General features: G+C 72.2%; 50 protein-coding genes and 1 pseudogene (1 of these 51 cut by a window edge). 22 read left to right on the top strand and 29 right to left on the bottom strand.

Annotation, left to right across the window (positions count from 1 at the left end; all coding sequences use genetic code 11):
• The 4 genes from ID574_RS17275 to ID574_RS17260 form a co-directional block, all read left to right on the top strand.
• Positions 1-921: the 3' portion of a LacI family DNA-binding transcriptional regulator gene (locus ID574_RS17275; protein ID WP_188189913.1), read on the top strand. The gene continues 114 nt to the left of window position 1, outside the view; only the last 921 of its 1,035 coding nucleotides appear in the window; the start codon falls outside the window, past its left edge; its stop codon occupies positions 919-921.
• Between the two features lie 47 nt (positions 922-968).
• The gene (locus tag ID574_RS17270; protein WP_188189912.1) at positions 969-2,243 is read left to right on the top strand and encodes a PP2C family protein-serine/threonine phosphatase; all 1,275 of its coding nucleotides are present in this window, start codon (positions 969-971) and stop codon (positions 2,241-2,243) included.
• 127 nt (positions 2,244-2,370) lie between these two features.
• Positions 2,371-2,877, top strand: a complete 507-nt coding sequence (locus ID574_RS17265) for a GNAT family N-acetyltransferase (RefSeq protein WP_188189911.1) — start codon at positions 2,371-2,373, stop codon at positions 2,875-2,877.
• Positions 2,878-2,931: 54 nt separating this feature from the next.
• Positions 2,932-4,113 carry an ROK family transcriptional regulator gene (locus tag ID574_RS17260; RefSeq protein WP_188189910.1) on the top strand — a complete coding sequence of 394 codons (1,182 nt, stop codon included), beginning with the start codon at positions 2,932-2,934 and terminating at the stop codon, positions 4,111-4,113.
• A 208-nt stretch (positions 4,114-4,321) separates the two neighbouring features.
• Here the strand turns inward: ID574_RS17260 and ID574_RS17255 are convergent, their stop codons facing one another.
• The 3 genes from ID574_RS17255 to ID574_RS17245 are packed head-to-tail and all read right to left on the bottom strand — an operon-like array spanning position 4,322 to position 7,418.
• A complete protein-coding gene (locus ID574_RS17255) occupies positions 4,322-5,512 on the bottom strand; it encodes a LacI family DNA-binding transcriptional regulator (RefSeq protein ID WP_188189909.1) in 1,191 nt (396 codons plus the stop codon).
• A gap of 30 nt (positions 5,513-5,542) precedes the next feature.
• On the bottom strand, positions 5,543-6,412 hold the full coding sequence (locus ID574_RS17250) for a PfkB family carbohydrate kinase (RefSeq protein ID WP_188189908.1): 870 nt from the start codon (positions 6,410-6,412) through the stop codon (positions 5,543-5,545).
• Between the two features lies 1 nt (position 6,413).
• Positions 6,414-7,418 (bottom strand): SIS domain-containing protein, encoded by a 1,005-nt coding sequence (locus ID574_RS17245; protein ID WP_223166783.1) that lies wholly within the window; start codon positions 7,416-7,418, stop codon positions 6,414-6,416.
• Positions 7,419-7,665: 247 nt separating this feature from the next.
• Between ID574_RS17245 and ID574_RS17240 the strand changes: the two genes are divergently transcribed.
• The 5 genes from ID574_RS17240 (at position 7,666) to ID574_RS17220 (ending at position 13,000) form a co-directional block, all read left to right on the top strand.
• Complete coding sequence (locus tag ID574_RS17240) at positions 7,666-8,979, top strand: ABC transporter substrate-binding protein (RefSeq protein WP_188189907.1); 1,314 nt, start codon at positions 7,666-7,668, stop codon at positions 8,977-8,979.
• 2 nt (positions 8,980-8,981) lie between these two features.
• The gene (locus tag ID574_RS17235; RefSeq protein ID WP_188189906.1) at positions 8,982-9,869 is read left to right on the top strand and encodes a carbohydrate ABC transporter permease; all 888 of its coding nucleotides are present in this window, start codon (positions 8,982-8,984) and stop codon (positions 9,867-9,869) included.
• Positions 9,863-10,699, top strand: a complete 837-nt coding sequence (locus ID574_RS17230) for a carbohydrate ABC transporter permease (RefSeq protein ID WP_188189905.1) — start codon at positions 9,863-9,865, stop codon at positions 10,697-10,699. The genes ID574_RS17235 and ID574_RS17230 overlap by 7 nt, the downstream gene beginning before the upstream one ends.
• A 9-nt stretch (positions 10,700-10,708) precedes the next feature.
• A complete protein-coding gene (locus ID574_RS17225) occupies positions 10,709-11,545 on the top strand; it encodes a sugar phosphate isomerase/epimerase family protein (RefSeq protein ID WP_188189904.1) in 837 nt (278 codons plus the stop codon).
• A gap of 189 nt (positions 11,546-11,734) precedes the next feature.
• Complete coding sequence (locus tag ID574_RS17220; RefSeq protein ID WP_188189903.1) at positions 11,735-13,000, top strand: hypothetical protein; 1,266 nt, start codon at positions 11,735-11,737, stop codon at positions 12,998-13,000.
• A gap of 45 nt (positions 13,001-13,045) precedes the next feature.
• Here the strand turns inward: ID574_RS17220 and ID574_RS17215 are convergent, their stop codons facing one another.
• From ID574_RS17215 to ID574_RS17185, 7 genes are all read right to left on the bottom strand, one after another.
• Entirely contained in the window at positions 13,046-14,299 is a 1,254-nt protein-coding gene (locus tag ID574_RS17215) for a xylan 1,4-beta-xylosidase (RefSeq protein WP_188189902.1), read from the bottom strand.
• Positions 14,300-14,536: 237 nt separating this feature from the next.
• Positions 14,537-15,529 (bottom strand): endonuclease/exonuclease/phosphatase family protein, encoded by a 993-nt coding sequence (locus ID574_RS17210; RefSeq protein ID WP_223166782.1) that lies wholly within the window; start codon positions 15,527-15,529, stop codon positions 14,537-14,539.
• A gap of 55 nt (positions 15,530-15,584) precedes the next feature.
• Complete coding sequence (locus ID574_RS17205; RefSeq protein WP_188189901.1) at positions 15,585-16,550, bottom strand: quinone oxidoreductase family protein; 966 nt, start codon at positions 16,548-16,550, stop codon at positions 15,585-15,587.
• Complete coding sequence (locus tag ID574_RS17200) at positions 16,550-16,912, bottom strand: hypothetical protein (RefSeq protein ID WP_188189900.1); 363 nt, start codon at positions 16,910-16,912, stop codon at positions 16,550-16,552. Before ID574_RS17200 ends, ID574_RS17205 begins: the two co-directional genes overlap by 1 nt.
• The gene (locus tag ID574_RS17195; RefSeq protein WP_188189899.1) at positions 16,909-17,775 is read right to left on the bottom strand and encodes a DODA-type extradiol aromatic ring-opening family dioxygenase; all 867 of its coding nucleotides are present in this window, start codon (positions 17,773-17,775) and stop codon (positions 16,909-16,911) included. Before ID574_RS17195 ends, ID574_RS17200 begins: the two co-directional genes overlap by 4 nt.
• Complete coding sequence (locus tag ID574_RS17190) at positions 17,776-18,672, bottom strand: citryl-CoA lyase (protein ID WP_223166781.1); 897 nt, start codon at positions 18,670-18,672, stop codon at positions 17,776-17,778.
• The gene (locus ID574_RS17185) at positions 18,669-19,904 is read right to left on the bottom strand and encodes a CaiB/BaiF CoA transferase family protein (protein WP_188189898.1); all 1,236 of its coding nucleotides are present in this window, start codon (positions 19,902-19,904) and stop codon (positions 18,669-18,671) included. Before ID574_RS17185 ends, ID574_RS17190 begins: the two co-directional genes overlap by 4 nt.
• 191 nt (positions 19,905-20,095) lie before the next feature.
• On the opposite strand from ID574_RS17185, the gene ID574_RS17180 reads away from it, so the two are divergent.
• Positions 20,096-21,541 (top strand): amidohydrolase family protein, encoded by a 1,446-nt coding sequence (locus tag ID574_RS17180; RefSeq protein ID WP_188189897.1) that lies wholly within the window; start codon positions 20,096-20,098, stop codon positions 21,539-21,541.
• Positions 21,542-21,739: 198 nt separating this feature from the next.
• On the opposite strand, the gene ID574_RS17175 is transcribed toward ID574_RS17180, so the two are convergent.
• The 6 genes from ID574_RS17175 to ID574_RS17150 form a co-directional block, all read right to left on the bottom strand.
• Complete coding sequence (locus tag ID574_RS17175) at positions 21,740-22,678, bottom strand: ThuA domain-containing protein (protein ID WP_188189896.1); 939 nt, start codon at positions 22,676-22,678, stop codon at positions 21,740-21,742.
• 106 nt (positions 22,679-22,784) lie between these two features.
• Positions 22,785-23,588 (bottom strand): IclR family transcriptional regulator domain-containing protein, encoded by an 804-nt coding sequence (locus ID574_RS17170; protein WP_188189895.1) that lies wholly within the window; start codon positions 23,586-23,588, stop codon positions 22,785-22,787.
• Positions 23,589-23,770: 182 nt separating this feature from the next.
• Positions 23,771-24,232 carry a hypothetical protein gene (locus ID574_RS17165; protein WP_188189894.1) on the bottom strand — a complete coding sequence of 154 codons (462 nt, stop codon included), beginning with the start codon at positions 24,230-24,232 and terminating at the stop codon, positions 23,771-23,773.
• A 71-nt stretch (positions 24,233-24,303) separates the two neighbouring features.
• Positions 24,304-25,905, bottom strand: a complete 1,602-nt coding sequence (locus ID574_RS17160) for a GMC oxidoreductase (protein WP_188189893.1) — start codon at positions 25,903-25,905, stop codon at positions 24,304-24,306.
• Positions 25,906-25,918: 13 nt separating this feature from the next.
• Complete coding sequence (locus ID574_RS17155) at positions 25,919-26,425, bottom strand: carboxymuconolactone decarboxylase family protein (RefSeq protein WP_188189892.1); 507 nt, start codon at positions 26,423-26,425, stop codon at positions 25,919-25,921.
• Complete coding sequence (locus ID574_RS17150; protein ID WP_188189891.1) at positions 26,422-27,504, bottom strand: NAD(P)H-dependent amine dehydrogenase family protein; 1,083 nt, start codon at positions 27,502-27,504, stop codon at positions 26,422-26,424. The genes ID574_RS17155 and ID574_RS17150 overlap by 4 nt, the downstream gene beginning before the upstream one ends.
• A 195-nt stretch (positions 27,505-27,699) precedes the next feature.
• Between ID574_RS17150 and ID574_RS59740 the strand changes: the two genes are divergently transcribed.
• Positions 27,700-29,958 (top strand): protein kinase domain-containing protein, encoded by a 2,259-nt coding sequence (locus ID574_RS59740; protein ID WP_223166780.1) that lies wholly within the window; start codon positions 27,700-27,702, stop codon positions 29,956-29,958.
• Between the two features lie 5 nt (positions 29,959-29,963).
• Here ID574_RS59740 and ID574_RS17140 read toward each other — a convergent pair whose 3' ends face one another.
• The gene (locus tag ID574_RS17140; protein ID WP_188189890.1) at positions 29,964-30,548 is read right to left on the bottom strand and encodes a hypothetical protein; all 585 of its coding nucleotides are present in this window, start codon (positions 30,546-30,548) and stop codon (positions 29,964-29,966) included.
• A gap of 131 nt (positions 30,549-30,679) precedes the next feature.
• Here ID574_RS17140 and ID574_RS17135 point away from each other — a divergent pair, with 131 nt between their 5' ends.
• Positions 30,680-32,011, top strand: a complete 1,332-nt coding sequence (locus tag ID574_RS17135; RefSeq protein ID WP_188189889.1) for an MFS transporter — start codon at positions 30,680-30,682, stop codon at positions 32,009-32,011.
• Positions 32,012-32,040: 29 nt separating this feature from the next.
• Here ID574_RS17135 and ID574_RS17130 read toward each other — a convergent pair whose 3' ends face one another.
• The gene (locus ID574_RS17130; RefSeq protein WP_188189888.1) at positions 32,041-33,948 is read right to left on the bottom strand and encodes a primary-amine oxidase; all 1,908 of its coding nucleotides are present in this window, start codon (positions 33,946-33,948) and stop codon (positions 32,041-32,043) included.
• Between the two features lie 327 nt (positions 33,949-34,275).
• On the opposite strand from ID574_RS17130, the gene ID574_RS17125 reads away from it, so the two are divergent.
• A complete protein-coding gene (locus ID574_RS17125) occupies positions 34,276-34,650 on the top strand; it encodes an STAS domain-containing protein (RefSeq protein ID WP_188189887.1) in 375 nt (124 codons plus the stop codon).
• 7 nt (positions 34,651-34,657) lie between these two features.
• On the opposite strand, the gene ID574_RS17120 is transcribed toward ID574_RS17125, so the two are convergent.
• Positions 34,658-34,936 (bottom strand): hypothetical protein, encoded by a 279-nt coding sequence (locus ID574_RS17120; protein ID WP_188189886.1) that lies wholly within the window; start codon positions 34,934-34,936, stop codon positions 34,658-34,660.
• A gap of 248 nt (positions 34,937-35,184) precedes the next feature.
• Between ID574_RS17120 and ID574_RS17115 the strand changes: the two genes are divergently transcribed.
• On the top strand, positions 35,185-35,535 hold the full coding sequence (locus ID574_RS17115; RefSeq protein ID WP_188189885.1) for a helix-turn-helix transcriptional regulator: 351 nt from the start codon (positions 35,185-35,187) through the stop codon (positions 35,533-35,535).
• A gap of 53 nt (positions 35,536-35,588) precedes the next feature.
• Here ID574_RS17115 and ID574_RS17110 read toward each other — a convergent pair whose 3' ends face one another.
• Positions 35,589-36,710 carry a cobalamin-independent methionine synthase II family protein gene (locus ID574_RS17110; RefSeq protein WP_188189884.1) on the bottom strand — a complete coding sequence of 374 codons (1,122 nt, stop codon included), beginning with the start codon at positions 36,708-36,710 and terminating at the stop codon, positions 35,589-35,591.
• A 315-nt stretch (positions 36,711-37,025) separates the two neighbouring features.
• Between ID574_RS17110 and ID574_RS17105 the strand changes: the two genes are divergently transcribed.
• A complete protein-coding gene (locus tag ID574_RS17105; protein ID WP_188189883.1) occupies positions 37,026-37,796 on the top strand; it encodes a SigB/SigF/SigG family RNA polymerase sigma factor in 771 nt (256 codons plus the stop codon).
• 75 nt (positions 37,797-37,871) lie between these two features.
• On the opposite strand, the gene ID574_RS17100 is transcribed toward ID574_RS17105, so the two are convergent.
• Complete coding sequence (locus tag ID574_RS17100) at positions 37,872-38,672, bottom strand: SDR family oxidoreductase (RefSeq protein WP_188189882.1); 801 nt, start codon at positions 38,670-38,672, stop codon at positions 37,872-37,874.
• Positions 38,673-38,762: 90 nt separating this feature from the next.
• Here ID574_RS17100 and ID574_RS17095 point away from each other — a divergent pair, with 90 nt between their 5' ends.
• The gene (locus ID574_RS17095) at positions 38,763-40,415 is read left to right on the top strand and encodes an FAD-binding dehydrogenase (protein WP_188189881.1); all 1,653 of its coding nucleotides are present in this window, start codon (positions 38,763-38,765) and stop codon (positions 40,413-40,415) included.
• Between the two features lie 75 nt (positions 40,416-40,490).
• Here the strand turns inward: ID574_RS17095 and ID574_RS17090 are convergent, their stop codons facing one another.
• On the bottom strand, positions 40,491-40,838 hold the full coding sequence (locus tag ID574_RS17090) for a nuclear transport factor 2 family protein (RefSeq protein ID WP_188189880.1): 348 nt from the start codon (positions 40,836-40,838) through the stop codon (positions 40,491-40,493).
• Entirely contained in the window at positions 40,835-42,265 is a 1,431-nt protein-coding gene (locus ID574_RS17085; protein ID WP_188189879.1) for an MFS transporter, read from the bottom strand. The genes ID574_RS17090 and ID574_RS17085 overlap by 4 nt, the downstream gene beginning before the upstream one ends.
• Between ID574_RS17085 and ID574_RS17080 the strand changes: the two are divergent.
• Positions 42,204-42,947, top strand: a pseudogene (locus tag ID574_RS17080) (TetR/AcrR family transcriptional regulator). The gene ID574_RS17085 and the pseudogene ID574_RS17080 sit on opposite strands and share 62 nt — an antisense overlap.
• 181 nt (positions 42,948-43,128) lie before the next feature.
• Here ID574_RS17080 and ID574_RS17075 read toward each other — a convergent pair.
• Both ID574_RS17075 and ID574_RS17070 read right to left on the bottom strand, forming a co-directional pair.
• Complete coding sequence (locus ID574_RS17075; protein ID WP_188189878.1) at positions 43,129-44,214, bottom strand: trypsin-like serine peptidase; 1,086 nt, start codon at positions 44,212-44,214, stop codon at positions 43,129-43,131.
• Between the two features lie 117 nt (positions 44,215-44,331).
• Positions 44,332-45,249: a LysR family transcriptional regulator gene (locus ID574_RS17070; protein WP_188189877.1), complete on the bottom strand. Its 918-nt coding sequence runs from the start codon at positions 45,247-45,249 to the stop codon at positions 44,332-44,334.
• Between the two features lie 92 nt (positions 45,250-45,341).
• Between ID574_RS17070 and ID574_RS59735 the strand changes: the two genes are divergently transcribed.
• From ID574_RS59735 to ID574_RS17050, 5 genes are all read left to right on the top strand, one after another.
• Entirely contained in the window at positions 45,342-45,662 is a 321-nt protein-coding gene (locus ID574_RS59735) for an SDR family NAD(P)-dependent oxidoreductase (RefSeq protein WP_223166779.1), read from the top strand.
• Positions 45,663-45,706: 44 nt separating this feature from the next.
• A complete protein-coding gene (locus ID574_RS59730; protein ID WP_223166778.1) occupies positions 45,707-46,186 on the top strand; it encodes a Rossmann-fold NAD(P)-binding domain-containing protein in 480 nt (159 codons plus the stop codon).
• Positions 46,187-46,214: 28 nt separating this feature from the next.
• The gene (locus ID574_RS17060) at positions 46,215-46,949 is read left to right on the top strand and encodes a maleylpyruvate isomerase family mycothiol-dependent enzyme (protein ID WP_188189876.1); all 735 of its coding nucleotides are present in this window, start codon (positions 46,215-46,217) and stop codon (positions 46,947-46,949) included.
• Positions 46,950-47,063: 114 nt separating this feature from the next.
• A complete protein-coding gene (locus ID574_RS17055) occupies positions 47,064-47,603 on the top strand; it encodes a carboxymuconolactone decarboxylase family protein (protein WP_188189875.1) in 540 nt (179 codons plus the stop codon).
• 130 nt (positions 47,604-47,733) lie between these two features.
• On the top strand, positions 47,734-48,993 hold the full coding sequence (locus tag ID574_RS17050; protein WP_188189874.1) for an MFS transporter: 1,260 nt from the start codon (positions 47,734-47,736) through the stop codon (positions 48,991-48,993).
• A gap of 388 nt (positions 48,994-49,381) precedes the next feature.
• On the opposite strand, the gene amaB is transcribed toward ID574_RS17050, so the two are convergent.
• The 4 genes from amaB to ID574_RS17030 all read right to left on the bottom strand — a co-directional run bounded on the left by amaB (position 49,382) and on the right by ID574_RS17030 (position 55,907).
• A complete protein-coding gene (gene amaB / locus ID574_RS17045) occupies positions 49,382-50,926 on the bottom strand; it encodes an L-piperidine-6-carboxylate dehydrogenase (protein ID WP_188189873.1) in 1,545 nt (514 codons plus the stop codon).
• A 19-nt stretch (positions 50,927-50,945) separates the two neighbouring features.
• Complete coding sequence (locus tag ID574_RS17040) at positions 50,946-52,100, bottom strand: NAD(P)/FAD-dependent oxidoreductase (RefSeq protein WP_188189872.1); 1,155 nt, start codon at positions 52,098-52,100, stop codon at positions 50,946-50,948.
• A gap of 64 nt (positions 52,101-52,164) precedes the next feature.
• On the bottom strand, positions 52,165-53,112 hold the full coding sequence (locus ID574_RS17035; protein ID WP_188189871.1) for a LysR family transcriptional regulator: 948 nt from the start codon (positions 53,110-53,112) through the stop codon (positions 52,165-52,167).
• Positions 53,113-53,120: 8 nt separating this feature from the next.
• The gene (locus ID574_RS17030) at positions 53,121-55,907 is read right to left on the bottom strand and encodes an FAD-binding and (Fe-S)-binding domain-containing protein (RefSeq protein ID WP_223166777.1); all 2,787 of its coding nucleotides are present in this window, start codon (positions 55,905-55,907) and stop codon (positions 53,121-53,123) included.
• Between the last annotated feature and the right edge of the window lie 47 nt (positions 55,908-55,954).

Below are 55,954 nucleotides of genomic sequence, written 5' to 3'. Positions count from 1 at the left end.
CGTTCCCTCGTGGAGTCGCTGCTGCGGGAGCACGACTACGTCGCGCCGCCGCCGCGCCGTGCCGACCCCGTCGCGACGGACACGGTCGAGGTGCAGTTCGACGGCGACTTCAACGCCTACTCCACGGAGATCATTCAGGGAGTGGTCGAGGCCGGTGCCGAGCTGGGCGTCGGCATCGTCGTCAGCGCCAGGAAGAAAGCCGACAATCCCGCTGCGTGGGCACGCGGCCTGGTCGCCGCCGGGCGCAGGGCGCTGCTGTCCGTCACGAGCCATGAGCTGACCAACCAGCAGATCACCGCTCTGGCCCGCGTACAGCTGCCGCTGGTCGTGCTCGACCCGCTGAACATGCCGCACGCCCGCGTGACGAGCATCGGCTCGACCAACTTCGCCGGCGGCCTCGCCGCGACCCAGCACCTGCTGTCCCTCGGGCACCGGCGCATCGCCTACATCGGCGGCCCCGCCACCGCGGCCTGCAACCAGGCGCGCATGCACGGCTATCGCGCCGCCTTGGAGGCCGAAGGGGTGCCGGTGCCGCCCGGCTACACGCGGTTCGGGCATTTCCACTACCAGGACGGCCTGGAGAGCGGCGGGGCCGTGCTCGACCTGCCCGAGCCGCCGACGGCGATCTTCGTCGGGTGCGACGAGAGCGCGCTCGGCGTCATGGAGGCGGCCCGGATGCGGGGCCTGCGCATCCCCGAGGACCTCAGCATCGTGGGCTTCGACGACACCCAGATCGCCCGGATGGCCTCGCCGCCCCTCACCACCGTCCGGCAGCCGCTGCGCGAGATGGGCGCCGTGGCGCTGCGCACGGCGTTGCGCCTGGCGGCCGGCGAGAAGATCGACTCCCACCACGTCGAGCTGGCCACCGAGCTGATCGTCCGCGGCTCCACGGCGGATGTGACCTGCTCGGAGCATGCCTGAGAGGCGTCCGCGCCGGGTAGGACCTCCTTGATCGGGGGTGGGACGTCATGCGGGGCGAGGACGGCGAGCCGCTGGGCGGCTCGCTGCGTGACAAGGACGAGGGGCTGCTCGGCGGTTTGCTGCGGGCCGGTCACCTGGCCTCGCTGGAGGACCTGCCCGCCCTGGTCGCCGAGCACGCCGGGCGCGCCGGGCTCGCACACGCCATGCTGTACGTCGCCGACCTGCAGCAGCAGTTCCTGGTGCCGCTGCCGGGCCAGCGCGACGAGGCCGGCAACCCGCTGGAGCGGATCCCCATCGACACCACCGTCGCCGGGCTGGCCTTCCGCGGCCTGGAGCCGGTCCACGCCCGCGCCGCCGTCGCCCCCGGCGCGACCGCCGAGCCCCCGGCCGGGGACGGGCCGCGGCGGCTGTGGGTGCCGCTGCTGGACTGCACCGAGCGCATCGGCGTGCTCGGCGTGATCGTGTCCAACGCCGACGAGGCCGTGCTGGCGCGGGTCAACCGACTGGCCTCCCTGGTCTCCCTGCTCGTGGAGAGCAAGCGCGGCTTCAGCGACATGTACGCGCAGCTGGTGCGCACCCGTCCGATGGCCCTGTCCGCCGAGGTGCTGTGGAACCTGATGCCGGGCGCCACGTTCGCCAACGACCGGGTCGTCGTCACCGCCGCGCTGGAGCCGGCGTACGAGGTGGGCGGCGACGCCTTCGACTTCGCGCTCAACGGCGACCTGCTCCGGCTGTCGATCTTCGACGCCATGGGGCACGACACCTCCGCCGGGCTCACCGCCACCATCGCCGTGGGGTGCGGCCGCAAGTACCGCCGGGAGGGGGCCGACGTCCTGGCCGCCGGCGAGGCCATCGACGACGCGATCGCCGACCAGTTCGCCACCGACCGCTTCGCCACCGGCATCCTGGCCGATCTGGACATCCGTACCGGGTGGCTGGTGTGGGCCAACCGGGGGCACCCCCCGCCGGTGGTGCTGCGCCGCGGCCAGGTGGTCGCCACCCTGGACGGCGCGTCCGGCGCGCCCATGGGGCTCCGGCTGGGCCTGCCCACCGAGCTCGGTCGCTACCAGCTGGAGCCGGGGGACCGGCTGCTGCTCTACACCGACGGCGTGATCGAGGCGCAGGACCCGAAGGGCGAGCTGTTCGGGCTGGAGCGCTTCATCGACTTCGTCATCCGGCGCGAGACCGACGGCGTGCCGGCCCCCGAGACCCTGCGCCGGTTGATCAACACCATCCTCGACCACCAGCGCGGCTGGCTGCAGGACGACGCCACCGTGCTCCTGGTGGAGTGGTGCGCCGAATCGGACGACTTCGCGGCGTAGCGCCGTTCTTCGCACGGTCGATTCCACGCCATCCCTCCGCCCTGCTGCGAGGCGCATACCGGTCTGGCGGCCGGTGGACGTAAGGGAGGATGGGATCGTGCAGTCCGGAACACGTGGGGGGAGCGGGATGGATCACGACGTGACGGTGCGGGCGGAGACCGCCGGGGACGAGGACGCGATCAGGGACGTGATTCTCGCGGCCTTCCCCACGCCGTACGAGGCCGACCTGGTCGAGGCGCTGCGCCGGGACCCGGCGTGGATCCCCCGCCTGTCCCGCGTGGCGGTCGGCCGCGGCGGCCGGGTCCTCGCCCATGCCCTGCTCACCCGCTGCCACGTCGGCGAGACGCCCGCGCTGGCGCTGGCCCCGGTGGCCGTCCTGCCGGAGGCGCAGCGGAAGGGGCTGGGCGCCCTGGTGACGCGGGACGCGCTGGAGACGGCGCGCGAGCACGGCGAGAGCGCCGTGGTCGTGCTCGGCCATCCCGAGTACTATCCGCGCTTCGGCTTCACGACCGCCTCCCGCCACGGCATCGAGGCCACCTTCGAGGCGCCCGACGAGGCGCTGATGGCCATGTCGCTCGACGGCGCCCCGCTGCCGAAGGGCACCATCAGGTACGCGCCGCCCTTCGGCGTCTGAGGCCGTCCGGTCCGGCGGCCGAAGCTGTTCGATGCCGGAAGTAGGGTAGGCCGCATGCCGAATGGACCGACCGGTCAGGCGCCGGGGGCAGGTGTGCTCCTGGCCATCCTTAGGGACGGGCAGGCCCGTACCCGCGGGGAGCTCGCCCAGCTCACCGGGCTGTCCAGGTCCACGGTGTCGCAGCGGCTGGACGGGCTGATCGACCGCCGCTGGGTGGTGGCCGGCGAGGACTCGATCTCCTCGGGGGGCCGGCCCGCCACGGTGTTCGCGTTCAACGGGGGAGCGCGGGTCGTGCTCGCGGCCGACCTCGGCGCCACCCACGCCCGCCTGGCCGTGATCGACCTCGGCATGACCGTGCTCGCCGAGCGGGCCGCGGAGCTGCCCGTCGACCGCGGGCCCGAGCGCACGCTGACCTGGGTCGTGGACGCCTTCCAGGAGCTGCTCGCCGGCGTCGGCCGCGACCTGGCGAGTGTGTGCGGGGTGGGCGTCGGCCTGCCCGGGCCGGTCGAGCACGCCTCGGGACGGCCGGCGAACCCGCCGATCATGCCCGGCTGGGACGGCTTCCCGGTGCCGCAGTGGCTCGGCGACCGGCTCGGCGCACCCGTCCTGGTCGACAACGACGTCAACATCATGGCGCTCGGAGAGCACTGGGCCGCCCGTCCCCAGGTCGATCATCTGATCTTCGTCAAGATGGGCACGGGCATCGGCTGCGGCATCATCTCCGGCCGCAGGCTCCACCGCGGCGCACAGGGCACGGCGGGGGACATCGGCCACGTACGCGTGCCCGACTCCGAGGCGCCGTGCCGGTGCGGCAACGCCGGCTGCCTGGAGGCGGTGGCCGGCGGCGCGTCGATGGCGGCGGCGCTGCGTGCCGCCGGGATCGAGGCGCGGGGCGGCAGGGACGTGGTGGCGCTCATGCGCGCGGGCGACCTCCGCGCCACGCGGCTGGTCCGGCAGGCCGGACGCGAGGTCGGCGTCGTGATGGCGTCGATCGTCAACTTCTTCAACCCGTCCGTCGTCGTGATCGGCGGAGACCTCGCTGAGGCGGGTGAGCAGGTGCTCGCGGGGGTGCGTGAGACGATCTACAGCCGGTCGCTGCCGCTGGCCACGCAGCATCTCGGCATCCGGGTGAGCGAGCTGGGGGATCGGGCGGGGGTCCTCGGGGCCGCCGTCATGGTCGTCGAGCACGTGCTCTCGCCCGGCGCCCTCGACCAGATCGTCACCGGGGCGCAGTGACTTCTCGATCGCCCTCGGACTTCTAGGCCGCCCCCGGGCCGCCGGCCCGCGTGTGGCAGGGGCACGGCGGGACTGCGGCGGATGCCCTGCCTGGGACGGCGGGCGTGGCATCGGGGCGGGCGTGCATGGTGCCCTTCCCGGGTTGCGCGGTGACCGGCCCCCTGGGATTGCCGACGGTGATGAGCCGGACAGCCGGGTGCGAACGTGCTCAGGAGCCGGACGGCGGGGCGACAGAGCCGGACGGTGGGGCGACGGGGCCGGACGGTGGGGCGGCCGAGGCGCGTGGCGGGGCCGGGGCGCGCGGCGGCGCCGGGGCGCGCGGCGGGGCCACGGAGGCGCGCTGGATGAGGCGGGAGCGCAGGGTGTGCATCTCGCGGGCGGGCTCGGCCCCGCCGAGGATGTCGAGCAGCACCTCGGCCGCCTTGGCCCCCAGCTCGTGCACAGGCTGGGCGATCATCGTCAGCGGCGGCTCCATGACCGCCGCCCACGCGCTGTCGTCGAACCCGATCAGCGCAACGTCGTCCGGATAGGACAGCCCGGCCGCCCGCAGGGCCCGCAGCGAGCCCGTCATGCCGTCGGTCTCGGTGCAGAAGACGGCGGTGGCGCGGTCGGGCAGCGCGAGCATGCGCCCGACCTCGCGCACCACCCGCTCCTCCGTCTTCGGCCCCACCATCACCAGCTCGGGGTCGAAGGGGATGTGGGCGTCGTCGAGCGCGTCGAGGTAGCCGCGCAGCCGCTCCCCGTCGGTCCACAGGTTGCGGGAGGCCGCCGCCACCAGCTCGCGTCTGGTGGCCGGCGGCTCGGCCACCGGCGGCCCCCACACGAACCCGATGCGGCGGTGCCCGGCCGCGATGAGCACCTCGACCGCCTCCCGCGCCGCGTCGCGGTTGTCGATCACGACCGCGTCGAGGTCGAGCGCCGAAACCGCGCGGTCCACGAGCACGACGGGGATGCCGCGGTCCATGGCCGCCTTGATGTGCGCGACCTGGTCGCGCTGGACGGCGGCGGAGGCCACGATGACGCCGTCGACGCGCTTGTCGATGAGCACGTTCGTGGCCGCGATCTCCTCCTGGAGGTTCTCGTACGTGCTCAGCACGATCACGTCGAACCCCCGGGCCCGCGAGGTGTCGGAGACGCCCCGCAGCAGCCCCGCGAAGAACGGGTTGCCGATGTCGGCGACGATCACGCCCAGCGTGTGGCTCACGCCGGTGGACATGCTCCTGGCCAGCGCGTTCGCACGGTAGCCCAGCTTCTCGGCCGCCGCGAGCACCCGCGCCCGCAGCTCCGGGCTGACGTATCCGTAACCGCCGAGCGTGCGGGCCGCCGTGGCGCGGCCCACCCCGGCCTCCGCCGCCACCTCCGAGATCGTCGGCCCCGCCTGGCCGCGGTCAGCTGGCATGGATGTCGTCCCTCGTTCCTGATCGGCGCATCACATCGTAGTCACGGACGCCCGCCCGTGACCGAAGGCCCCTTCCACGAAACACTGTTCGAACGCCGACTGCGCGCCCCCGCGCAGAGCCCGCTCGATCATGCCGCGATCCGGCCGGACGTCCGCCGCCCAGCCGTCGCGCAGCAGCGAGACCGCGAACCCGGCGAGGAAGGCGTCGCCGCAGCCCATCGTGTCCACGATGGCCCCCTCCACGAGCCGTGCCGAGCCGGCGACCGTGACCCGGCCGTCGGTGGCGATCGCGCCGTGGACTCCCCGCGTGCCGAGCGCGAGCCCGGCCCCCCGGCCCACCGCCTCGGCCAGCAACTCCACCGTGGCGTCCGCGGAGAGGTGGGAGCAGGACAGCAGCACGAGGTCGGCGTACGGGCAGACCCGATCCAGGTAGGCGGGGGTGCGGTACTCCTCCTCGCTGGACAGGTCGAAGCCGACCAGCCTGCCGAGCGCGGCCAGCTTCGGCAGCTCGGGCTCGCTGCGCGAGTAGACGCTCGAATGCACGAGGTCGAAGCCGCCCGCGTAGCGGAGCAGATCGTCGTCGAGCACGAGAGGCTCGCGTACGGTGACGCCGCCGCCGTTCCAGCCGAGGAACACCCGGTCGCCGTCGTCGACCCGGAGGTGGGAGACACCGCTCTCACCCGCCCTCACGACGCAGCGGTCGACCGCCACCCCTTCGGCGGCGATCGACTCGCGGAGGAAGCGGCCGAGGTCGTCGTCGCCGAAGACCCCCAGGTAGGCCGCCTCGACGCCGAGGCGGCTGGCGTAGACGGCGACGTTGACGCTGTTGCCGCCCGGGTAGTCCACGCCGCGGTCGACGAATCGGTCGACGATGTTGTCGCCGAAGCCGAGCACCTTCACGTCAGTAATCCATGACGCGGTAATACCGGCGCAGCTCCAGAGAGTGGTCGCGGACCCGCTCCAGGTGCTTGCTGACCCGGCCCATGACGGTGTCGAGCACCAGCGGCGCGAGCAGCCCGCGGAACTCCGGGCTGATGCCGGTGAGCGGGTAGTCGCGGGTGTCGAAGACCGTGACGTCCTTCGAGACGCGCCTGGCGAACGCCGCTGCGCGGTCGGTGAGCGGGCGCGTCTCGTCCTCGCCCTGGAAGATGATCACGCTCGTGTCCTCTTCCAGCAGCTCCAGCGAGCCGTGGAAGAACTCGGCGCTGTGCACGCGGGTGGTGCGCAGCCACTGCATCTCCTCGAGGATGCACATCGAGTAGAGGTAGGTGAACCCCCACAGGTTCCCGCCGCCGATGAGGAAGTGGTAGTCGGTCTCCTTGTGCGCCTCGGCGAAGGCGGCGGCCGCGGGCTCGGCCTGCCTCGCCACCTCGACGAGGATCTCCGGGATGGCGGCGAACTCGCCGGCGAACTTCTCGTACCCGTCGAACTCGCCCCGCCGCGCCAGCAACCGGCCCATGAACAGCAGCAGCTGCATGTCGAACGGCCACGTCTTGGGCTGGGAGATGAACGCCTGGTCCACCTTCGTGGCCACCGGCGAGTCCGGGTGGCCGGTGAAGGAGATCGTGTAGGCGCCCTTGGACTTGCAGTACTCGATGGCCCGGATGCTGTCGTCGGTGGTGCCGGAGACCGAGGTGAACAGCGCCACCGTGCGCTCGCCGAGCCGCGCGTCGCCGGAGACGACCAGCTCGGCCGCGATGGCGGCGCGCACGTCGAGGGTGGAGCTGCGCCGGGCCAAGTGCTCGTACGGCCACATCTGGGCGTAGGTGCCGCCGGCCCCGACGAGGAGCAGCGTGTCGAATCCCTCGTCCACGAGCCGGTCGACCACCTCCTCGATCTGCGGCCGCAGGGCCACCGCGCTCGCCACCTGGGCGAGAAATTCCGGCTCGTTGAATCCGAGCATCATCGCAATCCTTTCGGGATCCGGCGTGGAATCGTGTGATACCGGTATCACGCGGAGGTCACGTTGACACAGGCGCCCGTGCGCCGTCAACCCGACATTTCCACTCCCCCTCAGTGAGCTGCGTTTTCGGCGGACGGCGCAAGGTCACGCCAGGTTAACGAAAGAAAGATCTTGGCCGACGGGTCTGGTACCGGTATCAGACGAGCTGTAGGGTCGGCCCACATCACGGCGGATCCGAGAAAGGAAGCCCATGCGCCCTCGCGCACTGTCGACGTTCGCGGCACTCCTCGGGACACTCACGCTGGCCGCCTGCTCCGGCGGGCAGTCACAGACCACTTCGGCGGCCGACGTGGCCGCGACGCCGGAGTTCTCCGGAACGCTGAGCATCCTCACGAAGTTCGCGGGCGACCCCACCGGCCCCTACTTCGAGAACCTCGCGGCCGAGTACCGCAAGAAGCACCCGCAGGTGAAGATCGAGCTGATCCAGGAGACCGACCAGAGCGTCAAGGACAAGCTCAAGACGCTCACGGCCTCGGACGCGCTCCCGGACATCTACTTCACCTGGACCGGCAACTGGGCGGACAACTACATCCGCGGTGGACGGGCCGCCGACCTCACCAAGGTGATCGGCCCGGACACCGAGTGGGGCAAGACGTTCAGCCCCGGCTCGCTGGAGGCCTTCGCCCGCGACGGCAAGTACTACGGCATCCCGCTGTACGGCAACGGGAAGTTCATGGGCTACAGCAAGACGGCTTTCGAGAAGGCCGGGGTCAAGGTGCCGGCCACGTTCGAGGAGCTCATCGCCGCCTGCGGCCCGCTGCGCAAGGCCGGGTACGAGCCCGTCGCGTTCGGCAACAAGGACGGCTGGCCCGCGTTGCACTACCTGCAGCAGCTGTTCGCGTACAACGTGCCGCACGACACCCTCCAGGCCGACTTCGTCCCGGAGACGGCCAAGCTCGACCACCCGGGCTACGTCACCTCGCTCACCCAGTTCAAGACGCTGGTCGACCAGTGCACCGACACCAAGAGCGGCACCAACGGCGTGCTCTACTCCTCCGCCCAGGAGGCCTTCGCGGGCGGCAAGGCCGCCATGTACTACCAGGAGATCCTGGAGTTCGACAACGCGACGTCGGGCAAGGTCAAGCCGGACGACTTCGGCATCTTCCAGCTCCCCGTGCCGCAGAACGCCGCCGGCGATCCCACCGTGCTGGAGGGCTCGCCCGAGGGATACCTGGTCAACGCCAAGTCGCCCAGGGTCGCGCTCGCCGTCGACTTCATGAAGTTCGTCACGACCCTGGAGAACGCCAAGACGCTGTCGTCGCCGCCGTACGGGCAGCCCAGCACGGTCGTCGGGGCGGTCACTCCGGAGACCTCCAGCAAGGCCGTCTACGAGGGCGTCCAGCTGGTCAACAAGGCGCCGAGGCTGGCAATCTGGCTCGACACCGTCACCGTGCCCGAGGTGGCCGACGCCTGGCTGGCCGGCGGCGAGGCCCTCGTCAGCGGCGGCACGACGCCCGAGAAGGTGCTCGAGAGCGTGCGCCAGGCCTCCGACGCGGCCAAGTAGCCGTGCGCGCCACCCTGCGAAGGACGCTCGGGCTCGCGTGGGTCGTCCCCGCCCTCGTGCTGGTCGGAGTGTTCGTCTACCTGCCGCTCGTGCAGAACCTCCAGTTCAGCACGCTCAAGTGGGACATCTACAGCGGGAGCCAGGAGTACGTCGGGCTGGACAACTACGCCCGGCTCGTCGACGACCCGGTCTTCTGGTCCGCGCTCGGCAACAACACCCTGTACGCGGTGGTCTCCATCGTGTTCCAGGTGTTCGGCGCTCTCCTGCTGGCCGCGCTCATCGAGAGCATCCGGAGCGAACGGTGGCAGCGCGCGCTGCGGGCGGTCTACTTCATCCCCGCGGCGATCTCGCTGACCGTGGCGGGTCTGCTGTTCTACTTCATCTACGAGCCGAAGCTGGGCCCGCTCAACCACGCGCTCCGGGCCGTCGGCCTGGACCAGCTGGCCCAGGCGTGGCTGGGCCAGGAGAGCACGGCCATGTCGGCGATCATCGCGATGAGCCAGTGGCAGGGCTTCGGGTACTCCACCCTGCTGTTCGCCGTCGCCATCCAGCGCATCCCGGCGGAGATCTACGGGGCCGCCGCCATCGACGGCGTCGGCCCGGTGGGCCGCTTCTTCCACGTGACGGTGCCGCTGGTGCGGGAGATGACCGGCCTGATGGCGATCGTCACGCTCTCGGGCGCGTTCCAGGTGTTCAACGAGGTCATGGTGATGACGGCCGGCGGGCCGAACAACTCCACGCAGGTGCTGGGCACGTGGCTCTACCGCAGCGGCTTCGTCCGCAACAACTTCGGGTACGCCGCGGCGATCGCGACCGTCCTCTTCGTGATCACGCTCGGCATCGCGGTCGCCCAGCTGTGGGTCGCCCGCAGGAGAAGGGTGGAATGGTGACGCGCCTGAGCTTCCTCGCAGTGATCGCCCGCGTCTTCATGTGGGCGTTCCTGCTGGCCCTGGCCGTGGTGGTGCTCTATCCGCTGGCGTGGATGACGCTCAACGGGTTCAAGACCAACGCCGAGCTCTTCGGCGACCCGTTCGCCCTGCCCCTCGACTGGAGCTTCGCCAACTACGCCAAGGCGTGGAACCGCGGGGTCAGCGACTATCTCACCACCAGCGTGCTCGTGACGCTGACCTCGACGGTGGCCACCGTGTTCGTCAGCGCGTGGGCCGCCTACGGGCTGACCCGCGTCGACATCCCGCTCGGCAAGACGCTCACGGCGGCCATCCTGGGCGGGCTGATGCTGGCGCCGACCGTGGCGCTGGTGCCACTGGTGAAGATGTTCCAGGCGATGGGCCTGTACAACACGTTCTGGGCGCTGCTCATCCTCTACACCGCCTTCCGGATCCCGTTCACGACGTTCCTCATCCGCGCGTACATGATCGACCTGCCGCGCGAGGTGGACGAGGCTGCGGCGATGGACGGTGCGGGCCGCTGGACCTGCTTCTGGCGGATCATCCTGCCGATGTGCAAGCCGATCATCACCTCGACGGTGCTGCTGCACATCCTCTTCACCTGGAACGAGTACCTCTTCGCGATGGTCTTCACCAGCGGCGCCGGCGTGCAGACCCTGCCGGTGGGCCTGACGAGCCTGATGAGCAAGCACGGCACCGCATATCCGGTGGTCTTCGCCGGGATGGTGATCGCGGCGCTCCCGGTGGTGCTGCTGTTCTTCGTCGGCCAGCGCTACATCGTCAAGGGTCTCGCCGACGGCATCGGCAAGTAAGGAACCTCCATGGCACTGTCACTCCGGCAGATCACCGGCTCGAACTTCTCCTACCAGCACCTGCCGTTCGACCGCTTCCTCGACGACGCCGCCGACCTCGGCCGCGAACAGCTGGAGCTGTGGGGCGTCGCGCCGCAGCTGCACGTCCCCCGGCTGAGCAACGCCGAAGCCCGCGCCGTCCGCCGGGCCGCGGAGTCGCGCGGGCTCGCCGTCCGCTGCCTGACGCCCGAGCAGGTGATGTACCCCGTCAATGTGGCCTCCCCGGTCCCGTGGCTGCGCGAGGGCAGCATCGCCACGTTCCGCCGCGCCGCCGAGCTGTGCGCCGAGCTGGGCGCGGAGCTGCTGTTGCTCACGCCGGGGCGGGGCTTCGAGGACGAGCCGGTGGACGCCGCGTGGCGCCGCTCCGCCGACGCGATCGGCGAGATCGCCGCGTACGCCGGGACGCTGGGCGTCACGTGCGTGCTGGAAGCCCTCCAGCGGGTGGAGTCCAACCTCGTCAACGACTCACGGGCGTTGGCCAGGATGATCGGCGAGATCGGGGCGCCGAACCTGGGCGCCGTGCTCGACACCGTGGCCATGGCCGCCGCCGGGGAGACGGTGGACGACTACTTCGACGCGCTCGGCGACCGCGTCCGCCACGTCCACCTGATCGACGGCCGGCCCACCGGGCACCTGGTGTGGGGCGACGGGGAGCTGCCCCTGGAGGACTACCTGGCGGCGCTGGGGCGGCGCGGGTATCGCGGGCACATGACGTTCGAGCTGTTCGGCGACGGCACGTACGCCTTCGCGCCGCGGGCGGCCGTGGAGCGCTGCCTGACCGCCGTCCGCACCGCCCTGCCCGCCTAGCACCGACCCGCCGTCGCCCTTCTCCCGTCGGCCGAGGCGGCACCGAAAGCCCGGGACCGGCGTCCCCGCTGACAAGGGGATCGGAAGGCCCGGGACCGGCGGCCCCTCCAACACGCACGGCTCCCTGCTTGCCCGGCCGGATCGACCTCGCGCACGAACCGGGGCGTGCCGCTGGACGTCCAACCTCTCATGAGGAGAACGAGCGGGGTGGCGGCCCTCCTGCTGGGACTGGCGCCCGGCTTCGGGATCGTGCTGATGGGGATCGACCTCGCGACCCTGCCGGCGGACCCGTCGGACCACGGCGCGTGGCCGCTCACGGCCGTGCTCTTCATCGTCATGTCGCCGCTCGTCATCGTGGCAGCCCTGCTCGTGCGGGCGGGCCGGCCGCTGGGGTCGTTCGCGGCCGGGCTGGTCGGCTCGCCGTACCTGATCGGGCTCGCGCTGCTGGCCGAGGAGCACGCCTCGGACCAGCCGGCCTGGGACCGGACGGCGAGCCTGGCGGGGGTGGCGCTCGCCGGGCTGACCTACCTGCTCGGCCTGGTGATGATCCCCGGGCACGGCGTCGCGGCCCGCCGGGTGATCGCCTGGCCCGCGCTCGCCGCCACCGTGGGGACGGCGGTGGCGGCATGCGCGGCCGGAGTGGACGCCTCCGCCGCGCTGTTCCTGGCGTTGATCGCCGCCTGCCTGCTCGTGCGGGCGTGGGCGGCCAGGGAGGGCGGCCGCGCGAAGGCGGTGCTGCTCGCCGGAGGAGCCGTCGTCGCGCCGTACGCGATCGTCGTGTGCAGCGTCGCGACGGCCCCCGAGACGCCGGCCTGGCTCGCGGTCGCCATCGCCGTGATCTCCGTCTGCGCCGTGGGCCCGCTGCTCGCCACCCTCGTCCGCGCGGCGGGCCGGCCCGCCGTCACGCCCGCTGACGGGCAGACGTCCGCCGATGGGCGGACGTCTGCCGCGTTGATCGCCGCTGCGATGGCGACCGGGCCGGTCGTCACCGCGCTCGGGCCGCCGGCCATCGCCGAGGCCCGGCGCATCGCGTACGAGGAAGCCCGGATCAAGGGGGTGGACGTGGGGGGCTTCCCCGAGATCGGCGACGGGTTCCTGGAGGTGGCCGCGGACGCCGTGCGCGGCTACGGTCTGCTGTTCGCCCTGACCGCCCTCGCCCTGGGGGCGGTGGCGTGGCGGGTCAGGACGGTCGGCGGCACCACGGGGACGCAGGCCGCCGCGATCCTGTGCGCCCTGCTCTACCTCCCGCTCCTCATGGCCGCCTCCACCTTCACGCCGTTCTTCATCGGCGACTCCGACGAGAACGTCAATCGGGCGGTCACCGAGGGCCCTCCCTGGTACGTCCCGGCCGTCCGCACGATCTGCGCCTGCTCGGCCGCCACTCTCATGGCCGGAATCGTCCTGATGATCCCGCCTCAGGCCCGCCTGCTCCGGAGGACCCGGGCAGGCCGTTGACGTCGACGGCCTGGCTGGGTCGTTCGGGGAGCGCAGGTTGACGTGCTAGCGGCCGCTCCACTTGATCTCGTACGGCTTGAGCGTGAACTCCTTGCCGTCCACCGTCGTGGAGACCTGGGCGTCCGTGGTGTTGACCATGAGCAGCCGCTCCGGCTGGGCCAGCACGCGGACCTTCGGGTCGGAGGAGGAGACGTCCTCCAGCTGGGCCCCGGCCGGGAACCACTTGACGAAATCGCTCACCAGCTCACCGGTCGGCAGCTCCGCGCCCGTCTTCGGGTTCCACATGCAGCCCTGGCAGGGGCCGTCCTTGGCCTGCGGGTTCCAGTACAGCGCCGTGGCGGCGCCGCTCTTGGCGAACTCCATCATCGAGGCGGCCTGCACGGCCAGGCGCCTGTTCTCGGGCCAGGTGGTGCCGTCCTCGGGCACGAAATACCACTCCGACCACCAGATCGGCATGTCGTCCGTCTTCTCGCGCAGCCACTTGGTGACCGCGCTGAACTTGCTCAGCGCGCCGAACTCGTCCGGCAGCAGCTCGTGGGCGTCGGTCGGCGAGGCGCCGTCCACGACGATGAAGTCGGCGCCCTTCTTGTTCTCGTACCAGTAGTTGAAGGCGTCCAGGACGTTCTGGTTGACGACCCCCCAGTCGCCGCGCAGCTCGGTGTCGCCGCTTCTGTTGCTGTCGAAACCGAGGTACGGGCCGCCGATCTTGGCGTCGGGACGGACTGCCTTCACCGCGTCGTAGACCTTGTTGTACAGCTCCGTGTAGCCCTTGTAGTCCGCGGGCTTGGAGTGGTCCTTCCAGAAGCCCTTGAACTCGTTCCAGACCAGGAAGTACTCCACGTCCGAGTACTTCTTGGCGACGGTGGCCGCCAGCTTGGCGAAGTCGTCGAAGTGCTGCGGGTACGGGGCGTCCTCCAGGTGCTCCGCCCAGCCCTCCTGCGAGGTCGGGCCCTCGGGGCCGCCCTTCATCCAGTCGGGGGCGCAGCAGAGCGTGATGATCGGGATGCCGCCGGACTGCTTCATGAAGTTCGTGCGGCTGTCGAGGTCCTCCCAGAAATACTGGGTTCGCGTGGGCTGTGGGTTGAGCGCGCCGAAGCCCATGATGTGCTGGTTCTGCAGCATCGGGGTCTTGGCCAGCGAGCGGGCCACGACCTGCTCGAACTGCGGGGTGATGTTGTTCGCGCTGATGCCCGTGTGCGTGAATCCCCAGCGCGGCCAGCCCGCGTCGACGGAGGGCGGCTTCTGGGCCGCGGTGGCGGACTCCGTCGGCTCGGTGGACGGACCCGCCTTGGCGGTCACGCGATCAGAATCGGGCGAGGTGGCGGGCGCCGCGCAGCTCGCGGCTAAGATCGCCACCACGGCGACGGCGATCATCCGGATCGGCCGCCCCCACATCCTTTTCCCGCTATCCGAAGACACTGCGACTCCACCCGTTCCTCATGGTCTGCCTGGCTGAGAGCATCGCACGGGCGAGGTGCCCGCGGTTGTGACGAACACGATTGACGACGAAGCGTTACCGTCCGTCGCGCGGGGCGCTCATGGCCGCACCCGCAGGTCGGCGAAGAGCGCCCGGTGGTCGGAGCCGGGGACGTCATGGATCTGCACGGAGACCGCCCCCGCCCGGCTGTCGGTGAGCACGTGGTCGATGGCCACCAGCGGCGGCAGCCTGCGCATCGGCCAGGTCGGCACCAGCCCCTGCCCGGTGGCCGCGGCCGCGTCGGTGTAGCCGGTGTCCAGCAGCCGGCGGAACACCGCGTGGTCGAGCGTGGCGTTGAAGTCGCCGGCCAGGATCCGCGGCGGCCCGGACGTGGGCGCGGGCGGCAGCGTGGACACCCCCGCCTCCCACTCCGGCACCGTCCTCGGCACCGGCGCCACCGGGTGCACGACCACGACCTCCACCGGCGACCCGCCGGGCAGCGCCACCTCGGCCACCGGCATGTGGTGCCCGACCGGCTCGAACACGCCGGTGCGCTCGTGCAGCGGGTAACGCGCGTACACGCCGCTGCCCACCGGCCCCCACGTCTCAGGCTTGATCACGTGGTACGGCAGCAGCCCCTCCAGCCCGGCGGCCGCCAGCCGGTCGCGGGCCGACCAGGTCAGCTCCTGCAGGCTGAGCACGTCCACGTTCAGTTTGCGTACCAGATCGACGATCACCTGGGCGTCCCCGCGCCCGCCGTTGAGGTTGGCGGTCAGCACCCGCAGCGGCCGCCCCTCGACCGCGCCGGGGCTCGCGACCGCCCGCGGCACGACGCACCAGGCCAGGCAGACGCACACCGCCAGCATGACCGCGGTCGCGGCCCTGTTGCGCTGGAGGGCAGCCACCGCCAGCACGATCAGCGCCGCGACCGCGAAGTACGGCGTGAAGGAGACCAGCGGCACCAGCAGCACCCCCGACTCCAGCCCGCCGAGCCGCACGGCCGTCCCCGCCGCGAACAGCACCGCGACCGCCACGACGAGCCATGCCGCCCATCTGCGCCTGGGCTTCCTGCGCGCCGCCTCGCCCCCGGCGGCGACCTCCTGTACAAGCACGTCCACGAACCTAGACGGCGTTCATGAGATTTTTATGATGGCGCGTGACGTGGCGTCACGCCGGGTGCGGTGTGAGGACGAGCCGGCCGGACGTGGCGCCGGTGGATTGGCGGTGCCAGGCCGAGGCGACGTCCTCCAAGGGCACGGCCTCGTGAGCCGCGTCCAGCCGTCCGGCCGCCGCCAGCTCCGCGATCTTCCCGATGGCGGCGGCTTTCTGCTCCCTGGTCAGCTCGGTGTTGGTGTAGCCGAGGACGTGGAGTGAGCGGCTGCGCAGGGTGGAGGAGTCCAGGGGGCACGTCTCGCCCGCCGAGCTGCCCAGGTTGACCAGCCGCCCATGGGGCCGCAGGGTGCGGGCGGCCGCGGCGGCCGGGACGCCGAAGAGCGGGTCGAGCACCAGGTCCACGGGCCCGTCGCAGGCGGCGGACAGCCGGGCCGCCAGCTCGGCGACGTCGTCGGTGTCCAGCGCGACCACCGCGTCCGCGCCCGCCCGCCGGGCCCGTTCCCGCGCGGCGGCGGAGCGGGCCGCCGCGACGACGCGCCGCGCGCCCGCGACCCGGGCCAGCTGCACGGCGGCCTGCCCGACCACGCCCCCGGCCCCCAGCACCAGCACCTGCTCACCGGCCGCCAGCTCGCCGCGCCAGGTCAGCGCCATGTAAGCGGCCACCGCGGACAGCCCCAGCGCGGCGACGGCCACCGGGTCGGCCCCAGCGGGCAGCTCGACGAGGTCGTCGGCGGGCACGCAGGCCATTTCCGCCATGCTGCCCTCGCCCGGCGCCATCCCCGCGTCCGTCGGGAACCACACGAGCGTGCCGTCGCCGACCGTCCCGACGCCCTGGACTCCCGGGACGTACGGCGTGTCCGGGGTGCCGAAGTACGAGGTCCCGCCGGCGCACAGCACGTCGAGCGGGGTGATGGGGGCGGCCAGCACCCGCACCACCCGGTCTCCCGCCTCCGGTGAGGGCGCCGGCCGGTCGGCCACCCGGGGCGGCCGGCCGCAGGTCACGATCTGCGCGGCCCTCATCAGGTGGCGATGTCCGGGTACGGCAGGCTGTGGTGGGACAGCCGCCGGGCGTACTCCAGCTGGAACCCGAGCGGCTCGGCGTAGTCGCGCTCGAACACCGCGATGAACAGGGTGAGCGTCAGGAACGGATGCGCGCCCAGCTCGAACAGCTTCGGGTAGTCGTGCGTGGCCAGCGCCTCCCGCTCGGTGTCGTCGAAGCGGAGCCAGGTGGACGACTCGCCGGTGTGGCAGCCGAGGATGCGGTTTGCGTACTCGGCCTCCCACCACTCGACGGTGGCCCGCGGCTCCTCGCGGTAGCGTTCGACCAGCTCGGGGTCGCGGTCGACGGTGAACAGGAACTTGTTCAGCAGATACTTGCTCACGACCGGCCGCCTCCGTTCGGGTACCAGGTGAAATACGCCTCCATGGTGTGGAACAGGTCGTAGGTGTCGACGTAGTCGGCCTTCCTGCCCTCGCCCGCGACGCCCATCATCAGCATGAAGTCCATGAAGCCGTGGGTGGCGTTGCCGGGGTTCCACAGACTGTCCAGGGTGACCTCGGACAGGCAGCCCTCGATGTCCCCCGTGGAGATCCACTCGACGGCCTTGCGGTCGAACTCCGGGTCGGGGCCGTGCGGCCCGAACTGGCGCGGCCCGCCGAGCTCGAGCGACAGGTGGCCGGTGCCGATGACCGCGACCCGCCGATCGTCCGGCCACGACTCCACCAGCTCGCGGATGGCCTTGCCGAGCTGGACGAACCGCTGGGGCCGCGGCAGCGGCGGGGCGAAGATGTTGGTGTAGACGGGCACGATGGGCAGGTCGTTCTGCGGGCGCCGGGTGATGATCGGGCACGTGATGGAGTGGTCGATCCGCAGCTCGTTGGAGAAGGCCAGGTCGAAGCCCAGGTCCAGGCCGCCCCGCAGGAGGTGGGCCGACAGGTCCTCCTGGCCCTTGAAGAGCATCCTCGGCAGGCCGAACTCGCGTTCCTCGTTGGAGAAGTTGGCGTCGTAGAAGGGCGCCTTGCCGACCAGGAACTGCGGCATGTTGTCCAGCCAGAGCTGGTGGAAGTGGTCGGAGCCGACCATGACCAGCACGTCCGGCCTGGCCCTGGTCAGGGTCTCGCGGAACGCCTCGACCTTGCGTACCCACTCGTCGGCGAACGGCGGCCGGTCCTCGCCGGTGGAGGTGGAGGCGCGGTAGTAGAAGGGGTGGTGGGTGGACGCGATGACCGCGACGACTTCAGCCATCTAGAGACCTCCGTTGGAGTACGGCTCTGGAGGGATGGACCGGTTGTTGAGGTCCACCGACAGGAAGATGTCGTTCGCCACGGGACGGCGCAGCTCCTCGGCCAGCTGGCCGATCAGCCCGGCGGTCCTGGCCAGCAGCGCGAAGGCGCGCAGCAGCTCCAGCGGGAGCCCGAGGTCGGCGAGCGCGGCCCCGCACACCCCGGCGCCGTTGAGCGGCAGCGTCCGGCCCAGGACCTGCGGGTGGACGCGGCCGATGGCGGCGAACAGCTTCAGGTGGGGCCCGTAGAGGCCCTCTTCGGCGGCGATCCCGAACAGGCGCGGGGTGCGCGGATCGCCGTCCTTGTGCACGTGGTGGCCGAGGCCGGGGATGAGCTCGCGCTGCTCGCGGCAGGCGCGGACGGTCTCCAGGGCGAGGGCGTCCCAGCCGGCGTCGTCCTGGGGGAGCGGGTGCTCGCCCAGCACGTCGGCGAGGAAGCGGCCGCAGTCCTCGGTGACGCCGAGGAAGCGAGAGCCGCCGCCGAGCAGTCCGGCCGCGAGCGCGCCCTGCACGGAGTCCGGCGCCGACAGGTACGTCAGGCGCGTCACGATGGCGGTGGGCGTGAACCCGTGATCGGCGAGGGCGGCCAGGACGGCCTCGAACACCCGGATCTCGCCCGGCGTCGGGCGGCGCTGCGTGGCCAGCCAGAACGCCAGCTCGCCGAAGCCCACGTGGCCCATGACGTCCTCGGCCAGGTCCTGCCCGAGCAGCGTGATCGTCTTGAGCGACGACGCGCCGAGTGCCGTCGGATACGTCCGCGGTCCGGCCTGACGCCCCTGATCCGCCGCGTGCTTCCGCTTCGCCGGGGTCTCCTGCTCCGCCGCGTTCTCCCGCTTCGCCGGGGTCTTCTGCTCCGTCACGTCCGACCTCGTTCCGAGGGCCCGACCGGCTCTTCCCCCGCCGAGCCGGTGGGTGGTCCCGCGGGGGCGGCGAGCCACCTGCGGAGCTCGGTGCCGTGCTCGTCGAGCTCCGGTGGCGGCAGCGCATAGCCGACCGGCGTCTCTGAGAACCGGATCGGGTGCCGCGTCGTCGGCACCGCCCGCTCACCCTCGCCCACCTCCACGACGGGATCCAGCCCGAACCGCTCGGCCATGGCGAACCCGCCGTCGATGGTGTTGATCGGCCCGCTCGGCACCCCGGCCTCGACCAGCAGCTCGAACCACTCCACCGCCCCCCGCGCGGCCAGCCGCTCGACGAGGATCGGCCGCAGCTCGTCGCGGCGCGCGGTGCGGTCGGCGTTGCGGGCGAAACGCGGGTCGTCGGCGATCTCGGGGATGCCGAGCACCTCACACAACTTCCTGAACTGGCCGTCGTTGGCGGCGGTGACGATGAGGTCGTGGTCGGCGGTGGGCAGCGGCTCGTACGGGAACACGCTCGGATGCGCGTTGCCCATCCGGTACGGCACGACCCCGCCCGCCACGTACGCGGAGCTGTGGTTGACCAGCCCCGTCAGCGCCGACGACAGCAGGTTGACCTCGACGTGCTGCCCCTGCCCGGTGGCGTCGCGGTGGCGCAGGGCGGCGAGGACGCCGATGACGGCGTGGTTGCCGGCCATCACGTCGAACACGGAGATCCCGGCCCGGTACGGCGGTCCGTCCGGATCGCCAGTGAGGCTCATCAGCCCGGACATGGCCTGCACCATCAGGTCGTAGCCCGGCACCCGCGCCCCGGCCCCCGACCCGAACCCGCTGATGGAGGCGTACACGACGCCGGGGTTGCCGGCCCGCACCGAGGCGTAGTCGAGGCCGTACTTGGCCAGCCCGCCCGGCCGGAAGTTCTCGATCAGCACGTCCGCGCGCCGGGCCAGCTCCCTGGCCGACTCCGCGTCGGCCTCGTCCCGCAGGTCGAGCGCGATCGACCGCTTCCCCCGGTTGACCCCGAGATAGTACGTCGACACCTCGCCGCGCACCGGCGGCATCCACCCGCGGGTGTCGTCCCCCGTGGGGCCCTCGACCTTGACCACGTCGGCGCCGAGGTCCGCCAGCAGCATCGTGGCGTACGGCCCGGCCAGGACGCGGGAGAAGTCGGCCACCAGCACGCCGGACAGCGGCCCGCCCCCGGCCGGCCCGTCGGATACGGCGTCGTCTGTCATCAGCATTCCCTCACAAGCCAGGCGTGTTCGTGCAGCGGACATATGTCCGCAATGGAGATTCTGGCATATCGCTCTACCTCTCCCAAGTCTTGACAGCGCTCCGGGCGATCGTAGAGTTACGGCGAACAACATGACCGTGTAGCGGACATCCGTTCGGAAGCCGCTGCCACCGCGCGGTGAGGAGTTCGTCGATGAGCGAGCGGACTGAATTCGAGGCCGGACGGCCTGTGGTGCTGCGCGGCGGCACGGTGCTGCCGATCGACGGCCGGCGCACGGTGCTGGAACGCAGCGACGTGCTGGTCACCGGCGACCGGATCGCCGCGGTGGGCCCCGGCCTGGAGGTGCCGGAGGGCACGGCCGAGATCGACGCGTCCGGCGGCATCGTCATGCCCGGCATGATCGACACTCACCGGCACATGTGGCAGACCGCGTTGCGCGGCTACGGCGCCGACTGGACGCTCACGCAGTACTTCGTCTGGTTCTACCTGGAGCACGGCAAGCTGTTCCGGCCCGAGGACGTGCACGCGGGCAACACCCTGGCCGCGATCGAAGCCCTCGACGCCGGCGTCACCACCGTCGTCGACTGGTCGCACGGCCTGCGGACGGCAGACCACGCCGACGCCGCGGTGGACGCGCTGCAGGCGGTGCCGGGACGGTACGTGCTCGCGTACGGCAACATCCAGCAGCCGCCCGCCGAGTGGACGGCCGCGCCCGAGTTCCGCGACTTCGTGAACCGCCGGATCACCGGCGACGACCTGCTCGGCTTCCAGCTCGCCTTCGACGTGCTGGGCGACCCCGCCTTCCCGGAGAAGCCCGCCTTCGAGGTGGCGCGGGAGCTGGGCGCGCCGGTCACCACGCACGCCGGCGTGTGGGGCGCGACCAGCGACGACGGCATCCGGCTCATGTACGAGCACGGCTTCATGACCCCCGAGACCATCTACGTGCACGCCGCGTCGCTCTCGGCCGACTCCTACCACCGCATCGCCGCCACCGGCGGCTCCATCTCGGTCTCCACCGAGAGCGAGCAGAGCGCCGGCCAGGGCTACCCGCCCACCTGGGCGGTCCGCGCCCACGGCATCCCGGTGTCGCTGTCCATGGACACCAGCGTGTGGTGGAGCGGCGACCTGTTCTCCGCCATGCGCACCACGCTCGGCGCCGACCGCTCCCGCGAGCACCTGGAGGCGCACGCCAAGGGCGACACCGTCACGCACTGCGGCCTGCGCGCCGACCAGGTCGTGGAGTGGGCCACGCTGGGCGGCGCCCGCGCGATCGGCCGCGACGACCTGGGGGTGATCGCCGAGGGCAAGAAGGCCGACCTGGTGCTCATCAAGAACGACCGTTCGCCCGTCTCGTTCCCGCTGCTCCATCCGTACGGGCACGTGGCGTTCCAGGCACAGCGCGGTGACGTGCACACCGTGCTGGTCAACGGGCGCGTGGTCAAGCACGAGCACGAGCTGATCGGTGTCGATCTCGTCGCGGTGCGGCGCCAGGTCGAGCGGACGGTGGACTATCTGCGTGGGGAGATGGGCGAGGATGCCTGGCTGAAGGGCATGAATCCGGACATTCCCGCGACGAAGATCCTGGACAACCCGTACACGTACACCGACTACCGCAGCGACGCGACGCATCGCCTCTAGCCCCCGATGCCGCGCTCCTGTCCGCCGTACTCCGGCTGAGGTCCTTCGGGGAAGGGGATTCCAGCGCGCCCGCGTCGACCGGCGGTGAGACGGCTGGCGCGCCCGCGCCGACCGGCGGTGAGACGGCTGCCCCATGCCCCGCCGCCGGGCCCCGCCGCGGTCCCGCCGCCGGGCCTCGGCGGCGGGGCGGAAAGCGGTCTAGCGGCAGAAGGGGGCCATGCCCAGCACGGATTTCACCCCGCCGAGCAGGTGCCGCAGGAAGTGCTGGTCGCCTTCCAGCGGCTCGTCGGTCCACGTCTTGACGTCGTGGCCGAGGGTGGTGAGCCAGGCCTTGCCGCCGTCGTAGTAGTGGCACCAGCTGACCGGATGGTCGTCACCGTGCCCGGGGTGGCCGAGGCTGCCGCGCACGCCTCGGGCCAGGGTGCTCTCGTCCACTTCGGCCAGCACGCGGACGCGGTTCGGATAGGGGATGAGGTTGTACCACTCGTCGGTGAACGCCCAGCGTTGCGGCAGGCCTTGGGTGGAGGCGTCGCGGTGGTTGACGGTGACGACGGTGCCGGGCTGGTTGGGGCCGTGGTCGTAGAAGTTGGCGTTGCCGAGCAGGCCTTCGTACCAGGGCCAGTTGTACTCGGTGCCGAAGGCGTTGTGCACGCCGACGAAGCCGCCGCCGGCGCGGATGTACTGCCGCAGCGCGGTCTGCGCGGCGTCGTCGAGGGTGTCGCGGGTGGTGCTGAGGAACATCACGGCGTTGTACCGGAGTAAGCGACTCGCGGCCGACAGTTGCGTGACGTCCTCGGTGTAGTCGACGGCGAACCCGTTGTCCTGGCCCAGCTTGAGCACCGCCTTGATGGCGACGTTGTCGTCATTGAGCGGCGGGTTCAGGCCGGCGCCGAGCGGGGTGCCCAGGTGGGCGTGGCGGGAGGCGGCGGTGCGGCTGTAGACGAGCAGCCTGTAGCCCTTGGCCGGATCGAAGTTGCCCCAGTCGTGGTAACAACGGGGGTCGGTGCCGCGGCAGACCCCGTAGTCGGGGTCGCCGAGGTTCTGGGCTCCGCCGGGCAGGGCGGCGGAGCTGGGAGCGGTGGCGGTGAGCAGGAGTGCGGCCGCCCCTGCGAGGGCGGCGATCGACGGGACGCGCATGAGCACCTCACGTGCTTCGATCCGCTACGTGGTGATCCACAAAACGGCTTCGAGCGTAACCAGAGGCGACAATCCGGACAAGGCGCAGCCCGGCACGGCGCTCGCGTCAGGACGTCATCGTGACGTGGGGGACCGTCTCGTACGTGGCCCAGTCGGCGCTGATGGCGCCGGCCGTCTTCAGCAGGAGCGGCAGGTGCTCCTCGGCCAGGCGCTCCACCGAGGTCTCGGCCGCGTGCGCGTTGACGTTGATGGCGGCGATCACGTTGCCGAGCCCGTCCCTGAGGGGCGCGGCCACGCTGCGGATGCCCAGAGCGAGCTCCTCGTCCGTGAGCGCCCACCCCTTGGCGCGGACCTCCCGCAGCGCCGCGTCGCGCTCAGTCACGTCCGGGCGCCAGCGCGGCTCCACGCCCGAGCGGCTCGGCTCCGCGAGCACCCGGTCCACCTCGTCCGGCGGCAGCGCGGCCAGCAACACCTTTCCCAGGGACGTCTGCAGGGCCGGGAACCGGGTCCCGATCTGCACCGACAGGGTGACGATCTTGGGGACGGCCACGCGGGCGACGTACACGATGTCGGATCCGTCGAGCTGGGCGATCGAGCACGATTCCCGCGTCTGCGCCACCAGCCGCTCCATGTGCGGCCGGGCCACCTCCCACAGCCCCATCGAGCGCACGTACGACACCCCCAGCTCCAGCACCCGCGGCGTGAGCGCGTAGCCGCCGGGCTCGCTCCTGGCGTAGCCGAGCTCCTGCAGGGTGAGCAGGATGCGCCGGGCCGTGGGCCGGGCCAGGCCGGCGGCGGTCGCCACCTCGGTCAGGGACATGACGCGCCGGCCCGGCTGGAACGCCCTGATCACATCGAGGCCGCGGGCCAGCGCCTCGATGAAATCGGGGCCGGTGTCAGCACGTGCCATGGAAACGCCTCCCTGCTCGGAATCCCGCCGATCCGACTCTAGACCGTGATGGCCTGGTGTCCGCACAGCGGCGACCGGGGCGAGCATAGCGATGCCCGCCCCAGCCGCGGATTCAGGGTTCAGAGAGTGGGGGACGTTACGGTGGCGTTTCCGCTCGGCTCGTTACGCGGACGGCTGTCCGCTCAGGGCATCTTGTACTCGGCGGGCGAGCCGCAGTAGCTGATGCCGATCGGGGAGGAGTTGAAGCGGCACACCCCCACGACCACGCGGTCGATGGCGGTGACCCCCGTCGGGTCGGACAGCGCGAAGGAGAACTTGACCTGCTCGTCGTCCGCCTTGTACGTCTCGTAATCGACGATCGTGCTGCCGTTGTAGGCGGTGAAGGTGGCGGTGGAGTACATCCCGTCCCTGTTCTGGCAGATCGAGGGATGTGCCTCATCGGACAGATAGCCCTCGACCCGGACCGTCGGACGGATGACCGGCCCCTCCACCCATTCCAGGCTCCCCTCCGTGAGCCCGCGTCGGCAGGAATCCCCCGAGTCGGCGTGGAACGGCACCACCGACTGGGCCACCGCCGCGGACTGAGCCGTGAGCAGACCGGCGGCGACCAGGGCCACCAGCGTCGGCCAGGCACGTAAACGCATGGCTTCGACCTTCCTGTGATGGTTGATCCGGCCCCTGCATCCTGAACGTCGAAGGGGCGGTGTGCCAGCCCTCACAGGTCGGTTGCAATGATTTGCTCAATGTTGCGCTCGGCCAGCGCCGTGATCGTCACGAACGGGTTGACCGTGGTGTTGCCGGGGATCAGCGCCCCGTCGATGACGTACAGGCCGGGGTATCCGGCCAGGCGGCCGTAGTTGTCGGTGGCCTTGTTCAGAACCGCCCCGCCGAGCGGGTGGTACGTCAGGTGGTCGCCCCAGATCTTGTAGACGCCGAACAGATCGGTCCGGTAGATCGTCCCCTCCTTGGCATTGATCTTGTCGAAGATCGTCTTCGCCATGTCGATGGACGGCTGCTTCCAGGCGGCCTGCCAGTTCAGGTCCACCTTGCCCGCCGCCGCGTTCCAGGAGAACTGGGCGCGATGCGGGTTGTTCGTGATCGACAGGTAGAACGACGCGTACGTCTCGATCCCCGTCGGCAGCGGCGCGACCTCGGCGAACGCGCCGCCGGCCGCCCAGTTGTCGATGCCGCAGCACGGAATCGCGGACTGGCTGGCGCCGGTCGGGTCCCACATGTGGTTGGCGCGGCCGCACATGACGTTGCCGTTGTCGCCCCAGCCCTTGCCCACCTCGCCGTTCAGGTTCGGCAGCGCGCCGGTGGCCTTCAACCTGACCAGCAGCTTGCTGGTGCCGACGCTGCCGGCGGCGAAGAACACCCGGTCCGCGGTCACGGTCTTGGTGGCCGTGACGTTCCCGGTGGTGTCGATCTGCTCGATGACCACCGTGTACCGGCCGGCTCCCGCCGGGGCGACCGAGGTGACCTTGTGCAGCGGCGAGACGGAGACCCTGCCGGTGGCCTTCGCCCGGGCGAGGTAGGTCTGCTGCAGCGTCTTCTTGCCGTGGTTGTTGCCGTAGAGGATCTCGCCGGCCAGCGCCGACTTGGTGACGGTGCCCGCTTCCTCCTGCTTCATGTAGTCCCAGTCGTACACGTCCGGCACGAACACGAACGGGAAGCCCGAGCGCTGCGCGTGCTTTCGGCCGACGCGGGCGTACTGGTAGTAGGCGGTGCTCTCGAACCAGGCCGGGTCGATGGTGGCGACCCCGAGGCCGGCGTTGGCGCGCGGGTAGTAGACGTTGTACATCTCGTCGGCGTTCACCGACGGGAGCACGGAGCCGAAGTTCTCGCGTTTGGGCGTGACCGCCATGCCGCCGTTGACCAGCGACCCGCCGCCGACGCCGCGGCCCTGGTAGACGGTGATCCCGCCGAACTCCTCAGCGTCCAGGACACCGGTGTGGCGCGGGATGTCCCGGTCGATCGGGAAACCGAGGAAGTAGTTGAGCGGCGCCTTGGTCCTGGTGCGCAGCCAGTACGAGCGGTAGTCCGGCTCCCGCGTGTTGCAGAAGATCTTGCCGTCGGGGCCCGGCGTGTCCCAGGCCATGCCCATCTCGATCATGTGGACGTTCACGCCCGCCTGGGCCAGGCGGAGCGCCGCCACGGAGCCGCCGTACCCGGTGCCGATCACCAGGACCGGGACGTGCGCACCGTCGGCGATCGGCGCGGCGGCGCGCGCCGGGGTGGCGCCGGCGCCGAGGGCCGCGACGCCCAGGACGGAGCCGGCTCCGGTGATGAAGCCACGCCGAGAGATGTCGTCGCTCATGGGATCCTCCCTCTCATCGACGCTCGCCGGCGGGCGACGGACCGCCGCCGGGCAGCACGCAGGCGGTGTCCAGGCCCAGCACGCGGTTGAGCCGGCCGAACGCCCACCAGGAGCCGATGCTCATGCTCAGCTCCACGATCTCGGCGTGGCTGTAGTGCGCGGTCATCCGCGCCCAGAACTCCTCGTCCAGGCCGTGGTGGTCCAGGGCGTACCGCTCGGCGTACTCGGCGGCCAGGCGGGTGCGCTCGTCGAAGGCGTCCGTGGTGCGCCACTCGGCCACGGCGTCGGCGAAGCCGTCCTCGACCTTCTGCCCGTCCCGCTCGGTACGCCAGTCGAGGCAGAACACGCATCCGTTGAGCTGGGCGATCCGCAGCCGCGCGGCCTCGAACTCGCGCAGGCCCAGCGTCGTGTCCGCGTACACGGACAGCGAGAAGTTCGAGGCCGCGGTGCCGATGCCGGGGACCATCTCGCCCCACACGTACGCGATGGGGTCCTTGCCCTCGGGGATGTCGATGATCACGGGCGGTCGCCTCCTCGGAGTTTGCCGGTGGCCGGACGCAGCGGCACGTCGAGCGCGTCGTACAGTCCCGGCTCGGCCTCGACGAGCCAGTCGATGGCGTTCACCAGGCGGCCGGCGGCCGTGGCGTTCCCGCCCGCGGCGCGGTTGCCGCCCTCGTCGGTGGCCTCGACCGTGACCTCGATGCGCGGCCTGCCCTCGATGATCACTCGGTGCGCCCCGTCCCCTTGGAGAGGTGACGGCCAGTCGGGGGCGCAGGACGGGTGGATGCGGGTGACGTGCTCGACGACGATGCGGGGCTCGCCCGCGACCACACCCTGCACCTCGAACCGCACCGCGCCCTGCGTCCCGGCCGCGAACTCGCCCATCGAGGCGGTGGTCACCGTGGCGTCGAGCGGGCGGCGCTCCACGGTCTCGCGGATCTCGTCGAGTTCGACGCCGAGTGCCCTGGCCATCAGCCGCACCTGGCCGCCCCACACCATGGTGGGGACGGTCGGCGCGATCATCGGCGGCTCGTAGTCCATCGGCCGGCCCATGCCGACCAGGTCGCGGACGGAGCCGGGCTGGTCGTACGCGGAGTAGTCGAAGATCTCCTGGCAGCGGATGGCGTCCACGGTGCTGCCGAGGCCGCTGATCAGCAGCGGCAGCACGTCGTTGCCCCAGCCGGGGTCCACGCCCGAGACGAACAGCGAGCCGCCGCCCTCGCCGATCGCGGCGAGCACCCGCTCGCGCAGCTCGGGCGGGGCGTTGCGCTGGTCGTAGAGCGCGTAGAGGGAGGGGGTCACCACCACGGCGCCGGCCCGGATCGCCCGCAGCACGTCGGTCAGGGCGTCGTCGGGGCGGATGTCGCCGGAGGCGGCGTACACGACGGCGCGGGGGCAGGCGGCCAGGACGGCGTCCACGTCGGTGGTCGCCGCCAGGCCGAGCTCGTGGTCCAGTCCGGCCAGGGTGCCGGCGTCCCTGCCGGACTTGCCGGGGTCGTGGACCACGACGGCCGTGAGCTTCAGCGCGGGATGGGCCTCGACGGCGCGGATGGCGGCGCGGCCGACGTTGCCGGTACCCCAGATCACCGTGGAGACCATGGCCGGAGCGTAGCAAGCGCTTGGTTTGCTGTATAGGTGCGATCTCACAGGTTCGCCGGGCCTGTCGTGAGGCGCCGGCGACCGCCTCGGCTGGAGCGCCGGGCGAAATCTGGCGGATCATCGAACCAGTGGCCGCCGTCGCACGTCTTTTTTGAACGGGCTCTCTACATCGGAGCGAAGGGCGGCCACGCGAACATGATCGGTCCGGAGACGGCGCTGGCGGGCCGCTACCACCTGTTGTCGCGGCTGGGCAGCGGTGGGCACGGCGAGGTGTGGCGCGCCCGTGACACGCTGCTCGACCGGGTGGTCGCGGTCAAGACGGTACGGGCGGGGCTGGACGGCGACCCCGAGTTCGCGGCCCGCTTCCACGCCGAGGCCCGCTCCATGGCCACCGTGGACCATCCCGGCGTGGTGGCCGTGTTCGACTACGGGATCGCCGAGATGCCCGGGAGGCGCACGCCGTACCTGGTCATGCAGTACCTCGACGGCGAGCCGCTCCACCTGCTGCTGTCCCGCCGGGGGCGGATCGCCGCCGGGCCGACGATGGACCTGGTCGCGCAGGCCGCCGCGGCGCTCCAGGCGGCGCACGAGGCCGGCATCGTGCACCGGGATGTCAAACCCGGCAACCTCATGATCCGCCCCGACGGGACGGTCGTGCTCACCGATTTCGGCATCGCCAGGACGGCCGACGACCTGGGGCTGACCGCCTCCGGCATCGTGCTGGGCACCGCCACCTACTGCGCGCCCGAACAGGCCGAGGGCGACGCGCCCACCCCGGCGATGGACGTGTACGCGCTGGGCGTGGTCGCGTACGAGTGCCTGGCGGGGCGGGCGCCCTTCGACGGCGAGAGCGCGGTGGCGATCGCGCTCAAGCATCTGCACGAGATGCCTCCGCCGTTGCCCGCCGACGTGCCGGTGGCGGTCGCCGAGGTCGTCAAGCGCGCCCTGGCCAAGGATCCGGATGATCGCTGGCCCACCGCCGCCGCCTTCGCCGCCGCGGCCCGCGCCCTCGCGGGCGACGCCGGGCGTCCTCTGGCGGACGGGCAGCCCGCGGGCCGGGGCGCGGCGGCGGACGGGCGCGGGACCGGCGCCTCCGGCGGCAGTGCGGCGGTCGCGCCACGAGGCGCCGCGTCGGCCGCGGACGCCAGGACGACCTCAGCGGGAACGGGGGAGCGGGGCGCCGCGCGTGACGGCGGGACGACCGGCAGAGCGCGCGCCATCCCTGCTACCGTGCCGGGCCGGGATCGCGCCGATGGGCCGGACCGGGGGCGTGCCGCCGGGGCGGGGCAGGATCGTGTCGGCGGGCCGGGGCGGGATGGTGCCGGTGCGGGGCGGGCTCCGGCTGCCGGGATGCGGAGGTCGCGTCGTGCCGGGATCGGGGCGCTGGCCGTGGGAGGCGGGCTCGCCGCGGCGCTGATCGCGGGTGCGGCGGTGTCGTGGAGCCTGATGCGGGACACCCCGCCCTCCACGGCGGCGTTGCAGGCGCGCATCGAGGAACAGCCGCCGTCCGCCCAGGCGGAACCCTCACTGGAGCCCATGACGGACACGGAGGACGGCGAAGTCCGCGACAAGCCCCCGACCTCGGAATCCTCGGCGGACCCCGGCAGGTCCACGGAGTCCGGCACCACCGAAGATCCGAAGACGCCCACGGAATCCCGTGACCCCGCCCCGGCCCCGGGCGTGCTCGCCGGTGGCATCGTCCACGTCGGCGGCGCCTCTCCCAGCCCGTCCGGCGCCGCCGACGGCTACCGGCCCGGCCTGGTCGAGGTCTACACCGCCAAAGGTCGGCGGGTGGCCGAGCAGCGCTCGGACCGGCGCGGCTTCCGCTTCTCGCTCCCACCGGGCGGTTACCGCCTCCAGACCGACCTGGGCGACGAGACGTGCTCGACGAAGGCCGAGGTCGAATCCGGCCGGACCACCCGCGTGGACCTGAAGTGCACCATCGCCCAACCCCCGCCGAGCCCCGTCTTCCTGACCGCAGGACTCAAGGACGTGGCCGGAGACGTCAAGGAAGGCCCGAACGCGGGCGAGGCGCCGCCGTACGCCGACCTCCTGAGCGCGGCCACGAAGGCCGGCGAGGACGGCGTGACCCTCGAGTTCGTCACCGCCGGCCCCGTCCCCACGGCCGTGCCCTCAGAGGGGGACACCCGCCGCCACTGGGCGGCCTCCTTCGAGCAGGGCGGCAGGACGGCGACCCTGTCGATCACCGGCGTGAAGGGCACGTGGACCGTCCAGTGGGCGGCGAAGGACGGCAAGACGGGCCTGCCGGACAAGGCGGATCAGGCGACGGCGCCGGCCAAGCCCGTGATCTCGGGCCCGCGCGTCTCCGTCGCACTCGGCCCGAAGGCGCCGCTGAAGGCGGCCCCGATCGACTTCACCAAGCCCTACCGGATCGTCGCCGCCGAGTCGCACGTGGTCCAGGTGTCCCACGGCTGGTCGGACACCGCCCCCTGATCCGGTCAGGAGGTGGGCGACGGGCTCGGTGACGGGCTCGGTGTCCCGGGCTGCGTCGGGGTCGGTGACGGGCTCGCCGGCGCGGTGCCCGGGGCGGTGGGGGAGGGCGAGCCGGGCGGAGAGGGGCTGATGGTCGCGTACTGGCCGGTCCGCTCCTTGATCGGGACGTTCAGGCGGAGGGGCTCGGCGCCGCTGAAGACGAAGGTCATCGGCACGGTGGTGCCGCGCACGCCGGTCACCCGCACCGTGCCGAGGGGCTGCTCGCCGACGCCGACGGGCTGGTTGGGAGGCACGGTGACGGGACCGGGGAGCTGCACCGACCCGCCGCCCTCAACGGTGATCCGCTCCAGCCGCACCGGCTCCCGGCCGTCGTTGATCAGCACCCCGTACAGCGTCTGCTCCGGGGCGGGCGAGGCCGGATCCGTGCCGCCGAGGAGGAAGACGTTGCGGACCTTCACCCTCCCCACGTCGGCGTTGGCCCCTTCGTTCTGGGGCACGTCCTGCGCGGTCGTGTCGAACCCCGCGAGCGCGCAACCTGCGGCGGCGGCCGCCAGGACCGCGGCGATCACGGCAGAGGCGATGGGACGCATCGCTATGCCCTCCTCTCGGCACCCCTCGTCGCCCCATGGCTACCCCTGAACACCAGGCTGAACCCAGTGACCACTACCAAGAGTTCATGTAGCGTCACGAGCGAAGCGGGACCCTACCGGAGGAGCGGTAGATGGTTGAGGAACGGGCGCTCGACGCGACAGGTCAGCAGAAGAGACGGCAGCTGGTCCGGGCGGTCATCGCCTCGGCCGTGGGCACCTCGATCGAATGGTACGACTTCTTCCTCTACGGCTTCGCCGCCAGCACGATCTTCGCGGAGCTGTTCTTCCCGACGAGTGACCCGACCACGGGCCTGCTGCTGGCGCTCGGCACGTACTTCGGCGGTTTCGCCGCCCGCCCGATCGGCGCGGCGATCTTCGGCCACTACGGCGACCGCATCGGCCGCAAGGCCACCCTGATCATCACGCTCCTGACCATGGGCGTCGCCACGGCGCTGGTGGGCCTGGTGCCGACGTACGACCAGATCGGCATCTGGGGCGGCATCCTGCTCACCGTCCTGCGCCTGCTCCAGGGCATCAGCGTCGGCGGCGAATGGGGCGGGTCCGTCCTGCTCGCCACCGAGTGGGGCAAGTCGCGCGGCGGGCGGCGCGGGTTCCTCGGCAGCTGGCCGCAGTTCGGGGTGCCGGTCGGCCTGGTGCTCGGCTATCTGGCGCTGCAGGTGTTCCAGCCGGTGGACCCCTACTGGGGCTGGCGCATCCCGTTCCTGCTCAGCATCGTGATGGCCGGCGTCGGCCTCTACATCAGGCTCGGCATCCTGGAGACCCCGGTCTTCACCAAGGTCCTCATGGAGAACAAGGTCGAGCGCGTCCCCGTACGCGAGGTCATCGTCAGGAACTGGCGGGAGATCGTGCTGAGCGCGCTGCTGCGCACCGGGCAGCAGGCGCCGTTCTACGTCTTCACCGTCTTCATCCTGACCTACGCCACCAAGACGCTGGGCTTCGCGCCCTCCGACGTCTACACGTACGTCATCGTGGCCGGCGTCGTCTCCCTCTTCACCGTGCCGTTCTGGGGCTACATCTCCGACGTCGTGGGCCGCAGACGCCTGTACATCGTGGGCGCCGCCGCCATGGTCGTCTGGTCCTTCATCTACTGGCCGCTGCTGGACACGCGGGTGCCGTCGCTGGTCTTCCTGGCCATCGTGCTGGCCGCGCCGATCCACGACATCCAGTACGGCCCGCAGGCCACGTTCATCGCCGAGAGCTTCACCGGGCGGCTGCGCTACAGCGGGGCCTCGCTCGGCTATCAGCTGGCGTCCGTCACGGCGGGCGGGCCCGCACCGCTGATCGCGGTCTGGCTGTACGCGACGTACCAGAGCTCGTTCGCCATCGCCGTCTACATGGCCATCTGCGCGTTGATCAGCGTGGTGGCGGCGTTCGCGCTGAAGGACCGCTCGCAGCACGACTACGCCGTCGAGTACGACGAGCCGCAGCCCTCGGCGAGCTGAGCGGATCGTCGAGGCGCCCGGCCGCCGGCTCAGCCGCAGTGGCGGCCGCCCGGCTTCGGCAGGTCCAGGGCCGGGTTCCGGTCGAAGAAGCCGACCGGCCGGAGGGTGAAGCCGCAGCTCTCGGCCGGCATGACCGGCCAGTCCTCAGGGCGGGGCACGTGCGTGATCCCGAACGTGTGCCACAACACCACGTCCGCGCCGTCCAGGTCGCGATCCCGCGCCACCCACGCCGGCAGCCCGTCCTGCCCCCGGCTCTGGTTGACGTAGTCGCCGGCCGGGTAACGCTCGGCGGGGTCGTACCTGGTCACCCACAGATGCTTGGTGGCGAACGCGGCGCGGCGCGCGATCGACGAGCTCCCGTCCGCGAGCAGCGTCGGCCGCCCCTGCGGGACCAGCGCGTACGCCACGGGCCGGCCCAGCCGGTTGGCCACCGCCGGGTTGCTGACCTGCCAGGAGCGCCCCGACGCGGGCGCGGCCAGGCGGGCGGCCTCCGCCTCGGTACGCAGCCGCGTCGCCGTCGTGGTGAAGGCGTTGCCGTACGGATTGCCCTCACCCGGCCCCACCCGGGCGAGCTCGACCTCGTCCACGGCGTTCGTCACCCCGTCGACCATCATGTCCAGCCGGGCGCAGAACAGGTGCTGGTGTAACGGGGCGCCGAGGCCGGGCGCGACCTCGCTCGCGTACCGGCCGTCCTCGTACGCCGAGGTGAACAGCACGCCCGTCGACTTGCACTCGAACCGGATGCCGCCGTCCAGGTAGAGGTGCCAGTAGAAGCCGTAGTCGTAGTTGCCCACGGTGGCGAAGTACGACACGACGAGGCGGCGCGAGCGGCGGGTCTCGGCCGATCCCGTGAACAGGTCGCTGTGCTTCCACAGCACGCCCTGGTCCTCCTCGTGCAGGCAGATGGCGTTCTCGATCGTGTACGGCTCGCCGTGGTCGTCGGCGAGGACCGCGTCGAGGTAGGTGATCTCGCCGAGGCAGTCGCAGCCCAGGACCAGCGAGTTGGCCATCTTGCCGAGGGAGTACTCGCCGGCGTCGAAGTAGTTCTGCCAGAACCGGGCGGGTGCGGGGTCGGCGTACGGCACCACCATCTCGGCGATCGAGGCCCGGTAGAGAATCGGGCGCTCGCGGTCGCCGTCGCGGAACGTCACCTGGTGCAGCACCAGGCCCTCGCGCGGATCGAAGCCGAGCCGCAGCCGCCAGTTCTCCCACTCCACCACGTCGCCCTCGACGGTGAAGCTCGGCCCCTCCGGCTGGGTGATCTCGAGGGGCTTGAGCGTGGTGCGCGCCGGGCCGGTGAAGCTCTCGTCGTCGAAGTTGCCCTCCTCCTGCGGCACGGGCGCGAGCCGGTGGTCGAGGAGTTCGACGACCCGCCGCTCGATCAGGTCGACGTACGCGACGAGGCCGTCCACCGGGTGAGCCCACGGGTGGTCCTCGGGGCGGTGCTTGACGAACGTGAGCACCCGCAGCAGGCGGCGGCCCCGCTCGCCGGGCAGGTCGAAGTCGCCGGCCGACAGCGGGCAGGGGCAGGCCAGCTCCAGGTCCGTGACGCCGCGCCGGGCCATCGCCGCCCGCCACGCCGGGTCGGCCTTGACGACGGCGTCGACGAGGGCGTACTCCTCGATCATGATGGGCGGCTGGCCCTCGGCCGCCGGGTCGAGGTCACGCCGGCGCACCAGCTTGTCCTGGGTGAGGGAGACGACGGCCTCCGCGCAGGCGCCGGTCGCGGTGTCGAGCAGCACGCTGAAGACCTGCCGCTCCGGCGCGGCGTCGCCGGTGAAGGCCAGGACCTCGCTCTTGGGCGGCTCGTGCAACTGGACGAGCGGGAACCGGGTGTCCGGCCCCACCAGGCCCGCCTGGGCCAGGACGGAGCGGTTGTGCCGGATCTCGCCGGCGGTGAGCCGGTCGAGGGGATGGGTTGCCTGCGAGTCCGTCATGTCGTGGGCTCCTCCTGCCGCCGTCTGCCGGGGTTCGTCGGACAGCACCGACCACCCTGTTCATCTGCTCGGGGGCTCCCGCCGTTCCACGGATCCCGATCGAAGGCCTCACAGGCGAAAATTTTCTACGGAAAGGTTATTCCGGTATTCTTTATCGTAAGTTACGGTGGCTGTAGAGAGCTTTGGTCCGATCCTTACGTGGCAGACAGGGAGGCTGCGATGTCGCTTGCGCAGCACCCGGTCCGGGCGCATGCCGCCCCAGGCCGGCGGCGCCCCTCGAGTCGGCTGGACATGCGCTATTCCTCCGGAGAGGCGGGAGAAAAGGCCATGGAGGGGACGGTCCCTGAGGAGGGACGCGACGGTTCCGGTGCGACGCGGGCCGTCGGCGAACAGGTGCTGTACGCCGACAACCTCGTGAGCGTCACCTGCACCGTGCTGTCGGGCCTCGCGCTGGTGCGGGTCGCCGGCGAGGTCGACCACTCCAACAGCGCCGAGCTGGTCCGCGTGCTGGAGCAGGCCCGGGGGATCGGCGACCGCCTCGTCGTCGACGTCGGCCGGGTGACCTTCATCGACGTCACGGGGACCAGGGCGCTGGTGGCGTTCATCGGCAAGGACGGCGCCCGCGTCAGGAACGTCCCGCACCAGATGGGCCGTCTGCTGCGGCTCATGCAGCTGCCGTCGTTCGACGGGCCCAGGCGGTGAGGGAGACTCACTCGGGCGGGCGGCGGTGCTCGCCGACGAGGTGGCCGTTGTGCCGGATCCGGGCCGCGTCGTACGGGCTGCTCGGACGGGTGACGATGGACTCGGCGATGCTGTCGGCGTGCATCCGATCGACGCCCCAGCCCACCGTGTGCCAGCTCCCCTGCCCGTCCTCGCCGGTGGAGTCCAGTACGGCGATCTCGAAGAGCTGGGCGGCCGGAGCCGGGGTGCAGGAGACATGTCCGGTGCCCACACCGGTCCGTCGGCCGTCGATACCCGGCTGTTCCATGTGGATCTCCCTTCTGCCCTTGACGATCTCGTCGGCGACGAGGGCCGCACGATTCCGGAACAAGGTCATACCCGGCTTCGGGCACGGAAACATCAGCGCCGGCGCGTATCGATCAGCCGGAGCCTGGGGAACATCAATCTGCAGGCCGGATACCAGAAGAAGAGTTCGCTATAAAATCTTCTGGCGAAGAGCCTCATGTCTCGATGGGAGGGCTGAGGTCCTGCCAGAGCCAGGAGCGTGAGATTTCGATGAGCAGCAACGAGGATCGTCCTTCCTCCTCCTGGACCTTCCTCACTCACCATGCCAGGGTCCTGATGGAGATCGCCCGTGATCCCGAGGCGCGGCTGCGCGACATCGCCGCCGACATCGGCATCACCGAGCGGGCCGTGCAGGGCATCGTGTCCGACCTGCACGCGGGCGGCTACGTGACGCGCGAGCGCGTGGGCCGGCGCAACCGCTACAGCCTCAACCTCGACCGGAGCTTCCGCTACCCGACCGAGGCCAACGTGCCCGTCCGCCTCCTCATCGAGATGTTCACGCAGCACGACCTCTGGCGACAGCGCTTCGACCGCTCCGACCGGGAGTCGAGCTCCCACTGACCGGGGCCGCCGCGACAGCCGCGTGGCCGGCGGCGGCGGCCCCGGTCGCGCGCTCAGCCCCAGACCTTCTGCGCGGTGTCCACGACGAGCTCCAGCTTGCGCCGCTCCTCGTCCACGGTGAGCAGGTTGCCCCTGGCCGTGGAGGCGAAGCCGCACTGCGGGCTGATCGCGAGGTTCTCCGGCGGCACGTACGCGGCGGCCTCGTCGATGCGGCGGCGCAGCTCGTCCTGGGACTCTAGGTTCGGGGTCTTGGACGAGATCAGCCCGAGGACGACGGTGGTGCCCCGGGGGACGAAGCGCAGCGGTTCGAAGCCGCCGGCCCGCTCGCTGTCGTACTCGAGCAGGAACCGGTCCACCGGGACCTCGCCGAACAGCCGCTCGGCGATCGGCTCGTAGCCGCCCTTGGACATCCACGCGCTGCGGTTGTTGCCCCTGCAGATGTGCATGCCGACCGTGACCTCCGGGTTCATGGCCTTGGTCGCGCGCACCAGCTCGGCGTCGATCGCGACCGTCGACTCGAGGAGGCTCTCCGGGTCCGGGGCGGCGGGCCCGAAGATGCGTGCGCGGAAGTCCGGGTCGATCACGAAGTTGTAGCTCAGCGAGTCCAGCTGGATCCAGTTCACCCCGAGGTCCAGCAGGCCCTCGATCTCCTTGATCCGCAGCGCGACGAGGTCGCGCATCATGTCGGCGGGCGTGGGGTAGGCGGCCTGGCTGATGTCGGGCCGCCACAGGAGGTTCCCCATCGAGGAGCTCATCATCGTGATCTTGAACTGGCCGGGCGCGTGCCGGGCCAGGAAGTCGGCCTCTACGGCGGTGAGGCGCGCCTTCTGGGTGAGCTTCTCCTTCGCGGCCACCATCTGGAACGCCGTCTCGTCGGGCGGCGCCATCGTGCCGTCGTCACGGAACCACGCCGAGCTGGGCGCCTCCACGGGCACCACCCCGCCCAGCGACTCCAGCAGCCCGGCCATCCACGTGGCCCGCCGCATCTCGCCGTCCGTGAAGACCTCGATCCCGGCCTCGCGCTGGAGCTGGATCGCGGCCAGCACCGCGTCGTCCTCCAGCTTCGTCAGCTGCTCGTCGCTCAGCTCGCCCCTATCGCGCGCCGCCCTGGCATGCAGCAGCTCGGGTGGCCGTAGCAGGCTCCCGACGTGCTCGGCGTGGTGGTTCGCGGGCATACTTCCTCCTCGGTGTCAGGGACGCGGGAGACCGGTGGCGCCCGCGCCGGCCGTGAGGTGAGAGTCCACCCGCCACTCTCCGCCGACAGGGGAGCGCCGTCCACCCCCTGCCGCTCGCGCGGCGGCCGCGGGACGGTGCTCGGGGACGTGCGGCCGTGATCTCTTCGTGATCTAATATGGTGATAAATCGGGATTCTTGGGGAATCACAGACCCGAAGTCCAGCAGAGGGCTTCGACTCACGCGAAAACGTGACGTGCCTCTGCCTGGGCTTTTCCATGTGCAGGGGCGCCTCAGACTTACTCTCGGAGTATGAGATGGCAGTCCTGGAGATCGCACTTGAGGAAATGACCGCCGAGCAGCTCCTGGCCGAGCTGAATCGGCCGGAGACCACGGAGTTGCAGCGGGACCGCATCCGCGAGCGCCTGGTGGAAATGTACGCCGGTCTGGTCAACGAGATCACCCGCCGCTACTACTACCGCGGCGAGCCCATGGAGGACCTGCGCCAGGCCGCGTACGTCGGCCTCATGAAGGCCATCAACGGTTTCGACCCGGAGCTCGGGCACGAGTTCCGCGGCTACGCGATGATCACGATGGTGGGAGAGGTCAAGCGCCACTTCCGTGACCGAACCTGGGCCATCAGAGTGCCGCGTGTCTACCAGGAGCGGCGCCTGGAGCTCAACAAGGCCACCGCCGAGCTCACGCAGACCCTCGGCCACGCGCCGACCGTCGCGGAGCTGGCCGACAAGATGGGCATCTCGGAGGAGGACGTGCTCCTCACGCTGGACGCCTCGTCCGCGTACAACACGCTGTCGCTGGACGCCCCGGTCGGCGGGGAGGAGGACGCGGCCGACCTGGGCGACTTCCTTCCCGCCCAGGACGACTCGCTGGACGACATGCTGGGCAGGTACGCGGTCAAGCCGCTCATCGACGCGCTGCCGGACCGGGAGCGGAACATCCTGCTCATGCGCTTCTACGGCAACATGACGCAGTCCGAGATCGCGGCCGAGTTCGGCATCTCGCAGATGCACGTCTCGCGCATCCTGCGCGCCGTGCTCGCCAAGCTGCGCGCGGCCCTGCAGGACTGACCCGGTCCCGGAGGTTCGTCACGGCCACCTCGCGCCGCCCGACCCTGGGCGGCGCTGGAAGCCCGCCGTGAGCCGTCAGCCGGTGCGCCAGTCTCCCGAGCCGAGTGCGCCGGCGGCCTGCGGTCCCATCAGTCCCAGGGCGCCGTCGACGAACACCGTCGCCCCCGTAACGTACGAGGCCGCGGGGCCGGCGAGGAAGGACACGACCGCGGCCACCTCGCGGGCGTCGCCCGGCCGGGGGATGGGATAGCCCGGCCGGCTGCCCACCTGCGGCGGCACGTCCTCCTGGCCGGTCATCGGCGTGGCGATCTCGCCGGGTGCCACGGTGTTCACGGTGATGCCGTACTCGGCGAGCTCCAGCGCCAGCACCCGGCTGAGCATGCGCAGCCCGCCCTTGGCCGCGCAGTACGGGCCCGCGCCCACGCGCGGATACTCCTCGTGCACGCTGGTGACGTTGACGATGCGGCCGCCCCGTCCCGTCGCGACCATGCGCCTGGCGGCCCGCTGCGCGCACAGGAACGCGCCGTCGAGGTCCACCGCCAGGACCGACCGCCAGCGCTCGTAGCCCATCTCCAGCAGCGGCTCGCCGGTGCCGGTGCCGGCGTTGTTGACCAGCACGCCGAGCCCGCCCAGCTCCTCGGCCAGCTCGTCGACGACCGCCGCGGCGGCCTCCGGATCGGTCAGGTCGTGCCGGCGCACCGCCGGGGCCCGGCCGAGCCCGCGTACCAGCCCGGCTGTCTCCTCGGCGCCGTCCCGGTCGCTGTGGTAGGTGATGCCGACGTCGAACCCCAGCTCGGCCAGCGCCACGGCGGTGGCCTTGCCGATGCCCGAATCGGCCCCGGTGACAACCGCTACCTGGTCGTACATGTCGGTCATGTCGCTCAACTCCGGCTCAGGGCTACTCCGCCCCCGCTACCCGGCACTTCTCCCATCACACCCGCCGCGCCCGCTCGCTAGTCTCCTCGCATGAACGCTGACGTCATCGTCGTCGGGGCCGGGCTGGCCGGTCTGGTGGCGACCTGTGAGCTCGTCGCCAGGGGCAAGAGGGTCGCCCTGGTCGACCAGGAGAGCGCGGCCAACCTCGGCGGCCAGGCCCACTGGTCCTTCGGCGGCCTGTTCCTGGTCAACACGCCGGAGCAGCGGCGGCTGGGCGTGCGCGACTCCGTCGAGCTGGCCTGGAGCGACTGGCAGGCCAGCGCCCAGTTCGACCGGCTCGACGACGCCGACTCCTGGGCCGTGCGCTGGGCGCGGGCGTACGTCGAGTTCGCAGCGGGCGAGAAGCGCGCCTGGCTGGACGGTCTCGGCGTCAAGCTGCTGCCCACCGTCGGCTGGGCCGAGCGCGGCGGCCTGCGTGCGGACGGGCACGGCAACTCCGCGCCGCGCTTCCACATCGCCTGGGGCACCGGCCCCGGCGTGCTGGAGCCGTTCGTCCAGCGGGTCCGGCGGGCCGCGGCCGAGGGGCTGGTCGTCTTCCACCACCGTCACCAGGTCGACGAGCTGATCGTCTCCGGCGGCGCCGTCCAGGGCGTGCGCGGCACGCTGCTGGCCGAGGACGACGCGCCGCGCGGCGTCCCGTCCAACCGCGACAGAGTCGGCGACTTCGAGCTCACCGCCTCGGCGGTGATCGTCACGAGCGGCGGGATCGGCGCCAACCACGACCTGGTCCGCCGATACTGGCCGGAGCGGCTCGGATCCGCACCGCGCAGCATGCTCACCGGCGTGCCGGCTCACGTCGACGGGCGCATGCTGGAGATCAGCGCCGCGGCCGGGGCGCGGCTGGTCAACCGCGACCGCATGTGGCACTACACCGAGGGCGTGCGCAACTGGAGCCCGATCTGGCCCGGACACGGCATCCGGATCCTGCCGGGCCCCTCCTCCATGTGGTTCGACGCGCTCGGCCGCCGCCTGCCCGATCCCTGCCTGCCCGGCTACGACACGATGGCCACGCTGCGCCACCTGCGCAGCACGGGGCACGACCACTCCTGGTTCGTGCTCACCCAGAAGATCATCGAGAAGGAGTTCGCGCTGTCGGGCTCGGAGCAGAACCCCGACATCACCAGGAAGGACCGCCGGGCGTTCCTCCGCGAGCGGCTGGTCGGCAAGGGCGCGCCGGCCCCGGTGGAGGCCTTCAAGCGGAGCGGCGCCGACTTCGTCGTCGCCTCGACGCTGGAGGAGCTGGTCGCCGGGATGAACAAGCTGACCGATGAGCCGTTGCTCGACCCCGAGCTCGTACGCCGCCAGATCGTGGCGCGCGACCTCCAGCTGGCCAACCCCTACAGCAAGGACGCCCAGATCCAGGGCATCCGCAACGCCCGCCGCTACGTCGGCGACCGGCTGGGCCGCGTCGCCACCCCGCACCGGATCCTCGATCCGGCGGCCGGGCCCCTGATCGGCGTCATGCTGCACGTCCTCACCCGCAAGACGCTCGGCGGCATCCAGACCGACCTGGACGCGCGCGCCCTCGGCGCGGACGGCCGGCCGATCGAGGGGCTTTTCGCGGCGGGAGAGGTGGCCGGGTTCGGCGGCGGCGGGGTGCACGGCTACAACGCGCTGGAGGGCACGTTCCTCGGGGGCTGCCTGTTCTCCGGCCGAAAGGCCGGCCGGGCCGCCGCGCGGTGACCCGGCCGAGTGGTCATCCCTAGGTCCAGGTGACCGGCAACTTGTCGATGCTGTGGACCTCGCCCTCCGGTATGCCTATTCGAAGAAGCCGGTCACGCGGCGGATGCGGTCGCCCGCGAACTCGACGACGTCGTACCCGGTGGCCACGGGGGTGTCGGAGCCGGGAGCGCCGAGCCTCCAGGTGAACGACGCCGTGTCATGGTGGGCGCCGATCAGGGTGCCGAGGGTGAAGACCAGGTCGCCGAGCTGCTCGTGCGCCCGCCCGATCGCCCCGGAGAGCTCGCCGTGCCCGCTCAGGCCGGCGTAATCGGGGTCGGAGTAGACCGAGTCCTCCGTGAGCACGGCCTTGATCAGGGCCTCGCGGGCGGCGGCGTCGCGCTCGTTCCAGATGTCGAGGTACTTGAGGATGAGATCGTTGATCATGAGGTGATTCCTTCCAGAGTCGTGGTCGCGGGCTCCTGTGCGGCAGCGGTGGGGAGGGCGAGGGAGACGAGGCCGCCGAGGACGGTGACGGCCGCGGCCGCCCACCCGGCCGTTACCAGGCCGTCGAGCATCTCGGCCGGTGGCGCCGCGCCGGCGGTCAGCCCGGCGGTGGCGGCGGCCACGAAGACCGCCAGACCGATCGCGCCACCGACCTGCTCGGCGGTGGTGGCCAGGCCCGACGCCACGCCCTGCTCCCGGGGCGCCACCCCGGAGCCTGCCGCGGCGAACAGGGCGACGAAGGCGACGCCGCCGAAGAAGCCCCAGACGACGCTGCCGGGGAGCAGCGTCCAGAAGCCGCCGCCGGGCGTCATGCCGGCGGTCAGGACGGCGATTCCGGCGCCGGTGCCGAGCATGCCGGCGCTCAGCGTCGTACGGATCCCCCAGCGGCCGAGCATCACCGGCGCGGCCCTCAGCGCTGCGGCCATGCACACGAGGGTGAGCGGCAGGAACGTCAGCTCGGCCGCCAGGGCGCTGTAACCCAGGACCGGCTGCAGGTACGACGTGAGCACGTAGTAGCCGCCGCCCAGCGTGCCCTGGAACACGGCGATGACCGCCATCGTCGTGGCCAGGCCGCGGTCGCGCACCAGCCGCAGGGGGATGAGCGGGTCGCGGCTGCGCGACTCGACCAGCCACAGCAGGCCCAGCAACGCCACCCCGGCGGCCAGCGCCCCGGCGCCGTGCACCGTCCACCAACCGGCCTCCGGTCCGCTCGCCAGGCCGAACACCAGCAACGTGGAGCCCGCCGTGGCCAGCAACGCGCCGGGCACGTCGAAACCGCCGGAGCCGGCGACGCGACCCGGGTCGGCGGGGAGCAGCCTGGGCGCGGCGACGGCGGCGCCGACGGCCAGCGGGACGTTCACGAAGAACACCCACTCCCACCCCAGAGAGCTGGTCAGCACGCCGCCCAGCAGGGACCCTGCCGCCAGGCCCGCGCTGCCCGCCATGCCCCAGGCGCCGAGCGCCCGGTTGCGGGCCGCCCCCTCCGCGAATCCCCGGTAGATCAGTGCGAGGGTGGCCGGGGTGAGCAGGGCGCCGCCGACGCCCTGCACGGCGCGGGCGGCGACCATCAGGCCCGAATCCGTCGCCAGGCCGCCGGCCATGGAGGCGACGCCGTACAGGGTCAGGCCGAGCACGAACCTGCGGCGGGCGCCGAGCTTGTCGACGGCCCGCCCGCCGAGCAGCAGCAACCCGCCCAGGCCGATGGCGTACGCGCTGACCACCCACTGCACGGACTGCGCGCTGAAGCCGAGGGCCGAGCCGATGTCGGGCAGCGCCACATAAACGATGTTGTAGTCCAGAGCCACGATGAGCTGCGTGAACGCCAGCAGTGCCAGCCGGAGCCCCGGACGGTCCGCGGGGGCGCTCATGACACTCTTCCTACACAGCGATTGGTCTCCGTCGATCGCGCTCGGGCTCATGGCGGCCGGCGGCACCGACGCCATCTCGTTGCGCGCCATCGCCAGGGAGATGGGCATGACCGCGGGCGCGATCTACAGCTACTACGCCACCCGCGACGACCTGATCACCACGCTCATCGGCGACCTCTACACCGAGCTGGTCGACGCGGCCGAGGTGGCGCGCGACGCCTTGCCCGCCGACGATCCCGGCGGGCGGATCGTGGCCTGGGCGCAGACCGTGCGCGAGTGGGCGCTGGCCAATCCGGAGGGCTTCCGGCTCATCTACGGAGACCCGGTCCCGGGCTACCGGCCGCCTGAGGACGGTCCTGCGCGGGAGGCCGAGCACCGCGCCTGCACCGGGCTCACGGGCCTGGTCGCGGCAGCCTGGCCGGAGGCGAGCAGCCACGCCGGAGGCGGCGACTACGACTGGTCCGACTTCGATCCCGGCCTGGTCGGCGACGTCTAGAAGGCCTTTCCCGGCCTGCCGCCGGCCGCGCTCGCGCTCACGCTGCGCGTATGGGGGCGCATGCACGGACTCGTCGCCCTGGAGATCTACGGCCATCTGCGTGGGCTGGCCCGCGACCCGGCGGCGATCTACCGCGACGAGATGATCGACCTGATCGCCTCTCTCGGCCTGCGCCCGCCGCGGTGATGTGCTTCCGCGGAGCCGTGGGGAGCGATGGCGGCGATCAGGTGAGGGCTCCGGCCAGAGGAGGCTGACGCCGGCCGGCGGGTGGTGTTCCGGGGGGTGCGCGCGTGGGGTCGCGCAGGCTCATCGTGTTGGGTCGGCGGGCGGCGGCCGCGGCTGGGGGCGTGGCCGCCGCGGGATTCGGTCAGAGGGCGTCGGTGTTCTGCGCGGCCTGGTAGACGGCCATGGCCTCGTTCCCGAAGAAGGGACCGAACATGAAGTCGGGGGCGAAGTTGTACTTGAAGCTGTTGACGGAGTTCACCCAGCCGCGCCCGGTGGACTCGTCGAAGCCCTGGAACCACGGCCCGCCGCTCGACCCGCCCGTCATGTTGCACCGCAGCCCGAGGTCCTCGGTCATGACGGTGTCGTCGAACGAGCGCCCGCTGCAGTAGATCAGCCTGGAGCCGTCGAACGGCTCCGCCGCCGGATAGCCGAACGAGAACATCTGCCGCCGCCTGGGCTGGTTGAACGCGATCCCCTGCCCGCCCACGACGTCGGTGAGCGAGCGCCCCTGCAGCGGCGCCACCACGGCCGCGGCGATGTCGAAGTTGATGTCCTCTCGAGCGTTCCACTGCGGGGTGGTCAGCAGCCTGGTGGCCACCCAGGTGCCGAACGGGCGCCGGCCGCGGTCGAACCCGGGGACGAACACCCAGTTCCGGTGCGCTGCGCCGTTCAGCCTCACGCAGTGCCCGGCGGTCATCACGACGCTCTCGTTGGCGCTGGTCACGGCCGTCCCCGAGCAGGAGGACGCGCGGCCGTCCGCCGTGGTGAAGAACACCCGCCCGACCGTCCGCACGACCGCGCCGCCGTCGGTCCAGCGCAGTCCGGGGCTGTTGGGGATCAAGGTCCGCTGCTGCGAGGCGGAGGCCGAGACGGGCTGGACCGAGAACGGGGTGCCGCGGGTCGTGGAGGCGCCGCCGAAGGACCACGGGTTGCTCCGGGTCGTCGTGGACGCGGCGCTGCGGGTCGCCCATGGGTCACCCTCGGTCGGCCCGTCCCACTGACTGGCGCGGCGCGGCGCCTCGGCCGCCAACGGCTGGGCCGCCACCATGCGCTGCGGCGTCCAGTAATCCAGGACGGTCTTGCGCTCCGACCAAGAGTCCGCACCGGACCAGCTCACGGGCCTGCGATCGAGGCCGGTCGAGGCACTGGCCTGGGCGGCGCCCGCCGGGACCAGGGCGCCCGCGATGGTGAGCGCGACGGCGGACAGCAGAGCGACTCTGCGGTGCATACGTACCTCCCGAAACCGGATGCTTGCGGCAAGAGGTACGTACGGCGATGTAAATCTTCCTCAAATCATGCGCATTTGGATATGCGTTGACCGGCGGCGGGCCTCCGCGGCGCTGTGCTATGGGGAGAGCGCGGCCGTGCGGAGGGCCTCGGCGAGGCAGGCGGCCGGTTCCGGCAGCGGCCCGGGCAGCCTCGCCAGGAGGAGGCGCCGCTGCTCCCGCGGCCCGCCGCGCACCGGGAGGACGCGCACTCCGGGCGGCACGGCGGCGGCGAGCGCGACCGGGACGGTGGTGAGGCCGCAACCGGCGGCGACGAGGTTGAGCTTGGCCAGCCAGTCGCGGGCCACATGGGCGATCTCGGGGCGCTCGTCCAGGCCGGGCCAGACGCCCAAGGTCGCGCTGTCGCCCGCGGCGGCGCGAGGACTGGCGATCCAGCGCTGTCCGTGCAGGTCGGCCACGTCGACGTAGTCACCGCGCGCGAGGGGGTGAGAGGCCGGTACGGCCACGCGGAGGCTGCGTTCGGTGAGGATCCGCAGCTCCAGCGGCGGCGTCTCGGTGTCGGGCGGGCGGAACGGCGGGCTGGAGGCCAGGAGGGCCAGGTCCAGCGTGCCGGCCCGCAGGGCGCGGATCAGCGTCGCCGTGCTTCCCTCCCTGGTGGTGACGGTGATCGCGGGATGCGAGTGGCGCAGGGCGGCCAGGGCCCGGGGGAGCAGGACGCCGCCCGCGCTGGCGAACCAGCCGAGGCGTACCGTGCCCGGCTCGTCGGGCAGGCCGGCGAGCTCGCGCGCCCCGGCGTCCACCTGGTCGACCACGGCGGCGGCGCGGTACAGCACGATCCGTCCCGCGGCGGTCAGGCGGACGCCGTCGTGGCGGCGCTCCAGGAGGGGAGCGCCCGCGGCGCGCTCGAGCGAGGCGATCTGGCGGGAGACGGCTGACTGCGTGTAGCCGAGGGCGGTGGCGGCCGCGGTGAGCGTGCCGCGCTCGGCCACCTCGCGGAAGACCCGCAGCGCGGTGAGCGAGGCGTCGGTGAGGGCCATGAGGGTTACGCATACCAGACTTGAGAAACTTTCGCTGGCGGCATGGCCCCCCGGCTTCTTAGCCTGACCCGTACCGACGGAAGGGATTGAGCATGAGCGGCAGCACGTCCAAGGTGGCCCTGGTGACCGGCGCGACGCAGGGACTGGGTCTCGCACTGGTCGAAGGGCTGGCTCGGCGGCTCGGCCCGGCGGACACCGTCTACCTCACCGGGCGCGATGCCGGCCGCGTGGCGCAGGCCGTCGGCACGATGCCCGCCGCCGGCGCCCGGGTGCGCGGCGAGCTGCTCGACGTCGCCGACCCCGAGGCCGCCGCCAAGCTCGCCGACCGGCTCCGGGAGCGGCACGGCGGGGTGGACGTCGTGTTCGGCAACGCCGTCATGCGCGTCGGTCCCGACGACGACCTCGCACGCTGATAGAGACCTATGTCGAGGTCAACAACTTCGGCACCACCCGGCTCATGCGCGCCTTCGCCCCGCTGCTCCGTGACGGCGGACGGCTCGTCATCGTCGCCAGCACGCTCGGGACGCTGCACTACCTGGCGCCCGTGCTGCACGACCGCTTCGACGGCCTGACGTCGCTCGACGAGGTGGACGCGCAGGTGGCGGCATGGCGCGACGCCGTCAAGGACGGCAGTGCCCGCGCCGGCGCCTGGCCCGGCTTCGTCAACATCCCCTCGAAGATCGCCCAGGTCGCCGCCGTACGTGCCCTGGCCGGGCAGCGGCGTGCCGAGGACGCCCGCCGCGGCATCCTCCTCGCCTCCGTCTGCCCAGGGATGATCAACACCCCCACCTCCGCCCTGTGGTGGGACGTCAGCGGCGCCGCCACCCCCGCGCAGGCCGCCGTACCCCTCCTGGACCTCGCGCTCGGCCCCGTCGACCCGGCCCACTACGGCCAGCTCGTCCGCTACGGCATGGTCCTGCCCTGGAGACCCTTTTGAACCGAACAAAGTTCTATAGGATGGGGTGATGACGGACATCTTTGATGATCTGGCTGCCGAGTATCGCCAGTTGGACGCGGTGCTGGAGTCCCTGACCCCGGAGCAGTGGTCCCAGGCCTCCGCCGCCGAGGGCTGGACCGTCGCCGACGTCGTCCTGCACCTCGCCCAGACCGAGGAGGCGGTCACCGCTCCCGCGATCACGGAGGCGAAGGCGTTCCTTCCCTCCGCCGAGGCCACCGTGGACGGCATGGCGGACGAGATGGTCGCCGCCGAGCGCGGCATGCCTCCGGCCGACCTGCTGGCGCGCTGGCGCAAAGCCGCCTTCGCCACCCCCGGCGCGCTGCGCGCCCATCCGCCCGGCACGCGCCTGTCGTGGGTCCGGACCCCGCTGTCCCCGCGTACCCTCGCCACCACCAGGATCGCCGAGCACTGGGCCCACGCCCTGGACATCACCGTCCCGCTCGGCCTCGCGTACCCGGACACGGCGCGGCTGCGTCACGTGGCCTGGCTGGCCCACCGCACGTTGCCGTACGCCTTCGCCGTCGCCGGGCTCCCCGACGTTCCCGTCTTCTGCGACCTCACCGCACCGGACGGAAACCGCTGGACCTTCGGCGACCCGGACGCGCCCAACCGGATCACGGGCCCGGCCTCGGAGTTCTGCCGCGTCGGCGCCCGCCGCCTCACGCCCGAGCAGACCGGCCTGGTCGCCGAGGGCCCGAACGCCGCCGACGCACTCCGCGTCGTCCGCAACTACGCCGCCTGACCCCGCTCCAGGCCGGGGTCGCCCACCGGGAAACGGGCCTTTCTGTCGTGCCGCGCGGTGAGGTAGGGAAGGAGGTGACGCCACGACCCAGGACCATCCTCGGGAGGACACCGAATGCCGTACATCGAGCTGGGCAACGACGCTCCGGGAATCGTCGGGCTGCTGCGGTACCGCCCCGAGACCGGCAGGGTGCTCAACGAACTGGCCGAGATCCTGCTGCGCGGGGACAACACCCTGTCGCGGGGCGAGCGGGAGCTCATCGCCTCGTACGTCTCCACGCTCAACGAGTGCCGCTTCTGCGCGATGTCCCACGGCGCGTTCGCCGCCGCCCAGCTTCCAGGAGGCGACGAGGTCGTGGCCCACGCCTGCTCGGCCCCCGACACCGCCCCCATCTCCGACAAGCTGCGGGCCCTGCTCGGCATCGCGGCGGCCGTGCGGCGGAGCGGCAACGCCGTCACCCCCGAGGACGTCGAGGCCGCCAGGAAGGCCGGGGCCACGGACGCCGAGATCCATGACACGGTGCTGATCGCCGCCGCGTTCTGCATGTACAACCGGTACGTGGACGGCCTGGCCACCGTCGCTCCCGAGGACCCCGAGATGTACGCCCGCCGCGCCTCCCACATCGTCGCCCACGGCTACCTCCCCACCGCCTGACCGTGCTGACCAGGCCGTTTCACGCCGCCGCTTGACGGACGGGAGACGGGCCGGTAATGTCCCCCACCCCTAGCGACGCCTTCGGAGCTGCGGGTGGGGGTTCACCCACCGGCTCTCTGGAGGCTCCTCGATGTCCAGCGGTTCGCCGCTCCGGCGGCGCGACTTCCGCCTTCTCCTTCTCGGACAGACCACCAGCCAGCTCGGCACGCAGGTCAGCGGCGTGGCCATCCCGCTGCTCGCCGTCGTGACCCTCGGCGCCTCGCCGTTGGAGCTCGGCCTCGTCACGGCGGCGGGAACCGTCGCGTTCGCGCTGATCGGCCTGCCGGCCGGCGCGTGGCTCGACCGATGGCGCCGCAGGCCCGTCCTCGTCGCCAGTGACGTGGCCCGCGCCGTGCTCCTGGCCACGATCCCCCTCGCCGCCCTGCTCGGCCGGCTGACCATCGCGCACCTGGTGGTCGTGTCGCTGCTGGCCGGTGTCGCCAGGGTCTTCTTCGACGTCGGCTACCAGAGCTACCTCCCGTCCGTCGTCGGCCGGACCGGTCTGCTCGCCGGCAACTCGGCCATGGAGACCGTCCGCGCCTGCGGCCAGGTGGCCGGACCGGGCGTCGGAGGATGGGCGGTCACGGTGCTGGGCGCCGCGAACGTCGTCCTGGTCCAGGCCGTCACGTTCGCCGTGTCGGCCGCGTCGCTGCTGGCGATCGGGACCCGCGAGCCGGCCCCGTCACCGCGGCCGGGTTCGTCACCGCGGCCGGCCGGGCTCGGGGCGGAGATCGCGGAGGGCCTGGCGTTCGTCGCCCGGACCAGGCTCCTGCGCGCCATCGCGATCACCAGCGCCGCCGGCAACTTCTCCTTCGCGATCGCCTCTGCCGTGAGCATCGTCTTCATGGTCCGCACGCTCGGCCTGCCGCCTGCCGCTATCGGGCTGGTCCTCGCCGCGGGTTCGCTCGCCGCCCTGGCCGGCGCGGCCCTCACGCCCCGCCTCGCCCGGTGCGCCGGCTCGGCCCGGATCATCTGGTTGTCCCTGGCCGTGACCGGCCCGATCGCGCTGCTCGGGCCCCTGGCGCAGCCCGGCTGGGCGGTCGGCCTCATCGTGCTCGGCACGGCGGCCGGGGAGCTGGGACAGATCGTGTACGCCGTCACCAACGTCAGCCTGCGGCAGCGGCTGTGCCCCGAACGCCTGCTCGGCCGGGTCAACGCCACCATGCGCTTCCTGATGATGGGCCTGTTCCCCCTGGGCGCCCTGCTGGGCGGCCTCCTCGGGGAGGCGGTCGGACCGCGGCCGACGCTGTGGCTGGCGGGCGCGATCATCGTGTTGTCGCCGCTGCCGGTCCGCATGGCTCTGCGCGGTGCCCGCGACGTCGAGGACGTTCCTCCCTGGCCCGGCTCCTGAGCGCCCCATGAAGCGGGCATTCCCGGACCCGCACCGCGCCCCGTCCCGGACCCGCACCGCGCCCCGTCCCGGACCCGCGCCCCGCCCCCCCGGGGCCGCGGCCACCGCCGCAGCGCATGGTCCGCCGGCAGTGCAGGGCCCGCCGACAGTGCACGGGCCGCCTGCTGGCGCGGCGCGTGCAGCTGGCCGTGGCGGTTGCTCAACGTACAAGAGCGGGTGCATGTGCGCGGCCGCGCTACGGCATGCGCGACCAGCGGCGGCACGCGCGACCAGCGGCGGCGCGCCGGGGGAGCGGTGAGTGCTGCGGTGCTCAGCGTGCAGGGCTGGGCGCGTGTGGACGGGTTCCCCGCCGCGGTGGATCGCGGCAAGGAAGGCGTGGGAGCCGGGGTCAGATGGTGAACTCGACGCCCTGGGCCAGCGGCAACTCGCCGGAGTAGTTGATCGTGTTCGTGGCGCGGCGCATGTAGGCGCGCCACGCGTCCGAGCCGGACTCCCGCCCGCCGCCGGTCTCCTTCTCCCCGCCGAACGCCCCGCCGATCTCGGCCCCCGACGTGCCGATGTTGACGTTGACGATCCCGCAGTCGGAGCCCTCGGCCGACACGAACAGCTCGGCCTCCGCCTGGTCCCGGGTGAAGATGCTGGACGACAGCCCCTGGGGCACCGCGTTGTTGAGCGCGATGGCCTGCTCCAGCGTGTCGTACGGCATGACGTACAGGATGGGCGCGAACGTCTCCTGGGCCACGATCGGGGTCTGCTCCGGCATCCGCACCAGCGCCGGCTCGGCGTAGTACGCGTCCGGCGCCTGGTCGGCGAGCCGCCGACCGCCACCGGCCACCAGCGTGCCACCCTGCTCGAGGGCGGCGTCCAGCGCGTCGCGCATCGCCGCGTGCGCCCGCTCGTTGATCAACGGCCCCACCAGGGTGCCCGGCGCCAGCGGGTTGCCGATGGGCAGGCGCGCGTAGGCGTCGGCGAGGCGCTCGACGAGCGCGTCGGCGACGTCGGCGTGGGCGATGACGCGGCGCATCGTCGTGCACCGCTGGCCGGCCGTGCCCGCGGCCGAGAACACGATGCCGCGCGTGGCCAGGTCCAGGTCGGCTGACGGGCAGACCACGGCCGCGTTGTTCCCGCCCAGCTCCAGCAGCGACCGCCCGAACCTGGCGGCCACCCGCGGCCCCACCGCGCGGCCCATGCGGGTCGAGCCGGTGGCGCTGACCAGGGCGATCCCCGGATGGTCGACGAGCGCCTCGCCGACGCCGGGTCCGCCGATCAGGACCTGGCTCAGGTACGCGGGCGCGCCCCGCTCGGCCGCGGCCCGGTCCAGCAGGGCCGCGCAGGCCAGGGCGGTCAGCGGCGCCAGCTCCGACGGCTTCCAGACGACCGGATCGCCGCACACCAGGGCGATCGCCGTGTTCCACGACCACACCGCGGCCGGGAAGTTGAAGGCGCTGATCACTCCGACGACGCCGAGCGGGTGCCAGGTCTCCATGAGCCGGTGGCCGGGCCGCTCGGAGCTGATCGTGCGCCCGTACAACTGGCGGGACAGGCCCACCGCGAAGTCGCAGATGTCGATCATCTCCTGGACCTCGCCCAGCGCCTCAGAGGTGATCTTCCCGACCTCCAGGCTGATCAGCGTGGCGAGGTCCGGCTTGTGCTCGGTCAGCAGCTCGCCGAGCCGCTTGACCAGCGCGCCGCGGACCGGCGCGGGCACGGCACGCCAGGCGAGGAACGCCTCCCTGGCCCGCGCGACGGCGTCGTCCACGGCGTCGTCCCCGGCGGTGGCCTCCACCCAGTCCACGGTGGCCAGCGGCGCCCCATTGATCGGCGAGGTCGTCGTGACCGCGCCGCCCAGCGCGTCCACGTCCACACCGCAGCGCTTGGCGGTCTCGCGCGCCGTCGCGGCCAGCTCGCCCGCGGCGGGCAGCGTGGTCACCATCAAAGATCTCCCTCGGTCGTCAGACGATGTTGAGCTCGGGCCTGGCCCCGGCGGCGGCGAAGCGGCCCGCGTCGAAGCCGGAGACGTCCACGAACGGCGCCCGGCCCAGGTAGAGGTCGCGCACCACCTCGCCGACGGCCGGGCTCATCAGGAACCCGTGGCCGGAGAAGCCGGTGGCGTAGATGAACCGGTCGACGCCGGGGGCGGTCCCGATGAGCGCGTTGTGGTCGGGCGTCACCTCGTACAGGCCGGCCCAGCCGGTGGCGATGCCGGTCTCCATCAGCGCCGGGGCGCGGCGGGCCATGGCCTCGCCCAGCCGCGGCAGCCAGGCGTCGGACCGGTCGAGCTTGAACCCCGGGGTCTCGTCCGGGTCGGACATGCCCAGCAGCAGGCCGGGACCCTCGCGGTGGAAGTAGAACGTGGTGCCGAAGTCGATGGTGAACGCCATCGGCGGCAGGTCGGGGACCGGCTCGGTGACCAGGACCTGCCTGCGGAGCGGGGTCACCGGCAGGTCCACGCCCACCCAGGCGCCGATCGGCTGCGACCAGGCCCCGGCCGCGCAGATGACGGTGTCGGTCTCGATGCGGCCGCCCTCGGTCTGTACGGCGACGATGCGGCCGTCCACCGTCTCGATGCCGGTCGCGGCGCAGCCGGGCAGCAGCCGCGCGCCCAGCCGCCGGGCCGCGCCCGCGTAGCCGAGCACCACGGACTCCGGTGTGCAGTGGCCGTCGCTGGGGGAGTAGGCGGCGGCGAGCAGCCCGTCGGTGTCGATCAGCGGCGACAGCTCCGCGGCCTCCGGCACGGAGATCATCCGGCTGGGCACGCCGAGGTCGTTCTGGATCGCGACGTTCTTCTCGAACGCCGCGACCGACTCGGGCGAGTCCAGCAGGAACAGGTAGCCCACCTTGTGCAGGTCGATCTCCTGACGGAAGCGGTCGGCGAAGGTCTCGAAGGTCTCCAGGCTGCGTACGGCGAGCTCGATGTTCACCCGGTCGGAGAACTGCGCGCGCACGCCCCCCGCCGCCTTGGAGGTCGAGCCGGAGCCCAGCGGCCCCTTGTCGATCAGGACCACGTCGCGCACCCCGGCCGCGGCCAGCGCGTACGCCGAGCTGACGCCCATGCAGCCGCCCCCGATGACGACCACGGAGGCATGTGTGGGGAGCACACGTCCCATGAACGGTTCCTTTCGCCAGCTACCACATCTAGCATTGCGGATCGGACAGATCCGGAGGAAGCGGTCAAGCGCCGCTCTTTGTCGGCGTGGCCGAAGAAGTTCTTACGCTGGGCAGCTCCGCGGCCAGCCGGGCCGCCGCCTGGCACAACGACCACACCGCGCCGGTCACCGCCGGATTCGTGCCCCGGTGCACGGCGGCGATCCGCCTGCGGGCCTCGACCCCGCTCAGCCGGGCCGTGACCACGCCCTGACTCGGCACGTGCGCGAGCGCCGGCACCAGCGCGACCCCCAGCCCCGAGCGCACTAGCCCGCGGATGACGCCGTAGTCGTTGCTGCGGTAGTCGACGCGCGGCTCGTAGCCCGCCGGCGCGCACAGCCGGCGCAGGCAGGACGCCCCGGCGGTGCCCTCCCTCGTGGACACCCACGTCTCCTGCTTGAGGTCGTCGAGGGCGACCGTCTCGGCGGCGGCCAGCGAATGTCCCCCGGGCAGCAGGAGCAGCAGCTCCTCCTCCAGCAGCCCGATCTCCTGCAGGTCCCGCGGCCAGGCCCGGGGCACCGGGTCGTAGCGGTAGACCAGCGCCAGGTCGAGCTCGCCGGCCCGGAGCAGCGGGATCAGCTCGTCGGGCTCGCCCTCGTCCAGGACGGTCTCCACCGACGGGTGCGTCCCGGCGTACGAGGCCAGGGCGATCGGCAGCAGCCGCTGGCTCGCCGTCGGGAAGCTGCCCAGCCTGAGCCGGCCGATCGTGCCCTCGGACATGCCGCGGACGTCCTCCTCCAGCGCGTCCAGCGCCGCCAGCACGTCGTAGGCCCGCGACACGAGGTAGCGGGCCGCCGGGGTCGGCGTGATGGTCTGGGCCCCGCGTTCGAACAGCGGCATCCTGACCGCCCGCTCCAGCGCCGCGATCTGCTGCGAGACCGCGGAGGCGGTGTAGCCGAGCCGCCTGGCCGCGGCGGCGAACGAGCCGGCGTTCAGCACGGCGGTCAGCGTCCGCAGGTGGAGCGGATTGAGCATGGGGGACCTCAAGGGAGTCGATCGGCGAGGAGCTGCGCCAGGTGGACGCCCCGGCGGGGGGACAGGTCGGCGATCTGCGTACGGCAGGAGAAGCCGTCGGCCAGGACGGCGGTCTCCGGCCCCGCCTCCCGGAGCGCCGGCAGCAGTTGCAGCTCGGCCACGGCCACGGACACCTCGTAGTGTCGCTTCTCGACCCCGAAGTTGCCGGCCAGCCCGCAGCATCCGCCCAGCCGGCGCACCTCCGCGCCGGCCTCGCGCAGCAGCCGGGCGTCCTGGTCCCAGCTCATCACGGCGTGGTGGTGGCAGTGCGGCTGGGCCACCACCGGCGTCCCGTCCAGCGCCGGCGGCCGCCAGCCAGGGGTCTCCGACAGGAGCTCGGCCAGCGTCCGGGTCATGCGCGCCACCGGCCCGGCCGCCGCCTCGTCCAGCAGCTCCAGCGCGTCCGAGCGCAGGACCGCCGTGCACGACGGCTCCATGCCCACGATCGGCACGCCTGCCTCGGCGGCCTCCGTCAGGTCGGCGACCGTACGGCCCAGGATCCTCCTGGCCGCGTCCAGCTGGCCGGTGGAGATCCAGGTGAGCGCGCAGCACTGGCGGCGCTCGCTGATCCGCGGCCGGTAGCCTGCGGCCTCTAGCACAGCCACGGTGGCGCGGCCGACCTCCGGCGCGAAATGGTCGGTGAAGGTGTCGACGAACAGCAGGACCGGCTCCCCGGACGCCGGACGCCGGCTCCGCGCGAACCAGGAGCGGAACGTCTGCTGCGCGAACGCCGGCAGCGTGCGCCGCCGATCCACCCCGGCCAGCGCCAGCGCCGGCCGGCGCAGCGCGGGCGCGCGCAGGACGGCGTTGACGGCCCGCGGCATCCGCCCGGCCAGTCTCGCCCACAGCGGCAGCCGGCCCAGCGCGTAGTGGGCGGCCGGGCGCACCCGCCCCTTGTAGCTCTGGTGGAGCACCTCCGACTTGTACGCCGCCATGTCGATCCCCGTCGGGCAGTCGGAGGCGCAGCCCTTGCACGACAGGCACAGCTCCAGGGCCTCGTGCACCTCGGGCGAGCGCCAGCCGCCGGAGACGGCCGAGCCGTTGAGCATCTCCTGCAGCGCCCTGGCGCGGCCGCGGGTCGAGTCCTTCTCCTCCCGGGTGGCCAGGTAGGACGGGCACATCACGCCGCCGGTCGCCGTGTTGTCGGCCCGGCACTTGCCCACCCCGGTGCAGCGGTGCACGGCCTGCGCGAAGTCGCCGCCGTCGGCGCGGTAGGCCAGGGCGAGGCCGCCCACCCGGCGGGCGGCGGGAACGCGCAGGTCGGCGTCGAGGGGGCGGGGCCGCACCAGGACGCCGGGGTTGAGCACGTCGGCGGGGTCGAAGACGGCCTTGACCCGGGCGAACAGGTCGAGCGCGGCTTCGGAGTACATGAGCGGCAGCAGCTCGCTGCGGGCCCGGCCGTCGCCGTGCTCGCCGGACAGCGAGCCGCCGTAGCCGGCGACCAGCGTGGCCGCGGCCACCAGGAAGTCGCGGAACACCTTGCGCCCGCCCGGCCGGTCCAGCGGCACGTCGATCCGGATGTGCAGGCAGCCGTCGCCGAAGTGCCCGTACGGGTAGCCGGTCAGGCCGTGCTCGGCCATCAGCGACTCGAAGTCGCGCAGGTAGCGCCCCAGCATCGCGGGCGGCACGGCGGCGTCCTCCCAGCCCGCGTGCGCGGGCAGCCCGGCGGGGCTGCGGCCGGCCAGGCCCGCGCCGTCCTCCCTGATGCGCCAGAGCGCCAGGGCCTCGGCCCGGTCGGTGACGACGAGCGCGTCCTCGCCGCCGGCCGCCACCCGCCGGGCCCGGTCCAGCACCTCGGCCTCGTCGTCCCCCGCCACCTCGGCGAACAGCCAGGCGGCCCCACGCGGCAGCGGCGGCACCGCGTGCGCCCCGCGCCGGCGCCGCACCACGTCCACGATGCGCGCGTCGAGGCCCTCACATGCCGTGGGCCGGTGCTCCAGCAGGGCGGGCGCGGCGTCCCCGGCCGCCGCGATGTCGTCGTAGCCGAGCACCACCAGCACCCGGTGCGCCGGGTCGCGCACCAGCCGCACCGTCGCCTCGGTCAGCACGGCCAGCGTGCCCTCGCTGCCGACCAGCAGGCGGGCGACATCGAACCCGTTCTCGGGCAGCAGGTGCTCCAGCGCGTAACCCGACATCTGCCGCCCGAACCGGCCGAACTCAGTCCTGATCGTGGCGAGGTTCGCCATCACCAGGTCGCGCAGCGCGGCGGGGCCCTTGCCGGTGGGGAGGTCCAGGGGAGTGCCGTCGCCTGCCACGGCCCTCAGCCCGGCGATGTTGTCGGAGGTGCGGCCGTAGCCGAGCGTCCTGGAGCCGCACGCGTTGTTGCCGATCATGCCGCCGATCGTGCAGCGCGTGTGGGTGGACGGGTCGGGGCCGAACCTCAGCCCGTACGGGGCCGCCGCGAGCTGCAGGGCCGCCTGGACGACGCCCGGCTGGACCACCGCCGTGCGGGATCCGGCGTCCATGTCCAGCACCCGGTTCATGTGGCGGCTGAAGTCCAGCAGGAGCCCGGGGCCGACGGCGTTGCCGGCGACCGACGTGCCGGCGCCGCGGGCGGTCAGGGGGATCTCGTGGCGGGCGCACAGCTCGACCGCGGCGGCCACGTCCTCGGCCGACCGCGGCCGGGCGACCAGCAGTGGGAGCACGCGGTAGAGCGAGGCGTCGGAGGAGTGGATCGAGCGGGTCGTGGAATCGGTCAGCACGTCGGTGACTCCGCGCCGGCGGAGGTCGGTCGCGAGAGCGGCTGCCCGATCCATGCGTAGCATGTTACATGCGACCGATGTAGCATGCCACTCACCCGAGA

Source organism: Nonomuraea sp. SYSU D8015 (genome assembly GCF_008065375.1).
Classification (GTDB): domain Bacteria; phylum Actinomycetota; class Actinomycetes; order Streptosporangiales; family Streptosporangiaceae; genus Nonomuraea.
This window is presented reverse-complemented; position numbering and strand designations above follow the sequence as displayed.

Excerpts from the sequence above, each read along its gene's own strand:
- ID574_RS17270 (WP_188189912.1), top strand. The coding sequence starts at position 969 with ATGCGGGGCGAGGACGGCGAGCCGCTGGGCGGCTCGCTGCGTGACAAG.
- ID574_RS17265 (WP_188189911.1), top strand. The coding sequence starts at position 2,371 with ATGGATCACGACGTGACGGTGCGGGCGGAGACCGCCGGGGACGAGGAC.
- ID574_RS17260 (WP_188189910.1), top strand. The coding sequence starts at position 2,932 with ATGCCGAATGGACCGACCGGTCAGGCGCCGGGGGCAGGTGTGCTCCTG.
- ID574_RS17255 (WP_188189909.1), bottom strand. The coding sequence starts at position 5,512 with ATGCCAGCTGACCGCGGCCAGGCGGGGCCGACGATCTCGGAGGTGGCG.
- ID574_RS17245 (WP_223166783.1), bottom strand. The coding sequence starts at position 7,418 with ATGATGCTCGGATTCAACGAGCCGGAATTTCTCGCCCAGGTGGCGAGC.
- ID574_RS17240 (WP_188189907.1), top strand. The coding sequence starts at position 7,666 with ATGCGCCCTCGCGCACTGTCGACGTTCGCGGCACTCCTCGGGACACTC.
- ID574_RS17230 (WP_188189905.1), top strand. The coding sequence starts at position 9,863 with ATGGTGACGCGCCTGAGCTTCCTCGCAGTGATCGCCCGCGTCTTCATG.
- ID574_RS17225 (WP_188189904.1), top strand. The coding sequence starts at position 10,709 with ATGGCACTGTCACTCCGGCAGATCACCGGCTCGAACTTCTCCTACCAG.
- ID574_RS17220 (WP_188189903.1), top strand. The coding sequence starts at position 11,735 with ATGAGGAGAACGAGCGGGGTGGCGGCCCTCCTGCTGGGACTGGCGCCC.
- ID574_RS17205 (WP_188189901.1), bottom strand. The coding sequence starts at position 16,550 with ATGAGGGCCGCGCAGATCGTGACCTGCGGCCGGCCGCCCCGGGTGGCC.
- ID574_RS17195 (WP_188189899.1), bottom strand. The coding sequence starts at position 17,775 with ATGGCTGAAGTCGTCGCGGTCATCGCGTCCACCCACCACCCCTTCTAC.
- ID574_RS17185 (WP_188189898.1), bottom strand. The coding sequence starts at position 19,904 with ATGACAGACGACGCCGTATCCGACGGGCCGGCCGGGGGCGGGCCGCTG.
- ID574_RS17180 (WP_188189897.1), top strand. The coding sequence starts at position 20,096 with ATGAGCGAGCGGACTGAATTCGAGGCCGGACGGCCTGTGGTGCTGCGC.
- ID574_RS17175 (WP_188189896.1), bottom strand. The coding sequence starts at position 22,678 with ATGCGCGTCCCGTCGATCGCCGCCCTCGCAGGGGCGGCCGCACTCCTG.
- ID574_RS17170 (WP_188189895.1), bottom strand. The coding sequence starts at position 23,588 with ATGGCACGTGCTGACACCGGCCCCGATTTCATCGAGGCGCTGGCCCGC.
- ID574_RS17165 (WP_188189894.1), bottom strand. The coding sequence starts at position 24,232 with ATGCGTTTACGTGCCTGGCCGACGCTGGTGGCCCTGGTCGCCGCCGGT.
- ID574_RS17160 (WP_188189893.1), bottom strand. The coding sequence starts at position 25,905 with ATGAGCGACGACATCTCTCGGCGTGGCTTCATCACCGGAGCCGGCTCC.
- ID574_RS17150 (WP_188189891.1), bottom strand. The coding sequence starts at position 27,504 with ATGGTCTCCACGGTGATCTGGGGTACCGGCAACGTCGGCCGCGCCGCC.
- ID574_RS59740 (WP_223166780.1), top strand. The coding sequence starts at position 27,700 with ATGATCGGTCCGGAGACGGCGCTGGCGGGCCGCTACCACCTGTTGTCG.
- ID574_RS17140 (WP_188189890.1), bottom strand. The coding sequence starts at position 30,548 with ATGCGTCCCATCGCCTCTGCCGTGATCGCCGCGGTCCTGGCGGCCGCC.
- ID574_RS17135 (WP_188189889.1), top strand. The coding sequence starts at position 30,680 with ATGGTTGAGGAACGGGCGCTCGACGCGACAGGTCAGCAGAAGAGACGG.
- ID574_RS17130 (WP_188189888.1), bottom strand. The coding sequence starts at position 33,948 with ATGACGGACTCGCAGGCAACCCATCCCCTCGACCGGCTCACCGCCGGC.
- ID574_RS17125 (WP_188189887.1), top strand. The coding sequence starts at position 34,276 with ATGGAGGGGACGGTCCCTGAGGAGGGACGCGACGGTTCCGGTGCGACG.
- ID574_RS17120 (WP_188189886.1), bottom strand. The coding sequence starts at position 34,936 with ATGGAACAGCCGGGTATCGACGGCCGACGGACCGGTGTGGGCACCGGA.
- ID574_RS17115 (WP_188189885.1), top strand. The coding sequence starts at position 35,185 with ATGAGCAGCAACGAGGATCGTCCTTCCTCCTCCTGGACCTTCCTCACT.
- ID574_RS17110 (WP_188189884.1), bottom strand. The coding sequence starts at position 36,710 with ATGCCCGCGAACCACCACGCCGAGCACGTCGGGAGCCTGCTACGGCCA.
- ID574_RS17105 (WP_188189883.1), top strand. The coding sequence starts at position 37,026 with ATGGCAGTCCTGGAGATCGCACTTGAGGAAATGACCGCCGAGCAGCTC.
- ID574_RS17100 (WP_188189882.1), bottom strand. The coding sequence starts at position 38,672 with ATGACCGACATGTACGACCAGGTAGCGGTTGTCACCGGGGCCGATTCG.
- ID574_RS17095 (WP_188189881.1), top strand. The coding sequence starts at position 38,763 with ATGAACGCTGACGTCATCGTCGTCGGGGCCGGGCTGGCCGGTCTGGTG.
- ID574_RS17090 (WP_188189880.1), bottom strand. The coding sequence starts at position 40,838 with ATGATCAACGATCTCATCCTCAAGTACCTCGACATCTGGAACGAGCGC.
- ID574_RS17085 (WP_188189879.1), bottom strand. The coding sequence starts at position 42,265 with ATGAGCGCCCCCGCGGACCGTCCGGGGCTCCGGCTGGCACTGCTGGCG.
- ID574_RS17075 (WP_188189878.1), bottom strand. The coding sequence starts at position 44,214 with ATGCACCGCAGAGTCGCTCTGCTGTCCGCCGTCGCGCTCACCATCGCG.
- ID574_RS17070 (WP_188189877.1), bottom strand. The coding sequence starts at position 45,249 with ATGGCCCTCACCGACGCCTCGCTCACCGCGCTGCGGGTCTTCCGCGAG.
- ID574_RS59735 (WP_223166779.1), top strand. The coding sequence starts at position 45,342 with ATGAGCGGCAGCACGTCCAAGGTGGCCCTGGTGACCGGCGCGACGCAG.
- ID574_RS59730 (WP_223166778.1), top strand. The coding sequence starts at position 45,707 with ATGCGCGCCTTCGCCCCGCTGCTCCGTGACGGCGGACGGCTCGTCATC.
- ID574_RS17060 (WP_188189876.1), top strand. The coding sequence starts at position 46,215 with ATGACGGACATCTTTGATGATCTGGCTGCCGAGTATCGCCAGTTGGAC.
- ID574_RS17055 (WP_188189875.1), top strand. The coding sequence starts at position 47,064 with ATGCCGTACATCGAGCTGGGCAACGACGCTCCGGGAATCGTCGGGCTG.
- ID574_RS17050 (WP_188189874.1), top strand. The coding sequence starts at position 47,734 with ATGTCCAGCGGTTCGCCGCTCCGGCGGCGCGACTTCCGCCTTCTCCTT.
- amaB (WP_188189873.1), bottom strand. The coding sequence starts at position 50,926 with ATGGTGACCACGCTGCCCGCCGCGGGCGAGCTGGCCGCGACGGCGCGC.
- ID574_RS17040 (WP_188189872.1), bottom strand. The coding sequence starts at position 52,100 with ATGGGACGTGTGCTCCCCACACATGCCTCCGTGGTCGTCATCGGGGGC.
- ID574_RS17035 (WP_188189871.1), bottom strand. The coding sequence starts at position 53,112 with ATGCTCAATCCGCTCCACCTGCGGACGCTGACCGCCGTGCTGAACGCC.
- ID574_RS17030 (WP_223166777.1), bottom strand. The coding sequence starts at position 55,907 with ATGGATCGGGCAGCCGCTCTCGCGACCGACCTCCGCCGGCGCGGAGTC.